55 protein-coding genes (2 of these 55 running past the window's edge) are annotated in these 57,671 nt (G+C 44.5%); 27 read left to right on the top strand and 28 right to left on the bottom strand.

Annotated elements, in window-relative coordinates; all coding sequences use genetic code 11:
* The 6 genes from FNC98_RS06580 to FNC98_RS06555 all read left to right on the top strand — a co-directional run.
* A protein-coding gene (locus FNC98_RS06580) for a polysaccharide lyase family 7 protein (RefSeq protein WP_260680519.1) crosses the window boundary here: on the top strand, nt 1–1,097 show its 3' portion. The gene continues 160 nt to the left of window position 1, outside the view; 1,097 of the gene's 1,257 nt are visible here — the last part of the coding sequence; the start codon falls outside the window, past its left edge; its stop codon occupies nt 1,095–1,097.
* 239 nt (nt 1,098–1,336) lie between these two features.
* A complete protein-coding gene (locus tag FNC98_RS06575) occupies nt 1,337–3,649 on the top strand; it encodes a chondroitinase-B domain-containing protein (RefSeq protein ID WP_185968084.1) in 2,313 nt (770 codons plus the stop codon).
* A gap of 109 nt (nt 3,650–3,758) precedes the next feature.
* Nucleotides 3,759–4,709 (top strand): polysaccharide lyase family 7 protein, encoded by a 951-nt coding sequence (locus FNC98_RS06570; RefSeq protein WP_143580499.1) that lies wholly within the window; start codon nt 3,759–3,761, stop codon nt 4,707–4,709.
* A gap of 181 nt (nt 4,710–4,890) precedes the next feature.
* Nucleotides 4,891–6,327, top strand: a complete 1,437-nt coding sequence (gene rimO, locus FNC98_RS06565) for a 30S ribosomal protein S12 methylthiotransferase RimO (protein ID WP_143580498.1) — start codon at nt 4,891–4,893, stop codon at nt 6,325–6,327.
* A gap of 50 nt (nt 6,328–6,377) precedes the next feature.
* Entirely contained in the window at nt 6,378–6,878 is a 501-nt protein-coding gene (locus FNC98_RS06560) for an RNA methyltransferase (protein ID WP_409574566.1), read from the top strand.
* Nucleotides 6,879–7,122: 244 nt separating this feature from the next.
* Nucleotides 7,123–7,515, top strand: coding sequence for a DUF3718 domain-containing protein (locus FNC98_RS06555; RefSeq protein WP_143580496.1), 393 nt, complete (start codon nt 7,123–7,125; stop codon nt 7,513–7,515).
* Nucleotides 7,516–7,656: 141 nt separating this feature from the next.
* Here the strand turns inward: FNC98_RS06555 and upp are convergent, their stop codons facing one another.
* Both upp and FNC98_RS06545 read right to left on the bottom strand, forming a co-directional pair.
* A complete protein-coding gene (upp, locus tag FNC98_RS06550) occupies nt 7,657–8,283 on the bottom strand; it encodes a uracil phosphoribosyltransferase (protein WP_143580495.1) in 627 nt (208 codons plus the stop codon).
* A gap of 70 nt (nt 8,284–8,353) precedes the next feature.
* The gene (locus tag FNC98_RS06545) at nt 8,354–8,995 is read right to left on the bottom strand and encodes an MBL fold metallo-hydrolase (protein ID WP_144035486.1); all 642 of its coding nucleotides are present in this window, start codon (nt 8,993–8,995) and stop codon (nt 8,354–8,356) included.
* 204 nt (nt 8,996–9,199) lie between these two features.
* On the opposite strand from FNC98_RS06545, the gene FNC98_RS06540 reads away from it, so the two are divergent.
* Genes FNC98_RS06540 through FNC98_RS06530 form a run of 3 tightly spaced genes read left to right on the top strand, consistent with a single transcriptional unit; the run spans nt 9,200 to nt 12,124 of the window.
* Nucleotides 9,200–10,534 carry a sodium-dependent transporter gene (locus FNC98_RS06540; protein WP_143580494.1) on the top strand — a complete coding sequence of 445 codons (1,335 nt, stop codon included), beginning with the start codon at nt 9,200–9,202 and terminating at the stop codon, nt 10,532–10,534.
* A gap of 30 nt (nt 10,535–10,564) precedes the next feature.
* Nucleotides 10,565–11,827: a dipeptidase gene (locus tag FNC98_RS06535; RefSeq protein ID WP_143580493.1), complete on the top strand. Its 1,263-nt coding sequence runs from the start codon at nt 10,565–10,567 to the stop codon at nt 11,825–11,827.
* Between the two features lie 57 nt (nt 11,828–11,884).
* Nucleotides 11,885–12,124: a hypothetical protein gene (locus FNC98_RS06530; protein ID WP_143580492.1), complete on the top strand. Its 240-nt coding sequence runs from the start codon at nt 11,885–11,887 to the stop codon at nt 12,122–12,124.
* 94 nt (nt 12,125–12,218) lie between these two features.
* On the opposite strand, the gene FNC98_RS06525 is transcribed toward FNC98_RS06530, so the two are convergent.
* The 5 genes from FNC98_RS06525 to FNC98_RS06505 all read right to left on the bottom strand — a co-directional run bounded on the left by FNC98_RS06525 (nt 12,219) and on the right by FNC98_RS06505 (nt 15,155).
* A complete protein-coding gene (locus FNC98_RS06525; protein ID WP_143580491.1) occupies nt 12,219–12,713 on the bottom strand; it encodes an RDD family protein in 495 nt (164 codons plus the stop codon).
* A 27-nt stretch (nt 12,714–12,740) separates the two neighbouring features.
* Nucleotides 12,741–12,941, bottom strand: coding sequence for a hypothetical protein (locus FNC98_RS06520; RefSeq protein ID WP_143580490.1), 201 nt, complete (start codon nt 12,939–12,941; stop codon nt 12,741–12,743).
* Nucleotides 12,942–12,985: 44 nt separating this feature from the next.
* The gene (locus tag FNC98_RS06515) at nt 12,986–13,381 is read right to left on the bottom strand and encodes a hypothetical protein (protein WP_143580489.1); all 396 of its coding nucleotides are present in this window, start codon (nt 13,379–13,381) and stop codon (nt 12,986–12,988) included.
* Nucleotides 13,382–13,405: 24 nt separating this feature from the next.
* The gene (locus FNC98_RS06510) at nt 13,406–13,753 is read right to left on the bottom strand and encodes a hypothetical protein (RefSeq protein ID WP_143580488.1); all 348 of its coding nucleotides are present in this window, start codon (nt 13,751–13,753) and stop codon (nt 13,406–13,408) included.
* A 106-nt stretch (nt 13,754–13,859) separates the two neighbouring features.
* Complete coding sequence (locus tag FNC98_RS06505; protein WP_185968083.1) at nt 13,860–15,155, bottom strand: DNA recombination protein RmuC; 1,296 nt, start codon at nt 15,153–15,155, stop codon at nt 13,860–13,862.
* Between the two features lie 207 nt (nt 15,156–15,362).
* Here FNC98_RS06505 and FNC98_RS06500 point away from each other — a divergent pair, with 207 nt between their 5' ends.
* On the top strand, nt 15,363–15,821 hold the full coding sequence (locus tag FNC98_RS06500) for a methylglyoxal synthase (RefSeq protein ID WP_143580486.1): 459 nt from the start codon (nt 15,363–15,365) through the stop codon (nt 15,819–15,821).
* 25 nt (nt 15,822–15,846) lie between these two features.
* Here the strand turns inward: FNC98_RS06500 and FNC98_RS16945 are convergent, their stop codons facing one another.
* The 5 genes from FNC98_RS16945 to FNC98_RS06480 form a co-directional block, all read right to left on the bottom strand.
* The gene (locus tag FNC98_RS16945) at nt 15,847–16,050 is read right to left on the bottom strand and encodes a gamma-glutamylcyclotransferase (protein WP_260680518.1); all 204 of its coding nucleotides are present in this window, start codon (nt 16,048–16,050) and stop codon (nt 15,847–15,849) included.
* Complete coding sequence (locus FNC98_RS17075) at nt 16,005–16,130, bottom strand: hypothetical protein (protein ID WP_409574576.1); 126 nt, start codon at nt 16,128–16,130, stop codon at nt 16,005–16,007. The genes FNC98_RS16945 and FNC98_RS17075 overlap by 46 nt, the downstream gene beginning before the upstream one ends.
* Nucleotides 16,131–16,186: 56 nt before the next feature.
* Nucleotides 16,187–17,233 carry a ribosome small subunit-dependent GTPase A gene (gene rsgA, locus FNC98_RS06490; protein ID WP_143580485.1) on the bottom strand — a complete coding sequence of 349 codons (1,047 nt, stop codon included), beginning with the start codon at nt 17,231–17,233 and terminating at the stop codon, nt 16,187–16,189.
* Nucleotides 17,234–17,248: 15 nt separating this feature from the next.
* Nucleotides 17,249–18,205 (bottom strand): ERAP1-like C-terminal domain-containing protein, encoded by a 957-nt coding sequence (locus FNC98_RS06485; RefSeq protein WP_221932928.1) that lies wholly within the window; start codon nt 18,203–18,205, stop codon nt 17,249–17,251.
* A 219-nt stretch (nt 18,206–18,424) separates the two neighbouring features.
* On the bottom strand, nt 18,425–18,853 hold the full coding sequence (locus tag FNC98_RS06480) for a potassium channel family protein (protein WP_143580483.1): 429 nt from the start codon (nt 18,851–18,853) through the stop codon (nt 18,425–18,427).
* Between the two features lie 254 nt (nt 18,854–19,107).
* On the opposite strand from FNC98_RS06480, the gene FNC98_RS06475 reads away from it, so the two are divergent.
* Nucleotides 19,108–19,686 (top strand): hypothetical protein, encoded by a 579-nt coding sequence (locus FNC98_RS06475; RefSeq protein ID WP_143580482.1) that lies wholly within the window; start codon nt 19,108–19,110, stop codon nt 19,684–19,686.
* An 8-nt stretch (nt 19,687–19,694) separates the two neighbouring features.
* Here the strand turns inward: FNC98_RS06475 and FNC98_RS06470 are convergent, their stop codons facing one another.
* The 5 genes from FNC98_RS06470 to FNC98_RS06450 form a co-directional block, all read right to left on the bottom strand.
* Nucleotides 19,695–19,922 carry a glutaredoxin family protein gene (locus tag FNC98_RS06470; RefSeq protein ID WP_143580481.1) on the bottom strand — a complete coding sequence of 76 codons (228 nt, stop codon included), beginning with the start codon at nt 19,920–19,922 and terminating at the stop codon, nt 19,695–19,697.
* A gap of 15 nt (nt 19,923–19,937) precedes the next feature.
* Entirely contained in the window at nt 19,938–20,156 is a 219-nt protein-coding gene (locus FNC98_RS06465) for a TIGR02450 family Trp-rich protein (RefSeq protein ID WP_143580480.1), read from the bottom strand.
* The gene (locus FNC98_RS06460) at nt 20,153–20,725 is read right to left on the bottom strand and encodes a CIA30 family protein (RefSeq protein WP_143580479.1); all 573 of its coding nucleotides are present in this window, start codon (nt 20,723–20,725) and stop codon (nt 20,153–20,155) included. The genes FNC98_RS06465 and FNC98_RS06460 overlap by 4 nt, the downstream gene beginning before the upstream one ends.
* 146 nt (nt 20,726–20,871) lie before the next feature.
* The gene (locus tag FNC98_RS06455) at nt 20,872–21,471 is read right to left on the bottom strand and encodes a protein-disulfide isomerase (RefSeq protein WP_143580478.1); all 600 of its coding nucleotides are present in this window, start codon (nt 21,469–21,471) and stop codon (nt 20,872–20,874) included.
* 81 nt (nt 21,472–21,552) lie between these two features.
* Nucleotides 21,553–24,852, bottom strand: coding sequence for a S41 family peptidase (locus FNC98_RS06450; protein ID WP_143580477.1), 3,300 nt, complete (start codon nt 24,850–24,852; stop codon nt 21,553–21,555).
* Nucleotides 24,853–25,412: 560 nt separating this feature from the next.
* On the opposite strand from FNC98_RS06450, the gene FNC98_RS06445 reads away from it, so the two are divergent.
* A complete protein-coding gene (locus tag FNC98_RS06445; protein ID WP_143580476.1) occupies nt 25,413–27,608 on the top strand; it encodes a S8 family serine peptidase in 2,196 nt (731 codons plus the stop codon).
* Nucleotides 27,609–27,691: 83 nt separating this feature from the next.
* Here the strand turns inward: FNC98_RS06445 and FNC98_RS06440 are convergent, their stop codons facing one another.
* The 4 genes from FNC98_RS06440 to FNC98_RS06425 form a co-directional block, all read right to left on the bottom strand.
* Nucleotides 27,692–28,606 (bottom strand): prolyl oligopeptidase family serine peptidase, encoded by a 915-nt coding sequence (locus FNC98_RS06440; RefSeq protein WP_143580475.1) that lies wholly within the window; start codon nt 28,604–28,606, stop codon nt 27,692–27,694.
* A 512-nt stretch (nt 28,607–29,118) separates the two neighbouring features.
* Entirely contained in the window at nt 29,119–30,039 is a 921-nt protein-coding gene (locus FNC98_RS06435) for a histone deacetylase (RefSeq protein WP_143580474.1), read from the bottom strand.
* A gap of 123 nt (nt 30,040–30,162) precedes the next feature.
* Nucleotides 30,163–31,182 (bottom strand): cupin domain-containing protein, encoded by a 1,020-nt coding sequence (locus tag FNC98_RS06430; RefSeq protein WP_143580473.1) that lies wholly within the window; start codon nt 31,180–31,182, stop codon nt 30,163–30,165.
* Nucleotides 31,183–31,207: 25 nt separating this feature from the next.
* Nucleotides 31,208–31,945, bottom strand: a complete 738-nt coding sequence (locus FNC98_RS06425; RefSeq protein WP_143580472.1) for an SDR family NAD(P)-dependent oxidoreductase — start codon at nt 31,943–31,945, stop codon at nt 31,208–31,210.
* Between the two features lie 114 nt (nt 31,946–32,059).
* Between FNC98_RS06425 and hisD the strand changes: the two genes are divergently transcribed.
* From hisD to FNC98_RS06400, 5 genes are read left to right on the top strand one after another with little or no spacing between them, the layout of a single operon-like run.
* Nucleotides 32,060–33,334, top strand: coding sequence for a histidinol dehydrogenase (gene hisD, locus FNC98_RS06420; protein ID WP_143580471.1), 1,275 nt, complete (start codon nt 32,060–32,062; stop codon nt 33,332–33,334).
* A gap of 2 nt (nt 33,335–33,336) precedes the next feature.
* Nucleotides 33,337–34,356, top strand: a complete 1,020-nt coding sequence (locus tag FNC98_RS06415) for a LacI family DNA-binding transcriptional regulator (protein WP_143580470.1) — start codon at nt 33,337–33,339, stop codon at nt 34,354–34,356.
* Entirely contained in the window at nt 34,346–35,047 is a 702-nt protein-coding gene (locus tag FNC98_RS06410) for an alpha/beta fold hydrolase (RefSeq protein WP_143580469.1), read from the top strand. Before FNC98_RS06415 ends, FNC98_RS06410 begins: the two co-directional genes overlap by 11 nt.
* Nucleotides 35,040–35,807 carry an HpcH/HpaI aldolase family protein gene (locus tag FNC98_RS06405; RefSeq protein WP_143580468.1) on the top strand — a complete coding sequence of 256 codons (768 nt, stop codon included), beginning with the start codon at nt 35,040–35,042 and terminating at the stop codon, nt 35,805–35,807. Before FNC98_RS06410 ends, FNC98_RS06405 begins: the two co-directional genes overlap by 8 nt.
* Nucleotides 35,804–37,201: an alpha/beta hydrolase family protein gene (locus FNC98_RS06400; RefSeq protein ID WP_260680514.1), complete on the top strand. Its 1,398-nt coding sequence runs from the start codon at nt 35,804–35,806 to the stop codon at nt 37,199–37,201. The genes FNC98_RS06405 and FNC98_RS06400 overlap by 4 nt, the downstream gene beginning before the upstream one ends.
* Before the next feature lie 6 nt (nt 37,202–37,207).
* On the opposite strand, the gene FNC98_RS06395 is transcribed toward FNC98_RS06400, so the two are convergent.
* The 5 genes from FNC98_RS06395 to FNC98_RS06375 form a co-directional block, all read right to left on the bottom strand.
* Nucleotides 37,208–39,055, bottom strand: a complete 1,848-nt coding sequence (locus tag FNC98_RS06395; protein ID WP_143580467.1) for a tetratricopeptide repeat-containing sulfotransferase family protein — start codon at nt 39,053–39,055, stop codon at nt 37,208–37,210.
* Between the two features lie 121 nt (nt 39,056–39,176).
* Complete coding sequence (locus tag FNC98_RS06390; protein WP_143580466.1) at nt 39,177–41,612, bottom strand: TonB-dependent siderophore receptor; 2,436 nt, start codon at nt 41,610–41,612, stop codon at nt 39,177–39,179.
* Nucleotides 41,613–42,443: 831 nt separating this feature from the next.
* Entirely contained in the window at nt 42,444–43,460 is a 1,017-nt protein-coding gene (locus tag FNC98_RS06385) for an ester cyclase (protein WP_143580465.1), read from the bottom strand.
* The gene (locus FNC98_RS06380; RefSeq protein ID WP_143580464.1) at nt 43,457–44,266 is read right to left on the bottom strand and encodes an alpha/beta hydrolase; all 810 of its coding nucleotides are present in this window, start codon (nt 44,264–44,266) and stop codon (nt 43,457–43,459) included. The genes FNC98_RS06385 and FNC98_RS06380 overlap by 4 nt, the downstream gene beginning before the upstream one ends.
* Nucleotides 44,267–44,273: 7 nt before the next feature.
* Nucleotides 44,274–45,290: a nuclear transport factor 2 family protein gene (locus tag FNC98_RS06375; protein ID WP_143580463.1), complete on the bottom strand. Its 1,017-nt coding sequence runs from the start codon at nt 45,288–45,290 to the stop codon at nt 44,274–44,276.
* 138 nt (nt 45,291–45,428) lie between these two features.
* On the opposite strand from FNC98_RS06375, the gene FNC98_RS06370 reads away from it, so the two are divergent.
* From FNC98_RS06370 to FNC98_RS06325, 10 genes are all read left to right on the top strand, one after another.
* Complete coding sequence (locus tag FNC98_RS06370; protein WP_143580462.1) at nt 45,429–47,039, top strand: sodium:solute symporter; 1,611 nt, start codon at nt 45,429–45,431, stop codon at nt 47,037–47,039.
* Between the two features lie 11 nt (nt 47,040–47,050).
* Complete coding sequence (locus FNC98_RS06365; RefSeq protein WP_143580461.1) at nt 47,051–48,016, top strand: ester cyclase; 966 nt, start codon at nt 47,051–47,053, stop codon at nt 48,014–48,016.
* Between the two features lie 89 nt (nt 48,017–48,105).
* Nucleotides 48,106–49,212 carry an ester cyclase gene (locus FNC98_RS06360; protein ID WP_143580460.1) on the top strand — a complete coding sequence of 369 codons (1,107 nt, stop codon included), beginning with the start codon at nt 48,106–48,108 and terminating at the stop codon, nt 49,210–49,212.
* The gene (locus tag FNC98_RS06355) at nt 49,206–50,054 is read left to right on the top strand and encodes a nuclear transport factor 2 family protein (RefSeq protein WP_143580459.1); all 849 of its coding nucleotides are present in this window, start codon (nt 49,206–49,208) and stop codon (nt 50,052–50,054) included. The genes FNC98_RS06360 and FNC98_RS06355 overlap by 7 nt, the downstream gene beginning before the upstream one ends.
* 3 nt (nt 50,055–50,057) lie before the next feature.
* Nucleotides 50,058–50,933, top strand: coding sequence for an amidohydrolase family protein (locus tag FNC98_RS06350; protein WP_143580458.1), 876 nt, complete (start codon nt 50,058–50,060; stop codon nt 50,931–50,933).
* A gap of 325 nt (nt 50,934–51,258) precedes the next feature.
* Nucleotides 51,259–52,311: a glycerophosphodiester phosphodiesterase gene (gene glpQ, locus FNC98_RS06345; protein WP_185968081.1), complete on the top strand. Its 1,053-nt coding sequence runs from the start codon at nt 51,259–51,261 to the stop codon at nt 52,309–52,311.
* A 265-nt stretch (nt 52,312–52,576) separates the two neighbouring features.
* Nucleotides 52,577–52,990 (top strand): nuclear transport factor 2 family protein, encoded by a 414-nt coding sequence (locus FNC98_RS06340; protein WP_143580456.1) that lies wholly within the window; start codon nt 52,577–52,579, stop codon nt 52,988–52,990.
* Nucleotides 52,991–53,219: 229 nt separating this feature from the next.
* Nucleotides 53,220–53,909 carry a response regulator transcription factor gene (locus tag FNC98_RS06335; protein ID WP_143580455.1) on the top strand — a complete coding sequence of 230 codons (690 nt, stop codon included), beginning with the start codon at nt 53,220–53,222 and terminating at the stop codon, nt 53,907–53,909.
* Nucleotides 53,910–53,915: 6 nt separating this feature from the next.
* A complete protein-coding gene (locus FNC98_RS06330; RefSeq protein WP_143580454.1) occupies nt 53,916–55,187 on the top strand; it encodes a sensor histidine kinase in 1,272 nt (423 codons plus the stop codon).
* A gap of 92 nt (nt 55,188–55,279) precedes the next feature.
* Nucleotides 55,280–56,404, top strand: coding sequence for a type 1 glutamine amidotransferase domain-containing protein (locus FNC98_RS06325; protein ID WP_143580453.1), 1,125 nt, complete (start codon nt 55,280–55,282; stop codon nt 56,402–56,404).
* 236 nt (nt 56,405–56,640) lie between these two features.
* Here the strand turns inward: FNC98_RS06325 and FNC98_RS06320 are convergent, their stop codons facing one another.
* Nucleotides 56,641–57,639 carry a HupE/UreJ family protein gene (locus FNC98_RS06320; protein ID WP_143580452.1) on the bottom strand — a complete coding sequence of 333 codons (999 nt, stop codon included), beginning with the start codon at nt 57,637–57,639 and terminating at the stop codon, nt 56,641–56,643.
* On the bottom strand, nt 57,614–57,671 hold the 3' end of the coding sequence (locus FNC98_RS06315; protein WP_143580451.1) for a peptidylprolyl isomerase. The gene runs 740 nt beyond the window's last position; only the last 58 of its 798 coding nucleotides appear in the window; the start codon falls outside the window, past its right edge; it ends in the stop codon at nt 57,614–57,616. The genes FNC98_RS06320 and FNC98_RS06315 overlap by 26 nt, the downstream gene beginning before the upstream one ends.

Raw genomic sequence — 57,671 nt, 5'->3', positions numbered from 1 at the left:
TGTTTTTAACTCTCGAACAGATGTCGCTAATCAAAGGCATATCAATTAAATGGGACAACCCGGATCAGCGTAGCTATTCGTTTGAAGTGCAGACTTCTCAGAACAACAGCGACTGGGTCTCAGTGTTGACGTCAACCAGTTCAGATCCTGATGATGAACACCTGCAATATCACCAGCTAGCGGAGTCTACCGCTCGCTACGTTAAGATACAGGTAACCGGAAATTCCATTGACAGTACTCATGGTATTTATGAAATCGAGAGTTTTGGTTGTGTTGATAATCAGCAATCTGACATTGAATTAGACGATTGGTATTTAAGTATTCCAGTAGATGAAACCGAGTATTCAAAGGCCAAAAGCATCTATGAACAAGAGCTAAATGATGACTACTTCAACCATCAGTTTTTCTTTGAAGATAGTCAGGGCGGCCTGGTATTTAGAGCACCGGTAAGCGGCGCTAAAACCTCAACCAACACCAAGTACACGCGCAGCGAATTAAGGGAAATGCTGCGCCGTGGCGATACCTCAATCAAGACTCAAGGCGTTAATGCCAACAATTGGGTATTTTCCAGCGCGCCGGCAGAAGATCTTGCTGATGCTGGTGGCATTGATGGCGAATTATATGCCGTACTTACAGTTAATCATGTGACAACCAGTGGTGAAGACTGGCAGGTTGGCAGAGTTATTATTGGCCAAATCCATGCGAACGATGATGAACCCATCAGAGTCTATTACCGCAAGCTGCCGCAAAATGAATTGGGCGCCATTTATCTGGCCCATGAAATCCTTGGTGGCGATGACGTTTACTATGAGGTCATTGGTAGTCGCTCGCAAAGCGCCGAGAATCCGGTTAATGGCATTGCGCTGGGAGAGGTGTTTGCCTTTCGCATCGAGGTTTTAGGAAACCAGCTTACCTTTACTCTGGAACGTAAAAACCAAGAGGATTTAGTCCAGGTAATTGATATGACAGACAGTGGCTACGACCAAGGTGGTCAGTACATGTATTTCAAAGCAGGCGTTTATAACCAGAATAACACTGGCGACGACAGCGATTATGTAGAAGCTAGCTTTTTGAAAATTGAAAACTCGCATTTCTAACGTCTGGCTATATCTCTCCCCGGGGCGCTCTATCCCTTTATGGATAAGCGCCCTGCTCCCCTCTCTGTCAAACCCACAAAAATTGGCCTTACCAAAAATCAAATTAAGGTTGTATTAAAAACCGTTATTGGCTTGACAGGTTGGTGAGATATTGCGAGTATCGTTAGCAGTCTTTCTGGGAAGATGACTTTTCTACGAAAAAGATTAAACCATTAATAATAAAAGTGGGAATGACCAAAATGAAAATAAAAGTGTTGATGGCATCATCGGCTATGCTAGCCCTGACTGCCTGTAACGACAGTGTTGTATCCGACAGCAGTGGTAATTCACTGGGTACAGTTGCTTTATCTGGGGATGCGTTAGTAGGTTCTGCATTGTCTGCAAGCGTTAGTGACGGCAATGGCGTTGATGAAGGCAGCATCAGCTATACATGGATGGCGGGCGAGATGGTTATCTCCGGTGCTTCATCCAGCTCTTACCTTCTTACCGAAGCTGAAGCCGGTTCCAAGATCACGGTTTCAGTACAATATACCGATAACGACGGTTATAACGAACAGGTTCGCTCTGAAGAATCAAGAACTGTAGAAATTCCTGCTACGAACACCGCTGGTACCATCTCCATTTCTGGTACCCTGGAGTCTGGTCAATTAATCACCGCCAATTTAATGGACGACAATGGTTTTGATCCATCCAACGTAACCTATAGCTGGATGGCAAATGGCAGCGAAGCCATTGATACCAATGCAAGCACATTCCAACTTACTGACGATGAAGTGGGTAAAACCATTACTGTAATGGCGACGTATGTCGATAACGATGGTTTTGATGAAAGTGTGACATCCGCTCCAACTGCGGCAATCGAGCCAGAGCCAGAAGTCGTTCCACCACAGCCAGGTGACATCGTACTTTCAGGCGATGCCTTAAATGGTCAGACACTTTCTGTTGCTGTTACCGATGTAAATGGTATTGATGGTGACATTAGCTATCAATGGATGGCTGATGGTATGGCAATCGACGGCGCAACAACTGATGAATACATGCTAACCGCCGCTGAGCTTGGTAAAGTGGTAACTGTAAATGCCATGTATACCGATGGCGACGGCGCAGCCGAAGACTTAACGGCAAGTGTTGGCGATCGTGTATATTCTGCAATTGTTAAAAACGAAGATGAGCTAGTAGCCGCTCTTGGTGTAGCTTCAGAAAACGATTGGATTGCCCTGGCAAGTGCCAGCGGTGGTGATTACACCGATATGGCGCCTATCACTATTGATATCGATGGTTTAGTTCTGACTCGCACGATGAGCAGTACAGCAGAAATTAGCGGTTACACCTGTGTTGAGATTAAAGGTACCGGTACCACAATCGATGGCCTTACCTTCAAAGATACAATTGCTATCGCCGATTCTACTTGTGACGGTTCAAGCACCAGCAATGCCATGGTGAAACTCGATGGTGAAGGCGTTATTGTTCGTAACAGCACATTTGACGGCTATGCGGGTACTGTAGGCTTTAACCTGATTGAAATTAAAGGTGAAGACAACATCATCGAGCGTAACCTGTTCACAGGTTGGGATAGCAGCATCGATAAAAGTGGTGCCATTTCTATCTATACCGACCAGAAAGAAAACGAAAAGGTTAACACCACAATTCAATACAACCTGTTTAAAGACATGGCTACCGAGTCTGGCGACAGAAAAAGTGGGGCATATGTCATCCAGGTTGGTCGTTCTACGGGTAATGACGCTACCTTGATGAACCATCACAAAGTTCAATACAACCGTTTTGACAATGTTGAGATTGATGAGCGTTTGATGAAGATCCAATCAAGTGCCACCACTATCATGGGTAACACCATTGTTAACTCTACCGGTATGATTTCTGTTGAAAATGGTGGATTTAGCACGGTATCCAACAACGTTATCATTCCAACTGGTGATGACAGTGATGACGGCGGTATCGCGTTCGCGTCGATGGGTCATACCATTACTAACAACTACATATCTAACGTAAGAACCACTTCTGGTGGTCGCGGTGCAATCTTCATTCACACCGATAAAACTGACGATACATCTAACCAAACGATTATTGCTGACAATGCTGGTGATCCTAGCGTGTTAATTTCACAGGTTACTGCAAACACAGTTTACAACGCCCGTGAAGGTATTAACTTTGATGAAAAATCATGTTCTGGTAATGAGCGTCCTAGCCTTAACTTTACCGATAACCTGATTGCAAACGTTACTGGTAACAGCAACGCCGAATCGTCTAAAGGCATCTTATCTGTGAAGTTCGACAACTCTGGTTGTACCGTTGATGTGCTGACCTTTGCCGACAACCACGTTTACGCGAAAGACGTAACCGATGGAGGTTCAATCGACTTATCAACCACCTCTGGTGCGTTAGATGAAGCTGATTTAACCGCTGCTAATGACGATGGTTTGGTAAGTGGTCAAGGTGTTGACGCTGGCATCGGTTCTGATATCAGCAAATTACACCTGATTAAAGAAAACGAAGTTGGTCCATTCACTACCTGGACCGCGACTGAGGAGTAAGTTCGAAGTCCGTTTCGAAGCTTGAGTAGTCAGTGCTCCCCGTGCGCTGGCTACTTTTCGTTTTACCCTCTCTAAATTCTCCATTTTCATATTAAGAGGTCTGTCATCCATGTCTCGACCCACATTTATCCATAACCTGCTTCTAAGCGCTATCTGCGCAACGTCAGCATTCATTGGCCTTGCTCACGCTGAACCAATCACCAATAGCCGTGGTGAAGTTATAACGCTTGACCCAAGCAAGAAACCTTCACAGAATTTTGATTTAAGCGACTGGAGCATTAGCCTGCCAATTGATACCAATGAAGATGGTATCGCTGATAATGTGCCGGAAACCTACTTATCGAAAGGGTTGTCGGTAGAACCTTTGTTTTACACGGCTGCCGATGGCGGAATGGTGTTTGCAGCACCAGTGAAAGGTCCGAAAACCTCAAAAAATACTAGCTATACCCGTGCCGAACTCAGAGAAATGTTGCGTGCTGGCAAAACCAGCGTTGGGGTAAAAGGCATCACCAAAAATAACTGGGTATTTAGTAGTGCCCGACGTCAGGTTCGTAAAAAAGCTGGCGGTGTTGACGGTGTCTTAGAAGCTACACTCGCGGTCAACCACGTAACAACAACGGGCAGTGCTAAACAGGTTGGCCGAGTCATAATTGGGCAAATTCACGCCACAGACGATGAACCTGTACGGCTTTATTATCGCAAGCTTCCAAATAATACCCATGGTGCTATTTATATTGCTCACGAGCCATTAGATGGCGATGACCAATGGTATGACATGATAGGTTCCAGAGCGAGTAATGCGAAAAATGACGAAGATGGTGTCTTGCTTGATGAAGTTTTCAGCTACCGCATTGAAGCCAAAGGCGATCTATTAACCGTTACCATTATTCGTCCTGGTAAGGAGGATGTGGTGCAAGAAGTAGATATGAGCGAAAGTGGTTACAACAAAAGCAGCCAGTACATGTACTTCAAAGCTGGGGTTTATAACCAGAACAATACCGGCGAAGATAACGACTTTGTTCAGGCGACCTTCTACCAATTAGATAACAGCCACGATTAACCCACTACAGGTTATATAGTTAAGGAAAAAGGAGCAATATGGCTTCTTTTTTAATCGCTAAAATTTACCAACACCATTACCTGGCTTTATCACTTACAATTTCACAACTGAAATCCCTTTTTGAATCCGGTATAATCCCGCCACTTTTATCAATATCGCCAGTATCAATGACAGGAAACCTATGAGCGTAGAGACTTTCGACCCGAATCAATTGCCAGAGCAAACCAGTGCCGAGAATGCCAAAGCTGTGAAGCGCAGTGTCAGTGACAGTGCCAGCAAGGTTGGTCATGAGCAAGGCGGTGGTAATTCAAAGGTCGGCTTTGTCAGTCTTGGTTGTCCTAAAAACCTGGTGGATTCTGAGCGCATACTTACCCAGCTTCGCACTGAAGGTTATGACGTGGTGCCAAGTTACGATGATGCAGATTTGGTTATTGTTAATACCTGTGGCTTTATTGATTCCGCGGTTCAGGAATCTTTGGACACCATCGGTGAAGCCCTTAAAGAAAATGGTAAGGTTCTGGTTACCGGTTGCCTGGGTGCTAAAGAAGATGAAATTACCGAAATTCATCCTAATGTCCTTGGCGTAACGGGGCCACACGCCTATGAAGAAGTATTGAATCAGGTTCATGAGCATGTGGCGAAACCACTGCACAATCCGTTCGTAGATTTAGTACCGGATCATGGCGTAAAACTGACCCCAAAACACTTTGCCTATTTAAAGATATCGGAAGGCTGTAACCATCGCTGTACCTTCTGCATTATTCCATCAATGCGTGGCGATCTTGATTCCCGCCCTGTTGGCGATGTGCTTAGCGAAGCCAAACGCCTGGCTAATGCTGGAGTAAAAGAGCTGCTGGTTATCTCACAAGATACGTCGGCTTATGGTGTTGACGTAAAACACAAAACCGATTTCTGGGATGGGATGCCGGTGAAAACCAGCATGCTAAAACTGTGTGAAGAGCTAGGTAAGATGGGCGTTTGGGTTCGCCTGCATTATGTATATCCCTACCCTCATGTAGACGATGTTATTCCATTAATGGCGGACGGTAAGATCCTGCCGTATCTGGACATCCCGTTTCAGCATGCCAGCAAACGTATTCTTAAGCTGATGAAACGTCCTGGTAATGCTGACCGCACATTAGAGCGTATCAACAAATGGCGAGAGGTATGTCCTGAACTGGTCATTCGTTCTACGTTTATTGTTGGTTTCCCTGGCGAGACTGAAGAAGAGTTTGAAGAATTGCTCGAGTTCCTTCGCGAAGCTCAGTTAGATCGCGTTGGTGCGTTTGCCTATTCTCCGGTTGAAGGCGCTACTGCCAATGATTTACCGGATCAGATCGATGAAGAGACCAAACAGCAGCGTTTGCAGCGCTTTATGGAAGTACAATCTGAGATCAGTGCCGCCAAATTGCAACAGCGCATTGGCAACGAGTATCAGGTATTGATTGATGAAGTGAATGCTGAAGGCGCCGTTGGTCGTACGTATATGGATGCGCCAGAAATTGATGGCCTGGTTTACCTGAGTGATGAATTTGATGTTAAGCCTGGTGATAAAATCTGGGCTCAGGTAATTCATGCCGATGCTCACGATGTTTGGGCCATTAAAGTCGAAGACTAAGCACAAATTAATCGAAGGCTGATTGATAGCACAACAAAAGAGAAGGTATCGTGAGCAAAGTAAGTATTGGTTTAACCAACCCGAAAAGTCCTGCCAACGTCGGCGCCGTATTGCGTGCTGCAGGTTGCTATCAGGCTGAGCAAATCTTTTACAGCGGCTCACGCTACGATTATGCCTCTAAATTCCATACCGACACCAAAAACGCTCGTCAGGATATTCCCATGCAGCAAACCTCATGTTTGCTAAAGGCTAAACCCGAGGGCGCCAAGCTTATCTGTGTAGATTTGGTAGAAGGTGCGCAGCCGTTACCGGAATTTGTGCATCCAGAACAGGCCTACTACGTGTTTGGCCCAGAAGATGGCACCATTGAACAGGCAGTTATCGATGCCGCGGATGCCGTTGTTTACGTGCCTACAAAAGGTTGTATGAACCTGGCGGCATCCGTAAATGTGCTTTTATATGATAGGCTTGCGAAAAATGTAAATCGTAATCAGGGTGACGAGCTTATCAAAACCAGCCGCGACACGAATAACAAGGTGAAAGTGCGCTAAGCTCTTTCCCTAAAACAAAATCCCATAAATATAGAATATTTATTCTCACCTACCGATTCCTTTTAAAACACATAAAGTCGACACAAATTAAATACATTCAATGAGTTACCAATAAGATCACTTATAAATGGATGAATTATATTTTTGCATACTTATTTTGTTACAGATGTAAGCAATCTGTTAACTCTTTTCGGCCGTAGATCCTCTAGAATGTTAATTGGGGGAAGACTTGAGAGGAGGTTCTATGAATCGCGCACGTCTAATCACCATTTTACTCGCTGGCGCTCTGCCGCTAAGCACCATGGCTTCAGAAGCTCAGTATGAGTTTGTAGCTAACGATAGTTCCATTGCCACCAAAACCTGTATTTCTGCAGCGAGCAACGATGTTTCCTCACTGAAGAAGTACGCTCGCCAAGGTTTTGATGGCAATTTCCAATTAATGGGATTAAGTCTGACCTGTAATGGCGTCGACGTGAATAGCTTTGCGCAAAGCTTTGGCGCATCCGACACCAATGAGTTTTTGAATGGTCGCGTCAGCCGCAAATACCAAGTGGATAGTGATGTCGAGATAATTGACGTCTCAGGCACCTACCCTCCATTGACTGGCAAGGTCCAAGTCATTGTAAGCGGCAAATAGCCCAAATCAGACTATTCGCGGGAGTTACCTCACGGCTCCCGCTCTTTCGCTGTCGGCTTTAAGAGCCCTTCGAGCTTGCACTGGTTTTAGCCATAGCGAGTTTTGCCCTTGATGCGTCCGCATCCTTGATCCAAGGATTCGTCAACTTGTTCCAAACAAGCGATCGCCAGCATCGCCCAGCCCGGGGACGATATAACCGTTCAAATCTAAATGGTCATCAATCGAAGCGGTATATAATTGGATATCGGGGTGATGTTTTGCTAATCGCTCCAGTCCTTCTGGCGATGCGACCAGCACCATTACGGCAATTTGCTTGGCCCCCTGCTGCTTGAGTGAATCTATCGTCGCAATCAAAGTGCCACCGGTAGCCAGCATAGGATCGATGACGAATACCATTCTCTGCTCGAGGTGCGATACTAGCTTTTCGAAATATATGACGGGTTCAAAAGTTTTATGGTTTCGGTACATGCCAATCAAAGAGATTCTGGCATTAGGAATCAAAGTAAGTAAGCCATCCAACATTCCCATCCCAGCTCTTAATATTGGCACTGCCGTTGGTTTCTTACCGGAGATTTGCTCGACTTCAATATCACCACACCAGGTGGTACATTGCTGAAATTCGGTCGGTAAATGACGACTGGCCTCATAGGTAAGCATAATGGAAAGCTCCGTCACCAATTGCCGGAACTTTTGCGTGGAAATGTCTTTATTGCGCAATAATCCAAGCTTATGACGAACCAGAGGATGACTTAATTGCGTGATTTGCATAACAATACGGAACAGGCCTTAAACTTTAAGTATGGTCAAGGATCTCGATATTGCATATTCACGCTACATCTTATCGAACGCCCTCTCCCACAAAAGGGTTAGAGATTCTCTCTTCGCCAAAGGTTCCCATTGGCCCGTGTCCCGGGATAAATTGCACATCATCACCTAACGGCCAAAGCTTGGTTTTAATGGAATCGATAAGCTGTTGTTGATTGCCTCGTGGAAAGTCTGTTCTGCCAATCGAGCCTCTAAACAATACGTCGCCAACCTGGGCGAGCTTAGATTGACGGTGGAAAAATACGACATGGCCAGGTGTGTGACCCGGACAGAAGTAAACTTCAAGTTCTTCGTGCCCGAGGAAAACCTTATCGCCATCATCCAACCAACGGCTGGTGGTAAAAGCTTCTACCGGTTCAAACCCAAAACGTTGCACCTGTTGCGGGAACAGATCAATCCAAAACTGATCATCTTTATGCGGGCCTTCAATGGTCAACTGCATTCGTCTTGCCAGTTCTTCGGTACCGCCAGCATGATCAAGGTGAGCATGGGTGAGAAAGATTTTGGTGAGTTTCACGCCTTGTATATTGACCGCTTCCAATATCCGCTCCACTTCGCCCCCGGGGTCAATAATTGCCCCCTCCATGGTGTTATCACACCAAATCAAGGTACAGTTTTGCTGAAACGGAGTGACCGGGATAATTTGATACTGCAACATACTTTACAAGGCTCACGAAAATAACATGCCTATAAACTAGCATATTCATCTCTTACCCCGCCACCCGAACAAATCAATCTATCAATACTAACGAGCCCTATTTATCCAGCAAAAAGTGATTTTTCAGTCCCTTAAAGCTTGCAAAGGTAGGAGCAATATCGGTAAGCTCATGGGTCTATAAAAACAAACACAGAAGTAACTATGGCCACCGTTCGCGATTCGTTTCACACCCGTATTGGTTTTATTCTTGCAGCCGCAGGCTCCGCTATTGGACTCGGCAATATCTGGGGATTTCCTACTCAGGCAGCCAATAATGGTGGCGGTGCTTTTCTGTTTATCTACCTGATAGTAACCCTGCTTCTCGCCTTACCTGCCCTGTATTCTGAAATGTATATCGGCAACCAGACACAGAAAAATCCGGTAGGAGCTTTAGAAGAAGCCTGCGCATCAAAGTCAGCTCGAATGGGTAAGTTTGCCGGACTATTTGGATTGATGGGTGCCATTTTGATGCTCAGCTTTTATTCCATTGTTGCCGGCTGGATGTTATCCCATGCGTTAGCACCGCTATCAGAGCTTGTTGGTCTTACAGGCGTTGCTACCTGGTTGGAAACCAGCAGCCTTGGCCGCAATATTATTTTCACGCCGATTTTTATCGTTCTCACCGCGTTAATCATATTCCAGGGCATTCACGCCGGTATCGAACGCTGGTCGTCACGCTTGATGCCAGCACTATTTATCATGTTGATAGGTTTGATTATTTATATCCTGCAACAACCGGGTGCCAGCGAAGGTTTAAAAATGTATCTGGTGCCAGACTTTAACCAGATTACCGATCCTAAGTTAATTATTTCCGCCATGGGTCAGGCATTCTTCTCACTATCCATTGGTGTCGGTGGCATGATGGTCTACGGTAGCTACCTGAAAAAAGGCGATAACCTTGGCAAACTGGTGGCGTCTATTACCGCATTGGATACGTTAATTGCCTTCTTAGCAGGTTTGCTTATTATTCCGGCGTTGTTTGTGGCCCAGCATAATGGCTTGAAAGTGTTTGATAACGGCGTGCTTATTGGCGAAGGGCAATTGATTTTCAATATATTGCCTAACTTATTTGATGCCATGGGAGATGTTGGCATCATCGTTGGCCTGGTGTTTTTCTCGCTAATGTCAATGGCAGCTTTAACCTCTACCTTATCATCGACGGAAGTTCCGGTTTCTTACCTGGTTGAAGATAAAAACATGTCACGAAACAAGGCGACGTTCGGTGTTTCGATTGTTGTACTCATCGCGAGCATGACCTTAGTCGCGTTTTTCGACACCCTTTTTGGCATGATTATCACCTGGGTGAACACCTTCCAATTGCCGATTATGGGCTTGTTCTATTTTATCGTCGTTGGCTGGCTATGGAGCCGAGGCAATCGTTTACGTGACGAAGCAAAACGCGGCGATAATCTCTGGATCACACTTTGGGCAAACTACATTCGTTTTGTTTGCCCGATACTACTTAGCATCGTTTTTATTAATGTAGCTTTTAACTGATAACCCCAAGCACAAGGAGTAAAAATAATAATGAAAACTTCAAATTGGACGAATTGCACACTGGTTGCATCATTATCATTATTAGGCGCAAGCGCATGCAGTGACGCTCCTGCAGAGACAGTCGTTAAAGAGATAGTCGCCAGTGACAAAGCCCATCAGCTCGCACAACAGCAATTGATTGTCGATACCCATATCGATGTGCCGTACCGACTAGAAGGCCTGTATGAAGATGTAACCAAAGCCACCGAAAAAGGTGAATTTGATTTACCACGTGCCAGACAAGGTGGCCTGAATGCGGCATTTATGTCGATTTATACACCGCCAAAATTAGAAGATGAGCCAGGTCAACACCCTTATAGCCCAAAAGCCATGGCAGATTTGCTTATCGACCGTGTTGAAGCCATCGTTGGCAGAGCGCCGAATGATTTCGCACTGGCGTATTCAGCCAAAGATATTGAAGATAATTTCGCCGCGGGCAAGATTTCCCTGCCGCTTGGTATGGAAAACGGTAGCCCAATCGAAGGTGATTTGCAGAATCTGGAACATTTTTATAAGCGCGGTGTGCGCTATATTACCTTGGCTCACAGCGAGAGTAACCATATCAGCGACTCATCCTATTCTGACGATAAACACTGGCAGGGATTAAGCCCTTTTGGCAAAGAGTTAGTCACGGCAATGAACGATATGGGCGTAATGATTGATATCTCTCATGTCAGCGACCAGGCTTTTTTTCAGGTTATGGAATTAACCAAAGCCCCGGTTATTGCCTCCCACTCTTCTTTGCGCCATTTCACACCGGGTATGGAACGTAATATGAGCGATGAGATGTTAACAGCCTTAAAAGACAATGGCGGCGTCATACAGATTAACTTTGGCTCATTTTTCCTGACCAATGAGGCTTATCAATGGAATCTGACCAAGGACGAAAAAACTGAAGACTTCATTAAAGAACATGGCTTGGACAAGAATGATGATAAGGTAAAGGCCTTTGCCAAGAATTATCGCACCGAGAACCCTTACCCATTTGCCACCATACAGGACGTGTTAGATCACATCGATCGCGCCGTTGAAATTGCGGGTATCGATTACGTCGGTATTGGCTCTGATTATGATGGTGTTGGCGATAGCCTGCCAACAGGGCTCAAGGACGTTAGTACGTTTCCAAACTTAGTTGAAGGTTTGATTCAACGTGGATATAGCGACGAAGATATTGCCAAAATTCTCGGACAAAACCTGATGCGGGTGTGGCAGCAGGTTGAGGAAGTCGCTGCCAAAACGAGCGAACAAGCATAATTTAATTAACAAGGGCGACAATATCAAAGTCGTCCTTTTCATTACAAGGATGTAGCGATGAAAATCAGACGATTATTACGGCCGATTTCCGCCAATATTAAAGATGAGCGAGAAGTCATATTCTTAGAAGTAGTCATTGCTTTTATTTGCGGTGGTTTTGCTTTCATTGCAAGGGATGCACAGCTAACACTGTTGTTTTACCCAATGTTAATATTGGTCGTTTGTTGCCTGTTATCTGCCCTGTATCACATCGTTCTACTGTTTTTATTTAACCGACCAAATAGCGATGATGACTAATCCTGCTAGTGCAGCGATTTGAATAGCAAGCCATCCGTAACTGGCTTTTCAATAATCAAATTACTGAATGACTCTACTACTCAATAGGTATTTATTAATTATCAATAACGTAGGTGCCTGCAATTTTGTCATGCAAACATTGTTTAGTGGAATTAAAGATAAACAGAATATTAACCAGGTTAATAATGCCACCAATAACCGGGATGAGCGGAACCCCCAGATAAAACGCGTAGCGAGCTACCAACACCCCGAAATCTGCATGTTTACCCTGATCAGTAACAATGCGGATATTAAGAAGCTTCTTGCCAACAGTCTGCCCTGAGCTGATAAGAAAATGGCCATTGATGGCAACAAAAATAATCACGCCGACAAGACCAAGCACCAGGTTATAGATTAGTGAAGGCTCACCACCGGCCATGATGTCGTCAAAAGCTCCGGTAATAAACATCAGAGGAATAATCAAAACCATCATTACAATGGAATCTGCGATTGATGCAAACAGACGGCGCCAGCGGCTTGCCAACCGATATTGCTGATTGGTTTCTACCACTAATTCCGCATCAGGTGCTTTAAAATTGTTATCTTCCATAATTGATTACGTCTCTTAATAATTGAGTTAGGATTGCTTCAAATCGCTAGTGTGTAATGGCGCCAGAAGCCAATATAGCAACCAGGCAAGCCAAGACACAAAAACCACTAAGATCAGCCAGATCACCTTTTCGCCGGCGCGGGTTTTCGATGATGTGGCAATGAATACAATAGGTAATAGCCAGATGATAAAAACGATTAGCAGGCTAAATAAACCGACTCCCGCCATAATTGAACTCCATTAATTCGATATTGATTAGATAAAAGTGAATGTTAGTTGCGGGTATAAACCTGCAATAATGGAAACTTATTTTCACCAAAATTCAGGGTCAGGGACAGAGTTTCGCCTCCCTCAAAATCCTCGGAAAATTCGTATGGCACGATACGCTCACCGTTCGCCAATAATGCCATGACATGTTTTTGGTTTAGGCTTCTTTTTCCCGTTGCCAAATTAGTAAAGGTAACAACCGCCCAACGCTCCCCTGCCTCGTTGCTCATTAACACATTATTTAACACACCAAAGTCGCTAATTTGCGGAACAATATTTTCGTCATTAGGAAACGCGAGCTGGATATCACCGCCCGATATGCCGCGATCAACAACAAGCGGTGGCTGATTAGCTTGAACCGAACAAGATAACAGGGTGAATAACACCATCGTTCGCATCATATGGACTCCATTCTTTAAAAACGCTTAAAAACTCAGCTGATTAATTTTGGCACCGCAATAAAAGCAATTAGAGCGGCGTTTCGAAACCTTGCGCCCACAGTCAGAACATTCATTTGCAGTAGCAACTTTGCCATCCTTTTTGCCATCGCGCAGGTCAATTTCTTCAATCTTTCTCTGAATCTGCGACTTGCTGACACCCAGTTCATTGAGTAGTTCTAACGCCGCAAGATTCATAATGTATAACTGATCGATTTTCTCAGCCAAAGTGTGGGCATGGGCTTCGTTTTGAAAAGACCTGTATTTTGCCTGATCGAGTTTGACATCCTGATCACTAATCCTCAAATCCTGAAACATATTATAAAGATACTGCACCTTATTACTCCTTGTCTGAACTACGACTTGTTAGGTACGTCAATATGTCATACAAAACAAATGGTTGGCAAATTTTTCCAGTTATCGCCAATCGTCCATAGGTTGGTTAATTTTTCATTTCTAACATAGATTCAGAGCTACGCTCGGGCTCATTGAGCATTTCTACCTGATCTATTTTGGTGAAACGGCGACTGATCTTATGGGCGCTGGTGTGAATTTGTTTAACATCAGACGCCGCCTGGTCGATGTGTTTGGCAAGGTTATCAAATCGAGTGGTAAATCGATTGAAATCGTCGGCAAGCAGACCCAAGTGTTCTTGAATAATATGCACCTGTTGGCGGGTGGCTTCATCTTTGAGTACTGAACGCGCCGTGGTCAAAATCGCCATCAAGGTAGTAGGCGATGCCAACCATACCCTGGCCCGATGCGCAGCTTCAACTAAATCCGGGTAGTGGCCGTGAATTTCTGCAAAGATGGCTTCTGCGGGGATAAACATAACCGCCCCATCTGCGGTCTCATTACTGATCAGGTATTTTTCAGAAATGTCTTTAATGTGTTTTTTGATGTCCTGACGAAACTGGGTTTGTGCGGTTTTGCGCTCACTAGCTGTTAACTGTTCGTCCTGCATACGTCGATAAGATTCCAGTGGGAACTTGGAATCAATCACCACATTGCCGGTAGGTTTTGGCAAGAACAATACACAATCGGCTATCTTGCCGTTCGACAGAGTATGTTGAATGGAAAAGTGCTTTTCCGGTAATACGTTACGGATCAGGCCGTTCAGCTGAACCTCTCCGAACGCTCCACGGGAACGTTTATCTGCAAGCACTTCCTGCAGGCTAACAACATTGCTCGACAATTCAGTAATTTTCTTTTGCGCATCGTCAATCAATGCCAGGCGTTTTAAGATGTCATTAAAGGTTTTCGTGGTTTTCTCAAAGCCTTCCGATAACCGGTTTTCCACCTCTTTGGAAATGTCCTTCAAGCGATTATCTGTAGATTCTGTCAGCTCTTTCATACTTTGCGCCAAGGCTTTCGAGCTTTGTTGCATGCTATTTTGCATCTCCTGACGATGCGCCTGGGTGGATTGTTGCAAATGCTCAATTAACTGCTTAAAGCCGCTGGTCTGCAACTGCGCAGATTTTTCTTTATGGTCATGCAGCGCCTGCATTAAATTAACATGGTGTTCATTGCTAACTTTGACCTGTTGCTGTTGTATTTGAAACAACAGTTTTTGCAATTGCGTTTGTTGCTCATGCATACCTTGCACAAAGCAATTTTGCATCGACGCGGTTAGCGCCGGTATCAATGATTCGCTCAATTGCTGATAAGACGACATCTCGAGAGACTGATGAAATAATGAAACCGCTTTTCGATGGCTAAACCAAAGCACAACAACCATGATAAAAAGCAGACTGAAAGCGATAGCGCAGAATAAAAAAAGATGAGTAACCTGTATATTTTCCATGGTTTGGCAATAAAACACTGATTATATTTACAGTTATTTAACCATTAATCTTTCTAACATGCAAAACCCAGCGCCTACACGGTTGTAGTTAAGGGCAATTTATTTTAATTTATTCTCCTAGTCATTTTTTAGTGTAACCCTATGTTATTTAAGAAAGTCACCACTGCAGAACAAAAGACCATCGCCCTGGTTGCCCACGATAATATGAAGCCAGCATTGCTTGATTGGGTTAGTGCTCATGCTGAAAAACTTAGACCGCATAAACTCTATGCCACGGGTACTACAGGCAGCGTTTTAGAGGCAAAAGCCGGGTTGGAAATTAGCAAATTAATTAGCGGCCCTCTTGGCGGTGACCAGCAGATAGGCGCTCTGATCACCGAGCAGGTTATCGATGTTATGATATTTTTCTGGGACCCGTTAGAAGCACAACCCCATGACCCGGACGTAAAAGCATTGTTGCGACTGGCAGCGGTGTGGAATATCCCGGTGGCTTGTAACGTGGCTACCGCGGATCTATTAATTACCTCGAGCCTGTTTGAAAAACCATTCGATAAAGATGTGCCAGATTACGAACGTTATCTATCCGAGCGAACACAATAACGTTTAATTAAAGTTCCTGACCTTATCACGCGTCAGGAACTTTAACTTCATAGATATTTACCTGCACTGTCTCACCATTATCCAAGGTGGCATTTACCAAAACCCGTTGGTAACCACCCCCTTCAAAGGCATCCAGTTGCGACCAGAAATCTGACAGCTGATTTGATGCAAACACCTGCCCATTTACCTCCGGGCCATCTGTATCAAGAACAATTCCCGGAAAGCCCATGGTGGCCCCCCCCAACCAGACTGATATAGCTTTCCTCTGACTGTAGCGTTGAACCACTCACCGGTTAGATCTTTTAGCACATGCTGGTTCGGCTTACCCGGCGCTAACGTCCCATATACAAATAAATATTCCAAAACTAATTTCCGCGTTTACGATTTCTCGATTCATTTTGAATACTATTGACCATTTTGCCAAACGCTTTATCTTTGGCACGTTTTTGCGCCAGGGAAGCGCTGTTAAACGCCTGCTCTTTTAACAGTTTCTGATAGCTTTGATAGCGTCGTTGATCGAGACTACCATCGGCTAGCGCCAGTTGAATGGCGCAACCAGGTTCACTGGTATGGCTACAATCACTGAACCGACAGTTATTTGCTAACTCAACGATTTCCTGAAACGTTTCATTAACCCCTTGCTCGGCAGCTGCCAATTGCAACTCACGCATGCCTGGTGTATCGAGAATTAATGCGCCTGATGGCAGCACCTTTAACGAACGGTGGGTGGTAGTATGGCGCCCTTTACTATCATCTTCGCGGATAGCGGTAGTTTCCATCACCGTCTCTCCCATTAAGGTATTTACCAGCGTTGATTTACCAACGCCAGAAGAGCCCAGTAAGACCAGGGTATCGCCCTGCTTGTAATACTGAGAGATTGCCTCAACCTGATTTGCATCCAAACCATTAACACTAAGGATATGTAAACCATTGTCGAGCTCCTGAACCTGCTGCAGTTTTTCAGAGGCATCATCGGTTAAGTCCGCTTTCGTCAATACAATCAGCGCTTCAACGCCAGCCTCCCGAGCCATTACCAGGTATCTTTCGATTCGACTTAAGTTAAAGTCCTGATTTAACGATGACACCAACAAGGCTAAATCAATATTGGCGGCAATCAACTGAATATCAACCTTGGTTCCCGCGGCTTTTCGTTGAAACAGGGATTGACGTTCCAGCACTCTTACCAGCTGAAAATCATCGTTAAACAGTATCCAGTCGCCCACGCATACACCTTTTTCCTGGGCAGTTATTGCGACATCAAAACTTCCCTCATCAGACGCGACTTTAAGCTGACTACGGTGATGTTCTGCCACCCTGCCTATTTTTACCGTTTCGTATTCATCCAGAGTCAGTTGTTGCTGAAAAAACGGACGCCAACCAAGCTGAACTAAGGTTAAAGGTTGCTCACTCATGGAGTATCTCTTTAGTTAATTATAAGAAGCGAGAAAATCGTTTAACAGCGGTTTTTGCAATTGTTTTACCTGCAGGCACTGCGCCGTTTTGCTGAGCTGTTTTTGTAAGCTGGTTTGAAAAATACTGCGTTTGTCGCTGAAGAAATCATATAAAGATTGGGCGTTATCCCACTGGCAGGATGGTGTAAATACTTCCGGAAGCACACTCTGGTATAGCAAAGGTAAATTCGCAACCCATTTGGAAAAATCATCTTCGAGCCACTGATATAAAATAGCCTGCTCTTTGTTCTGCCAAAACAGGCGTTGCAGAATATACATGCGCTCGCCCGATGAAAAACCGGCCTTAGGACTTTGCTTAAAAATATAATGAATAGCGGTGGAATCGCTAAAATACATGGCCTGCACAATGCTTTTTCGAAGTTGCGGATTGCTGGTCGAGTCCGCGACTTTAAAATAGCGATGTACCAGGTCCTGTTGATTACGGTTTGCGTTTATGGCGCTGATACGCAGGGCTTCGGTACCTAACTCGACACTGATGCCGGAGTCGCCCTGTAAATAAATCGGCGCCAGGCTCTGCAAATAACTGGTAATTTGTTTATTGCGCCCAAACTGCGCCAATGCTCGAAGCAATCGTGCCCGCAGATATACGGTTTCATATGGCTGACCCGCTACTTCCTTTAAACCCACTTTCGATAACCAGGGTTCGAGCACAGAATTTACAAAGTAGGCATACGCAATTAAATTACGGTCATCAAGATACACGTACCCTATACTGATCACTTCATCAACAATCACCTGAGCGGTTGCTATATGCTCAGATGCCGATAAACTCTCAATAAGTATCAGATGATCATTGATGGTTTTATGGCCTTTATCGAGGGCTTTTCGGCTATCACTAATTGCATTTGCTTGTTTAAAGCTCGATTGTTTCAATAAATCTTCATGACCTGCTGACGCCAGTGCATAAGACATGATCAGCATACTTAAACCCACACCGAAAAAAAACACTACCAATTGCGGTAATAGCATTTTGCGACGTGGCGTGCGCGATTTATAGTTGAGGTTGAATTGATACCAACAGAGCAAACCAAATATCCCTTTGTGTGCGTCTGTTTTAGTGTAGTTGTTTCCTGCTATTTTTCCTTTGCTACGCCCGTTAGTGAGCGATAATGGCAATCAACCAATGTGAGTTTATTCGCTATTACCCCAGTCTCGTTGCATTTCGAGAAATAAAAATGACGCGGTCCAGGTAATTAATACCAGTCCGGTAAGAGATGCGATCCCCGTTAAAAATCGGATGTCTCCGGTTGGCGTGATGTCACCGAAGCCAAGTGTTGAATAGGTTGTAAAAGAAAAATACACGCAATCGAGCAGAGTACCTGAAAAATCCCCTGCAAATCCTCCAAAATCCGTATCATGGTGCATCAAATAGAACACAGAACCGAAAATCCAGATTTCGATAGTATGAGCTACCAAAGCGCCGACAATACCTATCAATATCCGATACTTTCGCGCAAAGTGAAACCGAGGTAAAAGTTTCGACAAATACCAAAGAAACTCATAATGAATGAGCACCACTGCAGCTACCACCACGGTATTTATCAGAGTAAGTTTCAGCATAATTTTTCGTCCTTTAGCTTTAAATTATATCTGTCTTTACAGTTTGTTAGAAAATTTTACAATCTTGGTTGCAAAATTTCCGAGCCTTGACTTAACTCAATTTAACCCGGTTATTTAACTGTATTACAAATGTCCGGGAAGTGGCAAAGCTAATATTAACAACTAAACTTCCTTAATAACCTGTTAATCCCAATAAGCTATGCAGTATCTATGAAGTTCTAATAGAGATTAACTTAACGGGTGGAGTATATAATATGTTCCATCAAAATATGACGATAAAGCTGTGGCTGGTTATCTGGCTGACGTTTATCGGATTATATTTCGTTCTCCCACAATCTGAACTGCTAGACCAAGAAAATTTTGTCCTCCCTATCATAGAAAATAACCCTGACGCTGAATTTGAATCTATGTCCAATGGCGCTGGTGGTATCGATAATCGTGAAGAATCGGTTACATCCTCAGAAAGCGTAAATTCTGAGAACACCGAAGTGCTTACCGATAAAGATGAGTTAACCGATACTACGGTGGCTCAAGTCACCAGTAACGGTTATATCCAGAACGCCAACCTTCCTTACATACCGGATTTGGAAGTAGGGGTTACGGAACGAGAGCAGGTGCTCAACACGCTAGGGCAGCCTGCTCGGCAATTGCAAAAGGGCAAAGTTCTGGAATATTATTTTGAACAGCAAAGTGACACCCTGCAGGTCCTTACCGAAGAAGAATCCAACTTGTTATTACGCAACGAGATTGCCCCAAAAACAGACCTTTACCACCTGATGATAGAATTTGATTTTAACAACGTCATTATGGCCATGAACATGCAGCCGCTCTAAACCATCCCCTACCCTTTTATCATCGCTTCGAACTGCTTGACCGAAAATCCATTCAAATATCTGTCGCCAATTTTCAGCACAGGAACACCGCGAAATCCGGTTTTATAGAACTCTTTCTGGCCAGCGGCTGTAGAGACATTGCATAGCCGAAATGGTATGTTCTTTTGCTCTAGATATTTTTTCGCGGTTTCACAATGCGGACAACGATTTTTTGTGTATAAAACGATGCGCTTCACTTCAGGTGCTCTCCCCTATTTCCATCCTAAACGCCATTGCTGGCTGTCTTTTAGCTGACGCCAGTCAATCTCTCGCCTGAACCCGTCGATAACGGCTTCAATTTCGCAGTATTCAACCTTATTTTGCTCGTCAAATTCAACCTCAACAACGATAAAATGCTTGCGTTTATGTTCAATATGACAGGAAGTCCATTTACTATGCAGGAGTTTTCGCGGGTTTATCTGATTACTCATTGTTGTAAAAATTTAATGGTATGGATGTGCAGAGCAAATTCTCCCTGCTGTTTTTCGGAAATCAAAAAGCCGATTTGTTCAATATCACTAAAATCCAGGGCCGGAACGTTATTCAAAACCATGCCGCGATAGGTGGCAATGAAATCCTCAGGTTCAAAGTATAACGTCACCCACTCGTTCTCTATGGTGTTGAAGCTGACTTGATAGGCGTAGCCATCGAAATTTCGATTGGTACGGACCCGGAACTGAAACCGGCCACCGTCGCCTTTCACGCGAATCGAAATCTTCGCAGCGGGTTCACTAACCGGCCCTGAGAACAAACGGCGAATCGATGCAAAACCGCCATTATTTTCCAGAGATAACACCCCGAAAAAAATTCCATTGTTATCCTCCAACAGGAACTGACCATGGGACACGCCGCCCATCACGGTATCGCTGACAACAAGCCACTTTTGCAGTTCATCGACGTCGGAAAAAGCGACGGTCTTCATTTCATTTGCCTGCACTCGTGCCTCCAACGTTAATGTGAACAACAGAATACAAGCCGCTAACTTCATTAAGGCATTCATAATCTATCCAGAGCGGACAACATTCAGTAATTTAAGATTGTTACGAATTTGTCTGGAAAAACGATCAAGCCTGCAATTCCATGCTGCATGCACGAGTGAATTACAGGCGCCCCTAAAGAATAGAAGATGTGGAAAGAAGTGGCGAGTTAAGGAAACTCGATTTCAATGGCTTCGACGATTTTATCCGGACGAGTCAGATACAAATTGTGATTCAATAGCACGATGCGTTCATCCTTGGCCACTAACAGCGCTGGAAATGCGGTAGTTTGAATAATTTCCTGTAACTCGGCGATATCGCCAAGCTGATATTCAGCATCTTTGCTCAGCTTGTCTTTAAAGACTTTACCTGGAATGGAAAGCTGATAGTTTTTAACGATGGCATCGAAATCTTCAGATCCGGTCATCATCAAACCCTGTTGAAAATGCTGGTCCTGCACCATTTGCAGTACCTCAAAGGCGATTTCTGGTTGTTTATTTTCAAGCCATGCCATTAGATTAGCAACGGCAGTTGCATCCTGTGGTTGCTCGCAAAACCGTAGGTAGTCGTCCGAGAAGCTCACTGAACTTTGCTGCGCTACCGATTGCAGCAATTTTTTGCTGACACCATCACTGCCATCGTAATGGGCTACGTGCATTAAATGTAGTTGCATATCCGGGCTCGCTTTTACCAGCTCGCGTACCAATGCAGTTGTTGCGTAGCTCCACGGACAATGGGAGTCATAGATAAAAAACAATTCGCTGTTCATACTTGCTTGTTCTGAGAAAAAAACCGAATTTTAAATAGTTTAGCAGTTTAATGCCAGTCCTTAGGTTTACTGAATAAAATGTCATTTCAATCGCACCGCACGAATCGGATCCTCGGGTGCCGGTTTGTTTCTTATTTCCTGATAATCTGGTAGCTGTTCCAAAGCAACTTTCACCGCCCGTTGCAGTTGTGCATCCATGCCTTTTGCCGACATCAGCAGATTCTCATTCACTTCGATGTCCGGAGCCACCCCCTCATTTTCAACGGCCCACCGGCCCTGGAGATCGTAAAAGCCGCTGCGTGGTGCGGTCATGTAACCACCATCGACAAATGAAGGGACACCCCAGATGCCGACCAAGCCGCCCCAGGTTTTGGTTCCGACAATAGTGCCCAACTTATGAAAGCGAAATAAGTACGGGAACATATCCCCGCCAGAGCCGGCCATTTCATTGATCAGTAATACTTTAGGGCCGTCAATAATTGCGCCAGGGCTGGTTAGAGGCTGGTCGGTTTCCAAAACATTATTGAAATACCCGCTCAACTTTCGATTGAGCACGTCTATCATGTAGTCGGCAATAAACCCGCCGCCATTGTAGCGCTCATCAACGATAACGCCCTTTTTATCGGCTTGAGCGAAGAAGTACCGATTAAAGAAAGCATATCCCTTGGCACCTGTATCCGGAACCCAGATATAGGCGAGCTGATTATCCGATGCCCGGGCAACGAATCGACGATTATCTTCGACCCAGGCCATCTGGCGCAAACTCGACTCATTTTCTATGGGTTTTACCCAAAAATCCTGTTGCTTGCCTGTTGCCGCAGATTTGATGGTGACTTTGGTCTGGCGATTTAAGGTGCCATTCAGATACTGATAGAAATTGCTTTTTGTCGACAGCTTAATGCCGTCAATCGCGATAATTTGATCGCCCTTGCGAATTTGGTTCTTATAAGGGGACATAGGCGCATATTGATTGATCGCCGCGTTCCACGGTTCTCCGGTAAAAACCCTGGCAATCAGGAAGTTATCTCCTTCCTGGGTTAGGTCAATACCGAGCAACCCTACCCGGTTTTCAGGGACATTGGGAAACTCGCCGCCGCCATTAAATGAATGACCAACTGAGGTTTCGGCCCCCAGATTATCGAGCAAATAATTTAGATCCGCCAAGTGATTAATACCATCGAGCAACGGCCGATAATCGTCCCAGATTTGTTGCCAATCGGCGCCATGAAGGTTTTCAACGTAGAAGTAATCCCGCTGATAACGCCAGGCTTCTCGAAATTTCTGCTGCCACTCCTTTTTCGGCTGTAGCCATAAATCCAACGATAAATTCAATCCGGCGGCGTCTTTGATACCGTCGACATTATCACTTATCTTCCACAAACTACCCTGTTGCGCTAATAGCGCTTCACCATTGGCTGCAAGCGCATACTGCTTAATACCTTTTAACAACATGCGCGACTGCTGCTCTTCAAAATCGAATAGATACAGGCTTTGCTCTTTTTCATTAAGCGTTTTCACCATCAACAAACCGGATTCACTGCTACTAAGCTGAGTAAAATGACCAACTCCAACGGGGATCGCGACCATGCGCCGCTGAATACCGGCAAAGTCAATCTTGGTCATTTCGCCTTTATCCTTGGCGTTATCATTCTTTGCAGATGATTTATCCTGCTTGTTCGATTTGCCTTTGGCGTTCGCGGCTTTTTCCGGTTTCACCTCCTCGACATCACGTCGCAACTGCAACGGACTTTCGCCATTTTTATCGAGGATTACCGCATATACCTGATAGTTTTCCTGAGCCTTGCCTGTCGTACTGAGATCCAGCCATGGAGCTTTACTGGCGTAATCAACACTGGCATTTACGTAGAGATACTTACCGTTGCGATCCCATGCAAAACTGCGATTGTCGGCCATACCGTCGGTAACCAGGTAGGATTTGCCAGTATTCGTATCATAGATAAATACATCGCGTAAAAAATTTCGCGCGGATTTGTTGTAAGCCAGATAACGGCTGTCCGGAGACCAGGCTGGTGCATGCATTCCATAAGGAATAACCTGAGTGTCTTGATCAACCTGAGTCAAATCACCAGAATCGATGGTGAGATACCAAATACGTTGTTTTTGATCGGTAAATGACAGTTGCTTATTGTTTGAAGACCAACGCAGATTGTAATAAAACCCCTGTTTATTTAATTCATAACGTTGTCGTTGTTCACCGAATTGATCACTGATCACCAGTTCATATTCACCAGATTCGTCACTAAACCAGGCAATATGTTTACCGTCTGCGGACCATTGAGCATTAACTTCCCGGTGCCAGCTATTCGACAGGTTTCGCTCTTCGCCATGCTCGGACGGAACACTGAATACCTCGCCTCGGGCGACAAACAAAGCACGTTTGCCAGTTGGCGAAATCGCCGCGGTTTCAATAAATTTGTTGGCTTTTACCCATTGCTCTCTGGACCAGGGGAAATCCGCGTGCAAGGTTAGTTCAATAGCTTTTGGTTGCAAGGATTGTGCGGTTACATCACCGTCGATGTTTGCCTGGTAAAGTCGGCCGTGCTGCTCCCACACCAAACGGCTAGCGGAGACGGCATAGGATTTAACGTCATAATCGTTGTAAAAGGTAAGTTGCTGCGCTTGCTCCGCGTTTCGAGCGTTTTTCCCTATTCGGAATACATTGAGTACCCCATCTCTATCCGACAGAAAGTAAATAAAGTTGCCGTGCCATTGCGGTAAGGTTTGCTTTTCCTGAACCCAGGGTAACATAACCTCATCCAGGCTATTTAAATCTGCGATTCGCAGCGGCTGGTTTTGCCCACCCCGATATTTTCGCCAGCCATCATCCCACGGGGTCACTTTTTGATAAACGAATTGCTCACCATCGGGAGAGAATCCTCCGTATTGGCCTCTGGGCATAGGCATGGCTTGGGGGGTTTGCCCGTGAATGGAAACCGTAAAAAATTTTGGTAAGGCTATCGGTGCCCCTTCTCGACTACTGATAAAAACCACCTGCTTTGAATCAGGAGACCAACTTCTGACCAGATCAGTTCCCGGGTGCCAGGTCAACTGCTTAATCTCGCCGCCACCTACGGGAACAATAAACACATCAAAGTTGCCATTAAGCTGTGAACTAAATGCTATCCATTTGCCATCGGGAGAAATTTTTGGCTGTTGTGCCTGATCCTGAAAGGACGTGAGCCTGAATGCAGTTTGCTGTTTTAAACTGCCTTGCCAGATATCCTGGCCATAGGAGAAAACCAGAGTATCATCATGGATATCTACTTGCCTCAACAATAAATTAGTGCCTTTATCGGCAACAACAACGTTGCTAAACAGCGCCAGTAGCAACAACCATGAGAGGAGTTTTAAGATATTCATTGATGATCCATTATTGTTGGTTTTTCAATTAGATAATGAATCAATTTTAGTTTATTGTGGCGATAATGTTAGCGCTGCCAAACGTGCAAAAGTTAATGATTTTAAATGTTTTTTAAAATTTTATCGTTAAGGCTCGATTTCTTAAAATATCGAAAATCACGGTTAACCTCGTATTAACATCCATGAAAATAAATATTTCCCCGTTAACTTATTGAAATATATAGATTTGCATGAAATATGTACAAACTTTCACACTTTTTATGTTAGCTGTATGTTAAATGAACAAATATGGCGTTGATATGTTTTTCCATCAAATTTACATTGCAATTCGGGAAGCGCAATTACAGCCAGAGAACTTAATAATAAAAATAACTCGAAATCTTTTTTTTGATTCACGTCATCATCGATATCCAAACTCCTGAGGACGAACAAAACCAACCTCAATGGATTTTTCTGAGTTATTTTCACCGAATTTGAATTCACTGACCTCTGCGGTATTGCGCGCACTTATATCGGAATTAAATGCTTGCCTGAATATCAGGTAACAGAGGTAAATTTTAATGGGTTTTAAACGACATAAAAACAACAAGGCGTTACCATCGTTCAGCATCGGTTGTCTCGCTCTTGGTCTGGCTACCTCAACATACGCCAGTGATTTTAGTGACGAACGAGAAATTATTATCACTCCTAAAGCTGGTGTGGAAAGTTTCACTCTGGAGCAACAATTAAAGGCAATCGATACAGGTATTGATGCTGGCAAAGAAAAGCGATATCAACGATTTTTAGATCGATTTAATACTCGCATTGCCACCGTAAAAGAGAAACATCTTGAAAAAAAGTTAGCTCAGCTGCAAAGACACCCTCTGATTGAGAGTGCTGAAGTAAACGAAATGGTAGATTTGTCAGCGACACCTAATGATCCTAAATATGGTAATGCCTGGCACCTGAGAAAAATGAATGTCGACAAAGTCTGGAGTACAACCACAGGTAACAATGTCGTCGTTGCCGTTCTCGATACTGGGGTAGATGAAGACCACCCCGACCTGATCAATAACCTGCTTCCAGGATACAATGCCGTAAGTAATAACTCTGATTTAACCGATACCCATGGTCATGGAACCAAGGTCTCTGGGGTTATTGCCGCAACCTCAAATAATAACCAGGGTGTAACCTCTATCGCCTGGGATAGCAAAATATTACCAATCAAAGTGTCTGAGCGCAGCGATGGCGTTGCATCGTTTTTAGATATCGCCGATGCTTTGGTTTATGCCGCCGATAACGGTGCTGATATTGCAAACATCAGCTACCGAGTTACCCAAAGTAGTACGGTAACCAATGCTGCCAAATACTTTTACGAGAAAGGTGGTCTGGTTGTAGCGGCAGCTGGAAACAGCGGTGAAGATCAAAACTGTTCAGATAATCAATACATTATTACCGTTTCTGCAACTACGTCGAAAGACGCTCTTGCCAGATGGTCAAACTACGGCAACTGTATGGACGTAGCCGCACCGGGCAGTGGCATTCAGACCACCACCAAAAATGGCGGTTATGGCAGTGTTAGCGGAACCTCTTTCGCAGCACCCGCTACCGCAGCGGTTTTGGCCTTGCTTAAGGAGAAGAATCCGAAGTTAAGTAATGCTGAACTGGAAAGTTTATTAGAAGCTAATGCTGACACCAGTATGTTTAGTGGCGAATTCAGTAACAAATTCGGCCATGGCCGTGTTGATGCATATGCGGCGGTATTCGAAGGTGTTTATGTACCAGAGCCAGAGCAAGACACGAGTGCGCCAACCGTCTATATCACCACTCCGGTTCATAATCAGAATGTTTCTGATTCCATCAATGTCAGTGTTAATGCTGTCGATAATGTTGGCGTAACCGCTGTAGAACTTTATTTCCGTGGCAACCTATTTGCGACAGACAACAATGCGCCATATGAATTCAATATTGATGCCAGTAAACTAGCTGACGGTGCAAAAACCTTGTATGCCCGCGCAATTGATGCAGCTGGCAATGTTGGCGAATCGGATGAAATCATCGTCAACCTGGTAAGCACTCCTGAACCAGAGCCGGTGCCAACACCTGAGCCGGATGTCAGCAATGATACAACACCACCAACCGTTTACTTTGTAACGCCTACTGAGTACGAAGAAGTTACCGGAACCGTTAATATTTCTTTAGAAGCATACGATGATAATGGCATCGATTCTGTCGAAGTGTATTTTAGGAACTCATTGCTAAAAACACTAAAGGATGGACCTTATGAATTAACCATCAATGTTGGCGGCCTTCGTGACGGAAACAAAACGTTAAAAGCCGTGGCTTATGACAAAGCTGGTAATAAAACTGATACAGGTAATTACTACATTACCGTAAATAAATCTTTAGAGCCGACAACGCCAGAACCTGAGCCAGAGCCAGAACCAGAGCCGACGCCAGATCCGGAGCCTGAAGTACCTGAACCAACAGATCCAAGTGTTGATACCGTAGCTCCTCAGGTAACATTTGTTACTCCGGTAGCCAATCAAACGGTGAGCGGTGTTCTGGATATTGAGATTGATGCCTCTGACGATCAAGGATTGGATTATGTTCAATTGTATTTTAGAGGTCGTGCATCGAAGCTGTTTACCGAGGCGCCTTTCACTCATCAAATTAACATCAGTAATCTGCGAAGCGGTGAGAAAACCCTGGAAGCAGTAGCTTTCGACAAAGCGGGAAATTCGACAACTACCTTAATCAAGGTCAACGTTAAGTAATACCGTCAGCGTTAGAAAAGGGTGCCAACAGGCACCCTTTTTTGTAGCGGTATTTTGTATTAATGAATCAGTAAATTTATCCGTCACTTTGTTTGTTGCAACAACCAGTCATATAAATCTGTGGAACGATACACCCGAGTCCAGGCATCATGTTCCATGTCCTCATGCACGGTGAATCTGACTTTCTGGTGACCAAGTTGCTCAAGCTTATCTAATCCCGCATAAAAATTGGTAATTTGTACCGCACTGTCGCGGCCACCAGCAAAGGCCCAAACCGGTAATTGCTGTTTCGCGATTGGTGCCATTAAATCCGGGTGTCCCCAGCCAACAACCGGCACAATGGCTGCAAATCTTTGAGGATGTTGACTGGCCATATACCAAGTACCAAAACCACCATAGCTCAGCCCGGTTAAATAGATTCGATTCGGATCGGTGTTAAATCTTTCCTCTACCCCATCAAGGATAGCGATCAAATCTTTTTCTATCACTTCCCAGCCCCGCGGTAATAATGGTGGTATTTGACTCATATCCTGCGTCGAGGCTTCCCGGATAATTGGCCGATTAGTGGTAAATACAGGGCTTCTTTCAGGCGTCCCGTTTTCGAGGCGTTTGGGTAAATCTTTGAGTTGGCGATCATCGATATAACTGATACCAAGCTGATCCATGCCTAACATAGGCAATTGCGGGGCAATGATAATAAAGGGCAGATCCCGTTTCTGGATCCAGGTTTCGTACAATGGGCCATGACTCATGACAAAACCCAGTTCCGACCTGCCATTACCCCGTCCGCCATTGCCATGCAGAAACAACATGACCGGCCAGGTTTTATCACTCTGTTGATCATAGCCCTTTGGTAAATATACAAAGTATTCTCGTTCACTTTGATCAACCTCGCTGACAAAGGGCGCCCGAATTAATTGTGCGGATTGTTGGGGCTTGCCGGCATTATCGCATCCGGACACAATCAACATCGCAATCAAAGTTAAGATAAAACGCATCGGCAATTCCTATAAAAATGAGTAGATTGCCTGCTACGTTAACAGATTTTACAACTACCTCACAATCGTTGAAGTTACATTGCATCAACCTCATTGGGAGCTTTATCCAGAGCTATAAAGCCAACCTTCCTACCTTCTTCGACGGATGTAATTTTGAACACTCTTTTGGGACGGCGTGGATGTTCGTATTGAGCGACTGCTCTCAATACAATCACTAAGACTACAGGAGGACATATTTACTATAAAAGCCAGCGAAGGTGAGCTACCTTCATTCATACTATTTACAAGTTTATGCATCAGTAAGTCAGCCAAAACTAACTTTTTCTGGTGAACGACTTCACTTCGCTCTGAAAAAGGGGTTCGATGCATGCTGTCGTTGAATAACGATTATTCATTTATAACTTTATTTTGTCACGTATTGGTCAAGCTATCGAGCGCAGAGTCTTGACCTCACCTCTTAACCCATCGGTCAATTCTGTATTTATACCAATCACATTAAATTATTGCCCGTTTCAGTGTGTTTTTTTCACATCAAAAGCGGCTTTGAACAATTGCATATGCACATCTGCAAGTGCATCCATATCGCGTTGATAGCCACCGCCAATAACTGCTGCGACCGGCAAACCTCTTTGCAGACATTGCTCAAATACCAATCGGTCTCGTTGATATACGCCCTCGGTAGTTATGTTTAAATGACCGAGATCATCGTTTTCATGAATATCGACGCCGGCATCATAAATCACCGCATCTACATGGTAACAATTAAGGGCGAGTTGCAACGCCTGCTCAACGGTTTGCAGATACTCGTCATCGTCTAAATGTTTATCCAGGGGAAAATCCATATCGGAATCCTGTTTGCGATATGGGAAGTTTTTCTCGCAATGCAAAGACACGGTAATAATGTCATCCCGGCCTTGTGCCAGTGCCGCAGTGCCATCTCCCTGGTGGACATCGCAATCAAAAATGAGTACCCGGCTGATGTCTTCGCGCTCAAGTAACTGATTAGCAGCAAGGTAAAGGTCGTTAATCATGCAAAAGCCAGAGCCAAAGTTCGCAAATGCATGGTGATAGCCACCGGTAAGGTTAATTGCGATGCCATGTTCATAGGCAAGTTGAGCTGTTAACAAGGTACCGCCAACCGCGGTAAAGGTGCGTCTTACCAATTGCTCAGACCAGGGAAAACCAATGCGGCGCATGGCTTTATGATCGAGTTGATTAGAAACCAGCGCCTGGACATAGTCTTTATCAATTAACGGCGACGCTTTCGTGTGCGGGAACACCTTGGGGGTGTGAAAGCGTTCTGCTGATACACCCTCTGTTATCAAGCGCTCATATATGGTTCGATATTTATCAATGGGAAAGCGATGTCGCGCTGGCAGGTCTAGCTGACTGTATATGGGGTGAAACACCAGTGGAATATCAAATGCTTTCATTAATGCTTAGTATGATCAGGTTGAGCAACCATTGTATATGAGTATCGATACGTTCACACCAGGTAGCAAAGATCAAAAAAGCCCTGGTAACAATACCAGGGCTTATTCCGTCTAAAACGATGTTTAGAGAAACTCTGGTGCTTTGGGCAGATCGCCGCCCCGGGTAACGTAATAAACCCCCGGCTTAACGCCTGTGTTTTCAAAACGACGAACCGACCCAATTGGCGTCGTAAAGTTATCGCCGGCGTTCAATTCAATGGTCTCGCCATCAACGGTAATTGCAAGCTGCCCTTGGTGCACAAAAATTACTTCTTCTTCTGCACGGATATGAGCGGGAATGGTTGCGTCTGGCTCCAACTTCAATGCGCGAACAACAAATCCGTGTTTCCAACCGAGCTTCGAGGCCTTAACCCCCTCTTCTTGGTTAGCACCACCCACTAAAGAAACTTCGCTGACACCAGAAAACTGGCTCAAAATGGTATCCTTCCGCCAGTCAAAATCGCGGGTGCGAATGATAATGTCATTCAACGCATCACTAGATACTACCCGATGCTCATTAATTTGTGCCTGCGTCGTCACTGGCATTGTTTTTTTGCCGTCAGGGACAGTTTCGCCCAAAGTTGTATCGACCAAAGAGCCATCTTCTAACAGTATAAGACCAAAGTCACTGGCCATTTCAAAGACGCTAGGCGCCCACAGAACCCGGCCAGGATCATCACCGCCTAACACAGCATGAAGATAGCCTTTACCGGCATCTACTCCGCTCTCTTCGCCTTTTACGCATTCAAAACCCCGAAAAACATCCATCGGAATCGAAATAATATCCCCAGGCTGTAAGGTAATTCGACCATCGTTTGCATTTACCCCGGTAATAAAATCCCATTCTCCACTTTGCACAACAAAAACTTCTTCGGTCAGGTGACTATGCTGAGAATTAAGACAGTTAGCTGGTTGTCGAGCACCGCCAATATTAAACCCATGGGGTATAGAGATGTGGACATGTTGATCCGGGTTCTCTGCAACGCCCGGACCAATCACCGTAAAGTTTTCTTTTTGATCCGATCCCGGGCTACGAGTATCGATAAACGCATTCGTACAAGGAATTAAATCCTGATAACGTACCACTCTGTTTTCTATAGTCATTAATATTTCCTAATTGTTATTTTAATTATCGGGCTGTCCACCCACCATCGACTTTGATGCTGGTACCGGTAACCATTGCTGACAAGTCACTGAGGAGAAAAATACTGGCATTGGCCACATCTTCTGTGGTTGCCAGCTTCTGCATTGGGATCATGTCAAATACAAACTTTTTAAATTCAGGGTTTGCGAACATGGGTTCGGTCATTGGTGTTAATACAAATGTCGGTGCAACCGTGTTTACGCGAATATTCTCAGTCGCAAGTTCCACTGCCATGGCTTTGCTCAACCCTTCAACACCATGTTTTGAAGCACAATAAAGCGTGCGCCCAGGAGAGCCGACAAAGCCCATTTGAGACGACATATTGACAATTGAACCGCCAGATTTTTGCATCGGAGCTAACGCAGCTTTGGCACAGCGATATAGGCTTTTTATGTTTAAATCGACGACGGCATCAAGGTCGTCATCTAATTGTTCAGTCATTTTCGCGACTCGATTAGTACCAACGTTGTTGATCAGTCCATGCAGTTGTCCGAGGTTTTTCAATCGCTGTAAAAATGCATCCTGGGTCACATCTTCACACCAGATTTCAATGTCGCCGCTGCTATCATCCTTTAATGACAGTAAATCCGATTTGGTGCGAGCGACGGCGATCACGTGCGCCCCGCACTCAGCCGCCATCAAAGCGCAAGCCCTGCCTATGCCCTTTCCAGCACCAGTCACGACAATAGATTTTCCTTTGAGTAGTTCTTTACTGAACCCCATAACGTCACCTTAATTTTTTATTTTGCATTCGAAGTCATTATTAAGTAGGATGCGATCACATTCAAGAAATAATATTAAAATGATCAATAAAAAATCTAATTCGGGAGACAACAAATGATCAATCACCTCAAGAAAGGACCGACTCTAGAAGAGAAAGCAGAGTCAAACAAAAAAGTTCAGACCATTGTTGAAGATATCATTGCCGATATTGAAAAAAATGGTGACCAGGCCGTTAGAAATTACTCAGAAAAGTTCGATAATTGGACTCCGGAGTCATATCGACTTAGCAAAGCTGAAATTGCCGCTTGTTACGAAGAGCTAGACGAACAGGTGATCTCCGACATTCGCTGGGCACAGGAGCAAGTTCGTAATTTTGCGCAGATTCAGCGGGATTCAATGAAAGACGTTGAAGTAGAAACGATTCCTGGTGTGGTTTTGGGTCACAAACATATTCCAATGGAATCCGTCGGTTGTTATGTACCAGGCGGCAAATATCCTTTGGTAGCTTCAGCTCATATGAGTGTAGTTACCGCTAAAGTTGCCGGTGTTAAACGCGTGATCGCCTGTGCCCCACCGTTCGAAGGCAAGCCATCACCAGCGATAGTGGTTGCTATGGACATGGCGGGTGCTGATGAAATCTATTGCTTTGGTGGTGTTCAAGCCGTAGCAGCGATGGCCATAGGTACCGAAACCATCGCCCCGGTTGATATGATTGTCGGCCCGGGTAATGCGTTTGTTGCGGAAGCCAAACGTCAGCTATTTGGCCGAGTTGGAATTGACTTATTCGCCGGACCGACAGAAACATTGGTAATCGCCGATGAAAGTGTCGATGGTGAATTGTGTGCAGCCGACCTATTAGGTCAGGCAGAGCATGGACCAACGTCGCCTGCGGTATTACTAACAAACAGCGAAAAACTTGCCAAAGACACGATGGCAGAAGTAGAACGTCAACTTACCATCCTACCTACCGGTGAAGTTGCAGGCCAGGCATGGAAAGACTTTGGTGAAGTCATTGTTTGCGATACTCATCAAGAAATGCTTCAGGTTGCCAACGAACTGGCGTTTGAGCACGTACAGGTGATGACGGAAAATGTCGATTTCTACAAAGATAACATGCAAAATTTTGGTGCTCTGTTTTTAGGCCCGGAAACCAATGTTTCATATGGTGATAAATGCATTGGTACCAATCACACACTACCAACTAAAAAAGCAGCACGTTATACTGGTGGCCTGTGGGTTGGAAAGTTCATTAAAACCTGTACTTTCCAGAAAGTTACCGAAGAAGCATCAGTGATTGTTGGCAATTATTGTTCGCGCCTTTGTGCCGTTGAAGGATTTGCTGGCCATAAAGAACAAGCTGATATTCGATTAAGAAGATACGAGAAATAACATTGAACAAGAAAAAACGTGTCACCTCCTATGATGTAGCAGAAGCTGCCGGTGTTTCGCAATCGGCTGTTTCACGAGTGTTCCTCAAAGGCAGGAGTGTTTCCAAGAAAACTCGGGAAAAGGTATTAGCAACTGCAAAAGAGTTGGGCTACAAGCCTAATGCCATTGCGCGTATGCTAATAACGAAACGCTCCGGTATGGTGGCCGTTATTCTTTCTTCCAGAGCAAATCTCAACTATCCGGAAGTATTGTCACTGCTTAACAAGCGATTATCGGCAAAGAATGAGCGAGTATTGCTGTTCAACCTTGATGACGCTGATGGCCTTGATGATATCCTCGACCAAATATGGACCTTTCAGGTAGATGGCGTGATTGCTCTGGCGGCACATTTTGATAATGACAGTATCAACCAGTTTAAAGAGCACAACATTCCAGTGGTCTTATACAATCGCCGGGCATCCGGTCATTCTGCCAGTTCCGTTTGTTGTAACCATGAGCAAGGATTAACCGAACTGGTCAACTTGCTTGATGACAATAATCACAAATCTTATTTAATCGTAGGCGGGCCAGAACAGTCTGATGTTGCCCAAGAGCGACTCGAATGTTCGATTTCGGCATTAGCCTCTAAAGGGCATCATAAGGTACCGGTCAAACACGGCGATTATAGTTATGATTCCGGACGAAGAGCTTTTGCTGAATGGATGCAGAAAAACAAAGCACCCACCGCAGTGATTTGTGGTAACGACACCATGGCCATCGGCGTAATCGATGAAGCTCGGGAAAACTTTGGCTTAAAAGTGCCCGAAGATTTATCAGTGGTCGGTTTTGACGGTGTCAATGCTGTTGCCTGGCATAGCTATCGCCTGACCACGATTAAACAACCTCTGGAACAAATGACAAAAGCTGCCGTGGATATACTGTTAGAACAAATTGAATCCCCGGATAACCCGGCTCAATTACGAGTCTGGTCCGGCTCACTCATTCCGGGCAATACTGTTGCCCCAGCTAAACATGAATCCTAAACCATTACTTGTATTTCTTCCCGGTACTCTGTGTACCGGGGCTATCTTCTCCGCGTATTCGAATCACTCACAATATGACTCATTGATTATCGAATTTAGTCATGAGGCCAGCCTTGATGAAATGGCAAATACCGTACTTAGTCAAGTCGGAGATCGCGCATTCATCCCGGTCGGTTTTTCCATGGGTGGCATGGTTGCGTTTGAACTGATCCGCCAGCGTCCTGCACAAATCAACGGCTTGATACTACTCAATAGTAATTGCCTCGCAGATTCGCCTGAGCGCAGCAACGGACGGCAACACCAGCTGCAGTTAGCCAGAGATAAAGGGTTACAGTCACTTTTTCAGGACATCATGTTACCGGTATATTTTGCCAACCCAGAGTGCGAACATGCAAAACTTGTCGTCGAGATGGCGTCTGCATTGGGCATTGCCACCTTTGAGGCACAACTGAATGTGCTGGCTCAACGTCCAGATTCGCTATCGGTGTTGAGTCACTTTCAAAAACCGTCATTAGTCATTGGTTCAGAGCACGACCTCCCCTGCCCGCCAGAGCACCAACAAGTCATGGCATCGGCGCTACCACAAGGTGAGCTGCATATACTCAATCATTGCGGTCATTTTGCGCTTTTAGAGCAAGCCGATGCGATCAAAAACCTTATCAATAACTGGATGGCCCGACATTATGGATAATTTTAAAACCGCTCTGGCTGACAAAAAGCCATTGTTAGGCACTTTCATGAAAACGCCACACCCTCATAACACAGAAGTTATGTCACAGCTGGGATTTAATACTCTGTGTCTGGACGCCGAACATGCGCCATTTGACCGCCGAGATCTAGACAGCTGCATATTGGCGGCGAAAGCCAATAATCAACATATAATTATCCGCACCCCAAATGACCATCACGATACCATTCTGAATGCTCTTGACCTTGGTGCAGATGGTGTATTAATTCCCCATGTAAAAAATGCCTCACAGTTACAAAGCATTATCGATTGCTGTTATTACGGTCCAGGGGGACGCGGATATGCTGGCTCTACCCGTATGGCTGCGTATACCACCCGAGGAATTCAGGAAAACCTTGAGCACAATAAAAATCAAACCACGGTAATAGCGCAAGTAGAGGATCTTGAAGCATTAGATCATATCGATGAAATTTGTCGTATCGAAAAACTTGATTGCCTGTTCATCGGTCGAATGGACCTGACTGTTGCGCTCGGTGAAACCGATGCCAACAGCCCCAAAGTCAAAGATATGGTTAGCAAAATTGTTAACACTGCCAATCATTACAATGTACCTTGTGGGATGTTTATCGCCGATCTCAGTGAACTGGAACACTGGCTAAGCGAAAACGTATCGCTGTTTTTACTCGGCTCTGATCATAGCTTTATGATTGGCGGCGCGAAGCAGCTGCAGCAACGCTTTGAACAGGCGAAACTGGCAAAATGAGTGTAGGTAAAGAATTCATGGGTAAACTTTTGATGTTTGCCGCATTGAGTACACTTTCTGGCTGCCAGGATAAGGCTCTTCAGCAACCATCTTTACCAACAATGAACTGGGCGACGCCTGATACTCCGTCTTTATCTGTGCTGTCTATCGACGCTCTCAGGCAAAGACAATACGGTAGCGAATTTCAATTAATTAACGCCGTTGATTATCAAACCCCTGGTTATCAGTCCTACATGGCTAGCTACAACAGTGATGGCCTGAAGGTGTATGCCCGAATAGATATTCCCGACACACCGATGCCAGATGATGGTTACCCAGTATTGCTGTACAGCCACGGCTGGGTGGGCGAAAAAAATGCGCCTAACTTCAACTTTTTCCTGGATCAGCAAGGTAGTCAGGCAAGGTACATTAGCGCGATGGCAAAACAAGGGCTTATCGTAATAACGCCTGGTTGGCGTGGCCACGGTACTGTCAACGACACTCCAGCAAAGGGCATCGAATTTGTTAATCGCTGGGATAATGCCAGCTATATCAGTCCGATATTTTACGCCATCGATATGCTAAACGCGCTGGATAGCGTGCCGAGTATCGAACAGCTGTTATCGGACAAACAACATATCAACATTAATTCCTCCAAGGTATTTATTGCTGGGCATTCGCAGGGAGGAGATGCAGCACTATTAACACTTGCCATCGCCGGCGAAGGCTCACCAGTGAAAATGTCGATTGCCGGTGCTTCCATATTCGCAGGTTGCTTCCTGCCGCGCATAAAACAGGGCGAGCTATACGGCTCCATGGCGACTAGCCCCCAGGCATTTATGGCAGGTGACGATCAGTGGAACGGCACTGCAACGGGCATCAACGGCGAAATAAACCCAGACTTTCAGTTTCCATTTCCACCTGACTGGATAGGGACAACGGACACTGAGAAATGGACCTGGCAGAAAGATTCCTGGTCCTTGCCAACCGTGCGCGAGGCGTTTGCTAAAAAATATAGTGAAATGTATCAGGTATTAAAAAAGGAAGGATTAAACGTTGGCGATTTTCAGCTTGAAATCGGCGCTGAAGGTCAAACCGTTGTTATACATCCTGAGGCTGTAAAACAGGCTTATCAGGCAACATCAGCCATAGCCTATCCACAGTACCTACAAGAACCCTTAACTCTGCATCATTCTGATCAGGACTACTACTCGCCTTCCTTCTGGAATCAAAAGTTAGTGAAAATAATTAGCGATCATCAAGGTTTTGCGATCAATTACGAATACCCTGAAAACACCCATTCTTTAACCCTATCTCAAAACTCTTGGTTTTCGTCAAAGTCGGCTGAGCCAGGTTTAGAAAAGATGATTGCACGAGATATCAAATGGTTTTCAGAGCTTAGCAAAAAGCCGTAGCACTAATTACGATTGTGCCAAGGCATCGATAAGCGGATTTAATAACTCCTCATATCGTTGCCAGGTACCGATACTGGTATTGTAGATCGGTTGCCGTACCTGCTCCGCACTGGGTGTCATGACAATACGCTCGGTCTTATAAAACTCCTGGGTTTCCTGCTCAAATTCTAATCCAAGAAAGTCCAATAGACGCTGAGTCTGAACCCGCTGGTCTGCAACCGTTTGCTCGTACTCTATCTGCAATATATCTTGCTGGTAATGCCCTTTAAAAAGAGCCATTAATTTTTCATGCTCGCGATAATAATGTCCAAGTGCCTGTAAATCATGGGCATAGCTTTGATTATCATCAAATGGCAATTTAAAAATGGATACACAATTGTCCATCGCCTGACGTTTGCAATAAATAAATTTCGCATCTGGCAGTATCGCTCTGATAAAGCTGACAAAATTATAGTTTAGCGGGTTTTTATCGAGAACAATTTCATGAGAACCAAAGGTGTCCTCAACCCTTTGTTTATACATTGCACCGAGTCTGGTGAGGCTCGAAGACGATAGTTTTTCGAGACAATATGGATACCGGGTTTTCGTTTCCTGTTCAGCAAGTTTCATTAGATCATTGATAAAACCGAGCTCGCCAGCGCCGAACACCCGCGAATGAGATGACAGTATTTGTTCGGTTAAACTGGTCCCTGAACGAGGCATACCAATGATAAATACCGGTTGTATTCCGCTCACGTTACTGCCCTGCGTCTGTTTGGTTAGCAATTGAGTGATCAGCGCTCGATACTTTTCGCTGATATCCGCTCTATAAGGTACTTTTTTCGCTTTCAAAGATTTCCCGGCAACGAAATACTGCATCGCATCTCGATATAGTCGCTGCTTGTCACAATCGACCCCAAGCGCCAGATACAAAGAGGACTTAAACACATCAGGCGTAGTTGGGTCGTCGAGCAATGCTTGGATTTTTGCTTTTTCAGAGCTACTCAGGGACTGCTGCTTGAGCTTGGCTAACTGATAAAAAGAGCTGGCGTGATTAGGCGTATGCTTTAACGCGTTGCGAAAACTCACCGCCGCCTGCTCGAATTCTCCCAATTGCTCCTGCAATACCCCAAAGTGATGATGAGCTTCACTATTGTTCGGTTCCTGGTCAATAACCTGCAATAAACATTGTCTGGCTTGTAAATGCTCTCCCAGCTGTTTCAGCGCTGTCGACAGGTTCACTCTGGCAACAATATTGTTGTCCAGTGCAATTGCCCGGTTAAAACTGCTCTTTGCCGCCAGATACTGGCCCATGAGCAATTCGATTTCGCCCTGAATATTGGCAAAGTAGCTATTCTTGGTTTCAAGTTTTTGCGCCCCAATAATGGCCTTTAATGCCAGAGAATGTTCACCGATTTCTTTCAGTGATTGCGCAAAGTTGGATAAACATTCTGGATATTCAGGTGCGATTTTTAACGCGTTGTCGAAACAGCTTGCTGCTTGTGAGTGCAGATCCTGAGCTGCAAAGACATTACCCAGGTTATTCAAAACCACTGGCTGCCTAGGATTTATTTTCAACGATTGCTCAAGGTGCAGCTGAGCGTTTTTCCAGTCATGGGTATCTTTGAATGCCAGACCAAGATTGGCATGAGTCTCTGGATCCTGATGGTTTACGGTTAACGCCTGGTTTAAAACCTCAATGGCCGATTTCGGATTTGATAATTGCAGATAGGTGACACCTAAAAGGTTTAAGGCAAATTCATTGTCAGGATGTGTTGTCAGAATGTCCTGAAAGCATTTTTCTGCCTGTTCAGGATGCTGATTTTGCAACAACTGAAAGCCTTGTTCTAATTGTTTAACAACTTTTTGGTCCATAAAACCTGATCACCTTACCTTTTCACTAAGCTAACGCTTTATCCGAGAACAAATATCCGCTTGTACAACGAAAAAAGGGCCTACGAATAGGCCCAAAGTTTAACACAAGGAAACAAAGAGGTTAGAAGTTGTATCCAAAGCGAATGCCCATATTTCTTGGCGCTGCATAGTCATACGCCACTCGGGCACGGCTGAGAATTTCCGTGTAGGTCTGAATTAACTCGTCGGTGGCATTATTAACATATGCCTGGACCGTAAAGTCACCATCAACAGATTCCCACTTAACAGAAAGGTCTACTTTGGCATATGCATCCTGTTCACCGAAGAATGCCGGCGCGCGGTTCGTCATGTAGCCACTATTGTAATAGGTATGAACGTAAGGCTTGATAGTACCCATATCACCTAAATCAAAGAAGTAAGAGACGCCTACGCCAACGGTCAGGTCAGGAGTATACGGAGTGTTTTCACCGTCCATTACAAAACCGAAACCACCATCTATCACTTCTGAGCCAATCGGTTTAACAGGATTACCGTCAGAATCATTAATCACTAAATTACCCGCATTAACGACAAATTCATCATATTCAGACATGTCCACAGACACACCAAAATCGACTACTAAGTCATCAGTCACATCCCAGAAACCTTCCAGTTCAATACCACGAGAATTGATAGAACCGCCTGGTACTTGAGTCGCCACGGCAACACCGGTATCACCCTGCTCGATGAACGCGGTCGTGGTTAAACCTTCATATTTAGCATTAAAGATGGCTCCATTCAGTCGGAAGTCACCGTCGAACAACGTTGATTTAAATCCAGCTTCATAAGATTTATTGGTTTGCGGATCCAATAGCTTCTGCGTTGCCGCATCAGTTGCACCGGCGATATAAGCGGTAGAGTATGACGCGTATACCATGACATCGTCATTTATCTGGTAATCGACGCCAAGGCGATAATCCATATTTTCATCTTTACCTACCTCAGTAGGCAAAGCGTCTCCGTTACCATCAACGTATGTAAAGCTAGGTAATTCAGGTCCAAGATAATCATCCCAATTTCCCCATCCTAACGAACCGGCAAGAGAGTTAGAGCGCTGCGATTGACGATCATCTTCGGTGTAACGGATACCGGCAGTGGCATTAAGCTTGTCTGTTAATGAATAGGTAGCCTGACCATATAGGGCGGTTGATTTTGTACCACCACGACCTTCACGATTCCAGTAGGCCCAGGAAGGGGTTTCCGGGGTTGCACCAGCGTAGGCATACCAGGATTCGGTTAAGCTTCCGAATAAATAAGCCGATTTGTTATCTGGATCCTGACTATCGAAGTAGTAGGCACCCAAGGTATATTGCAACGGCCCGTCAAATGTAGAGGAGATAGTGAAATCAACCTGCTCAGATTTTGTCGTGCCATATGTACCATCGACCCAAGACGCCATCGAAGAAAACTCCGCATCCATCAGGTTAATCGCCTGATAATCAAATGCTGCAGCGTTCAATACCAGGCTATGGTTCGCAACTTCCCAGTCAATATTTAAATAAACCGCGGTTTCTTCCAATTCACGAATTGGCGTGTAATCGTAATCTATCTTACGCGGGTCGCTAACAATTGAAGCCGATGCATCACCAGCACAGACATTACCGGCTTGTGAACGGCCACCGGCTCTATCCGGTTCGCCTTCACAGCCTACGTAAATCCCCATACGCGGGTCTAAATAGCCATCAATGGCATTAATTTTGGTCGGGTCATTTTTATCCAGGGGGATCCCTGCAGCTTTATATGCCCAGTTCAAGCTTCCATTACCAGTATCTTTCCAGTGCGACATGGTCAGATTGATTGACAGATCATCGGTAGGAGTAAACAAAAGCTGACCACGTACATAGGTGTAGTCGGAGTCTTTCAGATCGCCATCAGGGTTATTGATATTCTCAACATAGCCATCACGTTGTTCATCGGCAGCCGTTAGTCGGAACGCAACCTTGTCACCAAGCGGGACATTAACAAAACCCTCGGTTTTCAATAACCCATAATCGCCAACTGTAATAGCTGCACCAAAGTCAAACTCTTCCGTGTCTGGCTTTTTAGTGATCACGTTAATCAAACCACCAAACGTATTACGACCAAACAAGGTACCCTGCGGACCACGCAGGGCTTCGATGCGCTCAACATCCATATAGCCTGCAAGTGCCTGACCAGTAGTTGGTAAGTACATATTGTTATGATAAATCGGTACCGCAATATCTGTGGTACCGGCACTACCCGCACCACGCAAAATAACCTGCGGGTTGTTACCAAAACTGGCAACCGTCACACCAGGAATCGCTTTTTCAATTGACAGGATGTCGGTAATTTGCATATCGACTAGTTCATCGCCACCGATAGCAGTAACCGCCAATGGTACTTCCTGAATACTGGTTACACGCTTCGTTGCAGTAACTTCAATTTTTTCGATATCCTGCTCAGATTCATTCTCGGCAAGAGCGTTACCCGCCAGCAGAGCATTGGCAACGGCTAACGCGACCGTTGTTTTAAAGAGATTCTTAGGTTTTCTATTCATTATTTTTTTCCCGAAGCAATTTCTAATTAGCAAAGACCATATGTTCTGCGTGCCAAAACCTTAACCGTTCTGGCGATGATGCTTATCGCCGCTTTGTCGTTGATAAGCAACAGCTACCTCAGCGTTGGTCCTGACCCTGGCTATTGACCTGGTTGGGTTGCCCAACCATCGTCTTCACGTCTAACAATTTTGATCCGCTATGTCGTTTTAATTTCTATATCGCGGACACAACAAAAAGTACTTCGAAATCATTTTAATATCAACCAAAAATTTATTAACACTTCTGCAACAAACCCTATGTATAGCTAAGCAAATACAAGAAAGGTAAAAATAAGGGCGAAAAAACATAATGATAAAATGCCTGGCACTGACTCATTTAGTGACTTCGAAGTCAATCAAACTCAGTGGATTTATCGAAAAAAGACATACAAAGTTATATTATTCAATGGGTAAGCTAAGAGCTCTGAATGAATTGAAGTACTCGACTGCGAAACAGCAAATTAAACCCAGAAGCTTATGAATCACAAAATTGCATCTCTTAGCTGCTGCATTTCTGTTAAAAATATTTTTAAAAATTTACCAAAAATATTATTCATGCAGCGCTTAATAAAGTTCGAGGAGTAAAATATCCCGGCTACAGATTTGTCGAAAACAACAAAATAATTGTTATATTGTGCCACTTTACGTAGATAGCGACATTAAGAGCTTTAGACAGAGATAGTCGCTAAATTTCCTGAGGCTGAGACATGAGAAATGCATATAAGAATTTACATCGCATTTCTCAATGAATAGATGGCGCCTGTTTACGAACAAGCACCATTTGCAGAGAGTTTATCGAATAGATTTAGCCTTGTTAAATTCTCGCATTCGGGCAAGCACATCAACCCCTAGCTGCTGGTAAACCGAGAGCATATCAATCAGCACCCAGTTCTCGCGAATAAGATCGTCCTCGACTCGCCAAAAATCCAGGCTGCGCATACTTATTTTTTGATCCCCGGGAGCGATCCCAAGCCAGCCAGAACCACTAACCGTCATGTACATACCTGGCCAGGCGGTGAATGCGGTATAATTACCGTCCGCAAAAACATGTCCCGCGTGCGGGTCCCCTACTCTGTCAGGTAAACCATTTAGAAAAGGGATTTGGTGCCAGTTTCTAAAGCCGCTAATGGTTCTCGCTGTACCTATCCCCGAAGGTCCGTACCACGAACAACGAGGATGCCAATACTTTTCGAGCTGCATTGCTTCAACACCGCCAGACGCATAATTACCAAGGGCTACACACATATCGGTAACGACTTGTTGTGCATGCTCCGACAGGGAAGGATTTCTCGGTGTGAGAGACAAGCCGTCCTGACTTGCAGGTCCAGGGACATGCCACTCTCTACCAAGACTCGGTACCATCGGCCAGGCTTTGGCCTGCATCATTAATTCGGGTATATCCCAAATGCCCTGAAACTCAATTACCTTACCATTTTCGAATTTGTAAAATTCATGAAAACGCATTGAAACCATGTGGCCAGTGGCTGGAATATCTAACCAGGGTTGAGTAAACGTGCCACAATAATATCCACAACAGCCGACCCATTCTTCACCTTTGTCAGTTGGACCGGACATGATAATGGTATCGCGACGCTCCAGATCCGGTATTGCGTCTGACAAAGGTTTCAAAGCGCTGTCAAACAGACCTTTGCCGCCTTCAAGATCTTCAAATGGAAAGCAAAGCTGAACTTTAGCATTCTCTGCAAACAAGCTTGTTAGGAAATCCCGCACATCGGTTGCGTCAAAGTTATATTGAAGCTTACTCAGGAGATGGATTTTTTGTTTATTTTGCTGATGGTTCTGTGTCATTTATTTTCCTTGAAAAAGCGTTTTATATATCCGATATCAATCGCCATTGCGTCATTAAAATCTTTGCCACTGAGCATATGTTTATCGCTTTGATAAGCGCCATAATACAATTCCAGTTCTGGGAACTGCTGTCGGTAATACTCACTGTTTTGAATCGGCGTCGTCTTATCTTGAACGCCGTGGTGAATAATAAAAGGAACCTCTGTCACGGTTGTTTTATCCTGCTCGAACCGATAAGAAGCAGACGACCATAAAGAGACCAGCCTAACCTTATCCGCCAACTGGTTTCCCGCATAAAAGGCGATTGGTGCGCCCATTGAGTGACCGGCAATAACAATATTATCGAGCGATTCCCCCCTATAGTTCTCAAATGCGCTTACCGCCGCAATCAAATCGCTGGCATAGTAGCGTTCAGGAAAGTCATACTTACCCGCCTGATGGGTAAACTCAAACCCCTCGGAGTCATTATGACCTCGGTAATCTGGCACCAGAACATTAAATCCTGCCAGCCCATAGGCCTCTACCCATTGGCGATAATAATCTCCCGGACGTTTAGATATTTCAGGGGAAGTTTTACCATACATAGGTGGATTTGGATGAAAACCATGGGCAAGCAAGACCAAATCGCGATTTTCAAGACCTTGCTCACTACCAATGATCAATAGCCCGTATTGATGCAACCCCTGATGTTCGAATTCCAGTAAATAACGCGATAGCCCCTGGCTATTGTCAGCAAGCTTGTGCAGTTCAACGGCGCTCATTGGCGAGCAATACAGTAGGCAGGAAAACCAGATAATACGCCACATGATTTACTTATTCCGTTACCGGATTATAAATTGCAGCCGTTCGTTCTAAAATATCGACCCCCTGTTGTTTCAACCAGTACGGGATATCGATTAGCACCCAGTTTTCCAACAGTTTATCGCCTTCACGGTAATAAACATCAACCACTCTCATATCCGCACGAACGTCGCCACTAGGTAACCCCATAAATCCACCTTTGGCTTTATTGGATAAATTTGGCCAACCAAAGAAACAGGCAAACTGACCTTCCGCAAATCGGCATACATGGCCATTAAAGACTTTATCCGTCAATCCTTCTCTAAACGGATACATGTGTTGTTGTTGATATCGCTCAATCGTGTACGTAGCTCCGATTCCGGCAGGACCATACCAACTCATATTATCGTGCCAATTCTTCTGCATCACCTCAGGGCCGGCGCGATCATTGTCGGTCTGATTAAGTTTGCTTAAATCATCAATCATGGTGTTTAACACCAACATCGTCTTCTCTGCCTCATCGGGTTGTTGTTCATCAAACAGCAGACCGTTGTGATGTCTGGGTCCGGGATAAACAAAGGATGCCCCGGTTTGAGGAGGTAAAGGATTTATCCCTAATTGATGCATAAAGCCGATGATATCGAGCCATAAACCTGTTTTGGTAATTTTGCCGTTTTCAACACAGTTAAACTCAGCGTAACGCAACATCACCAGTTTGCGGCTGGCACGGATCCCTAGCCAGTCGCAATCGAACAGCCCCATGAAATGCCCCATACTCATCACCCAGGTTTCGCCCTGAATTTCACTTTGTCCGGCCATAAAAACATCCTGGCGGCGTTGTAATTGACTAAATGCCCGGTATATCGGCTGCCAGACTTTTTCACTAACCTCACTCAAATCATCGATTTTGTTAAATGGATAGACTCCATAAAATTCGTAGTCTTTAGCCATATACGCAGCCTGAACCTGCTGTAGGTTTTCAGCCGTCGCTTGCTCCATCGCTTCAAAATACTGTAATACATAGGCTTTTTCGTTTTGAAAATTTGTCATTCGAACGGATTCACTAAGTTGTAATAATTAAATGTTTAAAAGAATGCTATTTACTAATGACTTCGAAGTCAATTGATAATATGATGCATCCAGCTAATCAATAAATATAACGATAAAAATGGGAAGTAACAGCAAGTCATGATTGAATTTGGCGCATTAAACTGGAGCATTTTGATCGCGTATATCATCGCGAATCTGGCATTAGGCCTGGTTATCGGAAAAAAAATCAAATCCGACCAGGACTTTTATCTTGGACAAAAAACCACCCCCTGGTGGGCAATTGGTATTTCCGTTGTGGCAACCTATGTAAGTGCCATGACATTTCTGGGCGCACCTGCCTGGGCATACAAAGAAGGGTTAAGTGTGATCGCGATTCATCTTAACTACCCTTTGGTGATCATGGCGGTGATTATTTTCTTCTTTCCGTTCTTTTATAACGCTGGCGTTGCCTCCATTTATGAGTATCAGGAAAAACGATTTGGTAAACGCGCCAGAGCATTAATTTCTTCAATCTGGCTGGTATCGCAAACCATGTCCTCTGCGGCAGTGCTATATGCAACGTCTGTAGTATTAAGCTTTATAACCGGCATAGATGTCATCGCTGCAATTGTTATCGTGACAGTTATTGCTTTGGTCTATACGGTCCTGGGTGGAATTACCGCGGTGATCTGGACCGATGTAATTCAGTCGGTCATTTTATTTGTTGGTGCCGGTATTATTTTCTATGCGCTTACCAACGAGAGTGATTTCTCGGTAATGGATTCACTGGCACAATTAAAGGCAGAAGGTAAACTCAATCCCCTCTTGACTGATTGGGACTTTACCGCCACTACGACTGTCTGGAGTGGTATTATCGCAATGACGCTCTATCATACGACCGTCTATGGTACCAATCAGATGATGGTTCAGCGTACTCTTGCAGCGAAAAACATAGGTGATGCGAAAAAGTCTTACTTATTAATGGGTTTTGCCGCTTTCTTTATCTACTTGTTCTTTATTATTCTGGGCGTGCTATTTTACAGCTATTATCAGGGCAAGCCTTTTGATAATGACAATACCATAATCCTGCAATTTGCGGCCGACTATGGCATGCCAGGGTTAATGGGGATAATCGCCGCAGCAGTAATGGCAGCATCGATGTCGAGCCTGGATTCAGCGTTCAATTCCCTGTCGACCGTTTCAACCATCGATTTCTATAAAAAGTACTTTAAGAAAAATCAATCGGAAGCCCATTACCTGAAAGTATCCCGTTTCTTCACCTTATTCTGGGCACTGTTAATCATATTCCCGGCAATTATGTATCACTTACACAGTACCGGCTCTATTTTAGAAGTGCTGAGTAAAGTTGGCTCCTACTTTGTTGGTGCTCAGCTGGGTATGTTTGCGCTTGGATTCTTTTCCAAACAAGCCACCGAAAACGGTCTTTTGGTAGGTACACTTACCGGTTTTATTGTTGTCGCAGCAGTGGCTATCGGCACCGATATTGCCTGGCCGTGGTACTGTCTTATCGGCGCAGGCGTTAATGGCATTGTGACCTTGATTGCGAGTCGTTTGATCGATGGTAAGCAGGAAATCCTTTCGGAGTACACCATAAAAGGACAACAACTTAAGTTTGCCCGAGAAGGTCTTGCCGAAAAAGAGAATGGTTGGTATCGGGTACCAGGAAAAGTCGATCCGATTAACTACTGGCTGTTTGCCTTCTTTATCGCCACCTTACTGTTCCTTGGCGGCTTACAGTTCATGGTTTAAGGAGTTAACACATGTCTATCATCAATCAGTTTTATCAAGCCCTGGACAAGCAACAGCGTTTGTCTGATGTCGCCTGTGAAGATATGCGCCTGCACGCCTCCTACCCTATCGATACAATTCAGGGGTATTCAGAGCTGCAAAAGCAATACTGGCAGTTACTTAAAACTGCATTGCCCGACATTCAGCGCAAAGCGTTTATCGAGTTTTCCAGTGACTATGAAGGCAGTACCTGGATTGCAGCGACAGGCTATTTTGTCGGTACCTTTAAAGCGCCGTTACTGAATATCAGAGCCACGCAAAAGACCTTATACCTGCGCTTTACCGAGCTAGTGAAACTAGAACAAGGTAAAATCAAGGATTACTACATTATTCTCGATTTTCTCGATGTAATGAATCAAGCCGGTGTCAATCCGCTTCGCAAAAGCTTAGGGCATGATGGGCTGATCATGCCGCCTTCGACGATGGACGGCTTAAATCCGCCTGAGGAATCCCCTGAGCAGGCAAATGCATCAGAGCAGCTGGTTATGAACATGCTTGATGAACTGGGTCGTTTCGATGGCAAGTCACTGCAAAGCATGAAACTAGAAAACTACTGGCATCCTGATTTTATGTGGTATGGCCCGGCAGGTATCGGCACGACGCGCGGTATCGAAGGGTTTCGTCGCCACCATCAAGGTCCATTTGTTTTTAGCTTCCCTGACCGCGTAGTTGACCATAAAGCTACCATCGTAAAGCAAGGGAATTACGTTGCAACGGGCGGCTGGCCACATATGCACGGCAGTCACTTGGCTGGCGGCTGGTTGGGATTACCGCCAAGTGGCAAGAATCTAGAATTACGGGTTATGGATATTTGGCGCCGCGAAGGCAGCCTACTGGTCGAGAACTGGGTTGGCATTGATATCATTCATATGTGCAAGCAAATGGGACTCGATGTCTTCGCGATAATGAATGACACATTCAATCAAGCGCACTCTTAATGCCAATTAACTAAAACATAACTTATTGATTTGACTTAAAATGACTTCGAAGTCATGATTTATTGGAAGATAACAAGAATTTTATCATTATGTCGCAGCAAAAGGTTACACAACTTTACTGGAAAAACTTACCTGAGCTCTTATCGCCTGAAGGTAACAAAGTACAGACTTTAAAAGGGTTTGATCCCGAATTTATCGATATTGTCGATTACATTATTCGTATAACCCACCGAATCTGGGAACAAAAGAATATCGGCCTGTGTGTAGATTATTACGGCGAATACTGTCCGGTGCACACGTTAGGTGGTTACTCCGATGACGTTGAAACTGTGGTGAAGAACACCCTAAAAACCATAGGTGCTTTCCCCGATCGCTCGTTAATTGGCGAAAACGTAATTTGGCGGGATCTGGGAGAAGAGTATGGCTATTACTCTTCGCACCGCATTACCAGTATCATGACCAATAAAGGCCCTTCTGAATTTGGGCCTGCTACCGGAAAAACCGGCCGGGTTACGACCATCGCTGACTGTATCTGTTATGAAAATAAAATCGTCTACGAATGGTTAATGCGGGATAACAGTTTCTTGGTTAAACAGCTAGGTCTTGATGTTCTTGAAGCTGCGCATCATTTCGCACAATTACCCGACAATGCCACATTCGAGCAATGGCGTCAGAATGAGATTAAACGAGTCAAAGCCGGGGAGCCCAGTGAACACCAATGGCCGACGAAAATTGCTGATAATGCATTGGCAATAGCAAACCGCTGGATTGATCAATTATTCAATCAAAAATCCTTTAGCCATGCGGCCGAGTTATATCACCTGAATGCAAAAGTGCAATGGCCAGGCGGCGTGGAAGCAGTTGGCATTCCTGGTATTAAAGGCGTTCTGATTCGCTTTTTATCGCAGGTACCGGACGCCAGAGCTACCGTTGATCACGTAGGTGTTACTGATTTTGAAGACAAAGGCGAGGATATCGCTATTCGCTGGTCGATTGCCGGTACATTTCATTCCGGCGACTCTAAGCTGAGTAAATTTAACGGTCAGGATTACTTTGTTTTAGCATCGACGCACTTGCGCATTATTGACAATAAAATACAACAGGAATGGACAGTGTTTGACGAAGTCGCAGCCTATGCCAACTTGATTAAAGATTATCAACGTGCAAATGCAGATACAGGAGTCGCATCATGTTAACAGCCTTGATCAACACTTTTTGTCGTGGCGATATTGCGGTGTTTACAGACAACCTGCTGCACTCGTCAGCCTGGCAGCAACACAACAAAAACCACTATGGCGAAGATCAGCTTCGCTCGGTGCCTCAACACTGGTTATCTATTGCAGGCCGCTGTGAATTAAAACAAACGAAAATGATTCACCAGGATCAATTCATGGCCATTGATCTGACATTTATACAACCGGTAACCAATAAAGATATTCACTACACGTTTTGGCTTGAAACCAATAACAAAGTGATAAAATCTGCATCTGCCACCATAGACACGCTCGCGTTGGCGGACGCCTCTGGAATTGACGAAGCTTCATTAATAAAACAGTTGCCGACACCGGACCCTCTGATCATTGCCGATTACGATCAGCAGGACCATCTGCAATCGGAATTAGTGAAGCCGTCGAGTATTTGTAACGCTGACTCTTCAACCAGCCAATTGCTTGATCTGTGGTGGTCTGTGTGGGCGAAAAGTGAGTTGCACACCATACAACAGGTTTACGACGAAAATGCAAAAATCAAACTGCCAACTATTGAAAGCGAAGTGAATGGCGATGGACTGTTTGATTTTGTACTTGCTAAATTTAATCACCTTACCCGTGTCTTTGTGCAACTTGAACACGTCATCGTTGAGCAAAATAAGGCTGCAGTTAAATGGTATCTTGATGGCGACGATGCGGGACAACGGATCCGTGTGCCAATGACAACACTGCTTAACTTTCACCATGGCAAGGTTAACGAAGAGCTCACCACTACCGATGTATTGGCATTCCAGAAACGCTTTCCGGCTTCAACGCTGTTTGACCGCTAACAAATGACGTTCATCGACTCCCATCACCACCTGTGGGATATGGGTGAGATATCTTACCCCTGGCTAGAGGCCAGGGGCAGTAAGCGTTTTTTTGGTCAGCCTGACCCTATCAGGAAAAATTACTTACCTAAGGATTATCAGAGCGACCATCAACAATCAATTACAACAAGTGTGCATATTCAGGTTGGTTGTATAGAAGAACATAATGTTCGTGAGAGCCAGTTAATAGAAACTTATATAGAACAAGGAGCGCCCATAGGCGCCATTGTTGCGGCCGTTGACGTGCGCCAAAAAAATCTCGAGCAGCAATTACTCGATCAGAGCGTCTGTCCGCATGTAAAAGGCGTGCGGCATATGATTGGTAAAAGCCCGACAGAAAATCATTTATTACCAGAATTTGTAAGCGAAGAATGGTTATCTGGCTGGTCATTAATCAGTGACCGAGGTCTTACGTTCGATCTTCAACTCACCGAGGAGCAATACCAAAGCGTTTTTCAAGCGCTTCGCCAAGTTCCAGAGCTGAAAGTGGTATTGTGTCATTTTGCCTCTCCCTGGGATCAAAGCGCTGACGGATTTTCCCGATGGCAACTTGCAATGAGACAATTTGCTAGCCTCAAAAACTGCCATATTAAGCTATCAGGCTTTTCAATGTTCACCCATAATTTCAATCAGCAAAATTTTCTTAAATATGCCAACGCTGCGATCGACATATTCGGGGCTGAACGCTGCATGCTGGGCTCTAACTTTCCCGTCGATAAACTGCATATGGGTTTCGACCAATTGATACATTCATGGCAAACACTATGTGCAGGACTAGATATCAGGCAAAGCCAGCAAATACGTGTTGAAACCGCTCGTAATTTTTATCAACTTAAATAAAACACGGCAGATTTAAACCTCGAAAAACTGACCACCCCGTTAGCGCCACTTGAAATGAATCACCAACAACGTTTTTCTATGGATTTAGAGATAGACAAAAGTCAGGAACCTTACCAATAGGCTCATTATTTCTTACCTTTCCAGCAATAAAGATTAGTGAGAACCATAGAGCCTCAATAATAAATAGTGCCGCTAAATACCTTTAAAACTGTCGTAATTCGTATAAATCGCCTAGCTTTAATTACGTCTTCCTGTGCTCTGACTGAGTGAGTTAAACATTAAAAGTTAGTGGTTTTTGGAGATTATGACTCTTAGATTTCCTACGATGTGGTACAGCATTTTGTTGATAGAAGCAGCCCTTATCATACCGATAAGCGCAAAGCTTCAGGCTGCAGGGGTAAGTGACAAGCCGATGATCATTGCCCATCGTGGTGCCAGCGGCTATTTACCAGAGCACACGCTGGCCAGCAAAGCACTGGCCCATGCCATGAAGGCAGACTTTCTCGAGCAGGATTTGGTGATGACCAAAGACAATCACCTGATTGTCTTTCATGACCTGACATTGCAGGACAAAACCGATGTCGTTGATAAGTTTCCCGACAAAAAACGAGCGGATAATAATTACTATGTAATCGACTTTACCCTAGACGAAATTCGTCAGTTAGAGTTGCTTTCTACTGAAAGCCCCGGTGCTAGACTGCCATTTAGTACTTTTGCCGCCGCTCCTTCGGAGCTGTCAATGAAGATCCCTACCTTCGAAGAAGAAATCGAGTTTATCCAACGCTTAAATTTGACCCGGGAGGCCCCCGTTGGTCTGTACATTGAAATCAAAGCGCCACAAATGCACCAGGAGCAAGGTAAGGACATCACCAGCAAACTCTATAATCAGCTGATGGATGCACAGCAGCAATTAGCGGACACGCCGATTATCATTCAAAGTTTTGATGCTAAGGCACTGACCAAGCTCAGGGGCAAACTCGATAACGCGAACTGGTATATTCCTATCGTACAATTGATTGGCGAAAATGGCTGGCAACAGGCTTATCAGAATGTTGATGGCAAATCCCAGGCGTTTAATTATCAACGCATGGCAGAGGATTCTGGACTGAAGGAGATCGCCAGTTACGCCCAGGGTATTGGTATTAATGTAAAACACGTATTTGCCGATGACTGCTCGTATCAGGGCGGAAAGCGCTGGATACAACAAGCTCAAAATAGCGGTCTTATGGTTCACGCCTTCACATTTCGGCGCGACAAGCTACCAAACTGCACCACTAGCTTCAAGCAGCTGCATCAGCTGTTTTTTAAGGAACTGAGTATCGACGGTATTTTTACCGATTATCCTGACGTTAGTGCCTATTATCGGGATAATGAATGATACAGCTATCACCCTGTACATATGTTTTGAAACATATTCGATATTGCTAAATTCTTTAGGAAACTCAGTGCCCTTGATCGGAGTTGTTGCCGCAATCATGATGATGTGGACACCTCGCATTACCAATGTACTCAATGCGATTTGATTTATGAATACCGACAAGGAAGCCGTGTGTACTATCATCATGACAAAAAGTGCAAGCTTCACAAAATTACGACACTTTTTCGGTTAATGTATAGCAATCGTTATACGGTCAAGGAAAAACATGTATAAACTCTTGGCATTATTTATATTTTTACCGTTTGTATCATTCGCAGAAAATATTGAGCTGGTTGAAAAATTTATCCAATTAACGGATGCGACCAAAGTAAAAGGCGCATCTCAAAAAGATATTGATAAGGTTGCGGCATTGCTTGGGGATGACATGCGTTATCAACACCCGAATTTCAATGCCGATTTAACCAAGGCGCAATTTATCGAGGGTTTATCTCGATATTTAGGGGCTGTAGATGCGATGGATTCCGTCATAACTACAAAAATTGTTGGTTCTGACGCGATAACCGTGGCCTTTATCTCGACAACAATCAACAATGGTAAAACAGACATCGACGAGCGGCCATTAATGCGCTTGTTCGAGTTCAATCAAGGTAAAATCGCACTCGTTAAAGAGTATTGGTAAACCTGGCACTGCAAAAGTATTGTTCAGGTTATGGTTATAGTTGTGATTTCAGTTCAAGCTACCTGGCCACGATAAATAACACTGACTGGTGGGGGTTTACTCCACTTGAACTAACGTTTAGGTTTACCTTAACCATTACAATACCAGTGGAGAATCCTCGACACGAGATGAATACGCCGCCACAGAAAAATGTATATGTCGCGCATAAAGCATCATTAAGGAGCCTATGATGTCAACATACAAGCTATCCGTCCTGCTGGTTGAGGACAATCAAGAGATTGCCAGTCAGGTTGTGGCTTATCTGGAACAAAAAGGCGTTTTGGTCGATTATGCTGCGAGCGGTAAAGTGGCATTAAACCTGATACAAAACAATGTGTTTGACTTGGTTATTTTAGATTTAATGCTGCCTGATGCTGATGGATACGATTTGTGTGGGCAATTGAAAAATCATGCGAAGCATCACTTGCCGGTTCTGATGTTGACCGCTCGAGACAGCCTAAACGATAAATTACAAGGTTTTGAAAAAGGCGCCGATGATTACCTTACCAAACCCTTTGCGTTAGAAGAAGTATACATGCGCTGCTTAGCGCTAAGTCGGAGAGTGAAACTCCATCAAGAAAAAATCACCGCCGTAGGCGAGCTAACGCTGGACACCGGGCAAAAAACGGTTCAGCGCCAGGGCCAGGCTATCTCGTTATCGCAAACGGATTTTACCATTTTAGAAATTCTGGTTATGGCTTATCCTAATGCGGTTAGCAAAAGAGAGTTGGTTCAAAAAGTATGGGGAGACGATGCCCCGGAAACCGACGCGGTACGCAGCCACATTTATACCCTGAGAAATGGCGTCGATAAACCTTTCGAACAAGCGATGATCAAAACCGTGCATGGTATCGGCTTTAAGCTGGTCATTAACGAATAGAAATCTATGAAGCCAATCAATAAACCAGCCCTAACCGCAAAGAGTGGATCGATAAACACCGCCATCAGTAAGTTGCTGGTATCTGTTGTGCTGATCATTACCCTGTTTTACAGCACACTTTTATTAATTTATTCATGGGTGGTGGAAGACAATATTTTTAATCGTCAGGTAATGGATGAAGCGGCATATATTCAAGAAGTTTACAAAGCCACTGGTGAGATAGTTCAGCCTCGCTCCTCTTACATGACATTGCACCTTAATTGGCAAGGATTACCGCCACAGTTTAAGAAAGAAAAGCAACAAAAGCCGGATAAGGTTGAATTTGATTATCCCGACGGCAGAACCATTCACTTGCAGTTATTTACCATCGAAAACCAAACCTATGTGTTATCCGCAGACGTCGCTGGATTTGAAGTCAGCCGTGATTTTCTGCCGAGAATTTTATGGATGCTGGCGTTATTAAGTTTGTGTTGTTGTCTGGTTGTTGCCGTTGTCGCTATTTTTAAGGCCAGAAGAATCACCCATCCGCTTAATCGATTAGCCGAGCAAGTAAGTAAACACCAACGCATTGAAGACATTCAAGTTCAAGGCCACTACCCGAATAACGAAATTGGTACCTTGGCAGCCCGAATAAAAGATGCTTTTGAGCGCTTGGTTCAAGCCTGGGCCAGAGAAGCCAACTTTACCAAAGATGTGAGCCACGAAATTAGAACGCCGGTTACCATTGCGAAAAACCTTTTAGCAAAGCCTTTTTCTGAAGTGTCACAGAGCGACTGGCACACATTACATGACGCCAATCTCCGGTTAGAACAAACCACCGAAATCTTACTCGCTTTAGCAAGAAATGAATCTACCAAACTAAGCAACACTAACCTGACGCAACTGCTAGAACAGTGCTTATTACAAAATACAGACGTTAATCTAAGTTCAAAAGGACAGGATATCGAGTTTGAAATAGAAGCCGAACAAGACGTTTATCAAACCATTAATGAGAATCTCGTATCGATATTGTTTAACAATGTTTTGTCAAATATCGTGCACTATACATCGGGAAAATCGGTAACGATAAAAATCACCTGCAACGACATCACTTTTACCAACGCCTATCACCAGACGCCACCAACCGAGCTTTTAAAAAGCGGCGAAAAAGGCCAAAACAGCCAGGGTATTGGCCATGGATTGAGTTTAGTGAAACGCATTAGTGATGTATGTGGTTGGCAGGTTTTGGTTTCCGCGACTAAAAAACATTTTGTTTTAACATTAAATTTCGATAAATAGCCCACCGATATATCGCGCCTGCCCGATTTCTTCACAAAAGCACGACACTTCTCACTTTAATATCTAATTATTATCAAAATGGAGACATTAAAATGAGAAGTTTATCATTGGTTATATTCCTGCTTGTCAGTTGCATAGCAACAGCCGCAAGCGCAGACAAGACTACAAAACAGAAAAAAATCGCTTTGGTTATTTCCGGGTATGCAAGTCAGGGCAATCCAGCACTTAGCTATGATCAGGAAGAATTAGCACAAAGTTACCTGACCTTGATTAACAATGGCATCGACATCGATATTATCAGCCCCCAAGGTGGTGCGGTACTGGTTAAAACTAACAAAGATGATTTACCGTATATTCAGCAGTTTAAAAACAACACTCAGGCATTAACCCAGTTAGCGAATACCTTGTCAGCTGAACAAGCCAAGACACAACACTACGATGGCTTGTTCATTGTTGGTGGCGATGGCGCAATGTTCGACTTGCCCAAACACCGAGGCATACAAAGCCTGATACAAAAATTTGCGCAACAAGACAAACCGATAGCGGCGGTTTGCCATGGCCCGGCAGCGCTGGTTGATATAAAACTACAAGATGGCAGTTATTTTGTAGCGGGAAAAACCGTTAATAGTTTTACGCTTACCGAAGATCAGGCCTTTAAAAAAGAACACATTGAGCTGTATCCATTTATCGTACAAACAGAGTTGGAAAAACGTGGCGCTAATTTTGTTGCGAACAAACCCATGTTGCCATACGTGGCACAAGACGGAAATTTAATTACCGCACAAAACCCGATGTCAGTGGCAAAAGCTGCAGAGGCACTAGTACTAAAACTCGGCGTAACACCTAAAGTTCGCAAAATGTTTAAAGACGAAGCCACCTTCGACTTACTTTCTAGAGCTGAAAATGAAGGGTTTAATCTGATTGATGTAGAAATCGCTAAAAACCCTAGTGCATATGATTATAACTACATGGCGCTTTATGGATACTACGCCTTTCAAATTGCCAAAACACCTGAGCAAAAACGGTTCCAACTAAAGTTGATGGCACAGCTAAGAGATCATGTTGTCGAATATCAACCAAGATACCAACTTGCACTGATATCAGCGAACTTAGAGCTCGACCTGCAGGAACAGGCAAAGCAGGAATACGCATGGTGGTTAGTAAACTTTCCAGAGCAGAACATACCCGATGCCCTTTTAACAAAGCTAAAACTATGATTTTTATTGGGCTTAACATATTGAGTTTTGTCTTAGCGGCATTTGTGTAAATGATGTGTTTGCAAACAGTACTCTTTATGTTTTGCCGAGTCATTGCAGCATACTGAGCAGATCATCAGGCGCTATATCCAACATCAGCAATGCGTGTTATGTCACTTAGGGTTTGACTCGCTTAGAGTGGAAAGAAGTAGTGAAAAAAAGGTGAATAAAATTGAGACTATTTGGGTGTACCGAGATCACAAAGCGGTAATCGTTACCAACCTTTCAACAAACCAATAACCTGCTATGCACCCTGTAAACATCAGAATACCATTGCGAACGCGATCGTAATGCTTACCTAAATTGATTACTTTTTGGAATAGTGTAAATGCCATGACAAATAGGATCTGACCAACCTCTACCCCCAAATTGAAAAAAATGAGTGTGGGCCACTTCTGAGTTTCTGCAGCACTGAGCTCTGCAAGTGCACTGGCAAAGCCCAACCCATGAAGCAGACCAAAGGCTCCAATGATGAATATAATTCTCCAATTCCAGTAAAGGTCTTGTTTGCCTTTTGCCATTAGCGACTGCCTGGCCATTAAGATTATTGAAAAGGCAATCAGGCTTTCCACTGGCGCAACCGCTACTGAAAGGACATTGAAATAGCTCAGCCCAAGAGTCAGTGAGTGTCCGAGCGTAAATGCAGTGATTATTGCTATCAACTGGCGACCACGCATAAGAAAACAAAGGCAGAGAATAAAAAGGAGGTGATCCCATCCAAACCAGATGTGTTCTATGCCTTCATACAAATAAGTGATCGCGAGTGTTGACAGTGTTTGTAGGCTAGCGCTTTGGTATAAAAGAGGAATATCAATCCCTGCGGGACCCGGTATTAGATTGTGTATATGCTTTGGCTGAGAGGAAACGTCGTTGACAAATCGAGCACCGTCCAAACGCCAGGGCGTTCGAATCGTTCCCTGTAATGGTTCTGAGCAATAAAAATTATAAAAAATGCGAATACTTTGTGAGCGGTCAGTGCGCTTTGTTTCCTTTAGTTCGCATCCCTGTGGAAGAGTAATGCCAGCGCTCGAAAAACTCGATACCGGAATGGTCGCACTCAAGACATAAAACCCATCTCCAGGGGCGCTCGACAATCGCAGGTGGCCGAGTTGAAAAACATCGGCCTGTACAATGCCAGTCCAAAGCAGACATGTCAGTATGTAAGCGGTGCTACCCCTGAGTATCGTTGCGAACATGATATTTCTTACGCAAATTCAGCATGAACTTT

The organism is Thalassotalea sp. PS06, assembly GCF_007197775.1.
Taxonomy (GTDB): domain Bacteria; phylum Pseudomonadota; class Gammaproteobacteria; order Enterobacterales; family Alteromonadaceae; genus Thalassotalea_A.
This window is presented reverse-complemented; position numbering and strand designations above follow the sequence as displayed.

Coding starts and splice junctions, on each gene's coding strand:
- FNC98_RS06455 (WP_143580478.1), bottom strand. CDS start 21,471: ATGAACAGCGAATTGTTTTTTATCTATGACTCCCATTGTCCGTGGAGC.
- hisD (WP_143580471.1), top strand. CDS start 32,060: ATGATCAATCACCTCAAGAAAGGACCGACTCTAGAAGAGAAAGCAGAG.
- FNC98_RS06425 (WP_143580472.1), bottom strand. CDS start 31,945: ATGGGGTTCAGTAAAGAACTACTCAAAGGAAAATCTATTGTCGTGACT.
- FNC98_RS06395 (WP_143580467.1), bottom strand. CDS start 39,055: ATGGACCAAAAAGTTGTTAAACAATTAGAACAAGGCTTTCAGTTGTTG.
- FNC98_RS06520 (WP_143580490.1), bottom strand. CDS start 12,941: ATGGCGGGAGTCGGTTTATTTAGCCTGCTAATCGTTTTTATCATCTGG.
- FNC98_RS06575 (WP_185968084.1), top strand. CDS start 1,337: ATGAAAATAAAAGTGTTGATGGCATCATCGGCTATGCTAGCCCTGACT.
- FNC98_RS06485 (WP_221932928.1), bottom strand. CDS start 18,205: ATGTCTTATGCACTGGCGTCAGCAGGTCATGAAGATTTATTGAAACAA.
- FNC98_RS06385 (WP_143580465.1), bottom strand. CDS start 43,460: ATGACACAGAACCATCAGCAAAATAAACAAAAAATCCATCTCCTGAGT.
- FNC98_RS06480 (WP_143580483.1), bottom strand. CDS start 18,853: ATGCTGAAACTTACTCTGATAAATACCGTGGTGGTAGCTGCAGTGGTG.
- FNC98_RS06535 (WP_143580493.1), top strand. CDS start 10,565: ATGAAAACTTCAAATTGGACGAATTGCACACTGGTTGCATCATTATCA.
- FNC98_RS06525 (WP_143580491.1), bottom strand. CDS start 12,713: ATGGAAGATAACAATTTTAAAGCACCTGATGCGGAATTAGTGGTAGAA.
- rimO (WP_143580498.1), top strand. CDS start 4,891: ATGAGCGTAGAGACTTTCGACCCGAATCAATTGCCAGAGCAAACCAGT.
- FNC98_RS06335 (WP_143580455.1), top strand. CDS start 53,220: ATGTCAACATACAAGCTATCCGTCCTGCTGGTTGAGGACAATCAAGAG.
- upp (WP_143580495.1), bottom strand. CDS start 8,283: ATGCAAATCACGCAATTAAGTCATCCTCTGGTTCGTCATAAGCTTGGA.
- FNC98_RS06435 (WP_143580474.1), bottom strand. CDS start 30,039: ATGAAAGCATTTGATATTCCACTGGTGTTTCACCCCATATACAGTCAG.
- FNC98_RS06505 (WP_185968083.1), bottom strand. CDS start 15,155: ATGGTTGTTGTGCTTTGGTTTAGCCATCGAAAAGCGGTTTCATTATTT.
- FNC98_RS06375 (WP_143580463.1), bottom strand. CDS start 45,290: ATGACAAATTTTCAAAACGAAAAAGCCTATGTATTACAGTATTTTGAA.
- FNC98_RS06465 (WP_143580480.1), bottom strand. CDS start 20,156: ATGAGTAATCAGATAAACCCGCGAAAACTCCTGCATAGTAAATGGACT.
- FNC98_RS06325 (WP_143580453.1), top strand. CDS start 55,280: ATGAGAAGTTTATCATTGGTTATATTCCTGCTTGTCAGTTGCATAGCA.
- FNC98_RS16945 (WP_260680518.1), bottom strand. CDS start 16,050: ATGGGCTTTCCGGGAATTGTTCTTGATACAGATGGCCCGGAGGTAAAT.
- FNC98_RS06540 (WP_143580494.1), top strand. CDS start 9,200: ATGGCCACCGTTCGCGATTCGTTTCACACCCGTATTGGTTTTATTCTT.
- FNC98_RS06515 (WP_143580489.1), bottom strand. CDS start 13,381: ATGATGCGAACGATGGTGTTATTCACCCTGTTATCTTGTTCGGTTCAA.
- FNC98_RS06355 (WP_143580459.1), top strand. CDS start 49,206: ATGTTAACAGCCTTGATCAACACTTTTTGTCGTGGCGATATTGCGGTG.
- FNC98_RS06400 (WP_260680514.1), top strand. CDS start 35,804: ATGAGTGTAGGTAAAGAATTCATGGGTAAACTTTTGATGTTTGCCGCA.
- FNC98_RS06390 (WP_143580466.1), bottom strand. CDS start 41,612: ATGAATAGAAAACCTAAGAATCTCTTTAAAACAACGGTCGCGTTAGCC.
- FNC98_RS06380 (WP_143580464.1), bottom strand. CDS start 44,266: ATGTGGCGTATTATCTGGTTTTCCTGCCTACTGTATTGCTCGCCAATG.
- FNC98_RS06330 (WP_143580454.1), top strand. CDS start 53,916: ATGAAGCCAATCAATAAACCAGCCCTAACCGCAAAGAGTGGATCGATA.
- FNC98_RS06320 (WP_143580452.1), bottom strand. CDS start 57,639: ATGTTCGCAACGATACTCAGGGGTAGCACCGCTTACATACTGACATGT.
- FNC98_RS06410 (WP_143580469.1), top strand. CDS start 34,346: ATGAATCCTAAACCATTACTTGTATTTCTTCCCGGTACTCTGTGTACC.
- FNC98_RS06475 (WP_143580482.1), top strand. CDS start 19,108: ATGTTCCATCAAAATATGACGATAAAGCTGTGGCTGGTTATCTGGCTG.
- glpQ (WP_185968081.1), top strand. CDS start 51,259: ATGTGGTACAGCATTTTGTTGATAGAAGCAGCCCTTATCATACCGATA.
- FNC98_RS06405 (WP_143580468.1), top strand. CDS start 35,040: ATGGATAATTTTAAAACCGCTCTGGCTGACAAAAAGCCATTGTTAGGC.
- FNC98_RS06440 (WP_143580475.1), bottom strand. CDS start 28,606: ATGCGTTTTATCTTAACTTTGATTGCGATGTTGATTGTGTCCGGATGC.
- FNC98_RS06370 (WP_143580462.1), top strand. CDS start 45,429: ATGATTGAATTTGGCGCATTAAACTGGAGCATTTTGATCGCGTATATC.
- FNC98_RS06350 (WP_143580458.1), top strand. CDS start 50,058: ATGACGTTCATCGACTCCCATCACCACCTGTGGGATATGGGTGAGATA.
- FNC98_RS06530 (WP_143580492.1), top strand. CDS start 11,885: ATGAAAATCAGACGATTATTACGGCCGATTTCCGCCAATATTAAAGAT.
- FNC98_RS06500 (WP_143580486.1), top strand. CDS start 15,363: ATGTTATTTAAGAAAGTCACCACTGCAGAACAAAAGACCATCGCCCTG.
- FNC98_RS06555 (WP_143580496.1), top strand. CDS start 7,123: ATGAATCGCGCACGTCTAATCACCATTTTACTCGCTGGCGCTCTGCCG.
- FNC98_RS06570 (WP_143580499.1), top strand. CDS start 3,759: ATGTCTCGACCCACATTTATCCATAACCTGCTTCTAAGCGCTATCTGC.
- rsgA (WP_143580485.1), bottom strand. CDS start 17,233: ATGAGTGAGCAACCTTTAACCTTAGTTCAGCTTGGTTGGCGTCCGTTT.
- FNC98_RS06450 (WP_143580477.1), bottom strand. CDS start 24,852: ATGAATATCTTAAAACTCCTCTCATGGTTGTTGCTACTGGCGCTGTTT.
- FNC98_RS06430 (WP_143580473.1), bottom strand. CDS start 31,182: ATGACTATAGAAAACAGAGTGGTACGTTATCAGGATTTAATTCCTTGT.
- FNC98_RS06460 (WP_143580479.1), bottom strand. CDS start 20,725: ATGAATGCCTTAATGAAGTTAGCGGCTTGTATTCTGTTGTTCACATTA.
- FNC98_RS06340 (WP_143580456.1), top strand. CDS start 52,577: ATGTATAAACTCTTGGCATTATTTATATTTTTACCGTTTGTATCATTC.
- FNC98_RS06365 (WP_143580461.1), top strand. CDS start 47,051: ATGTCTATCATCAATCAGTTTTATCAAGCCCTGGACAAGCAACAGCGT.
- FNC98_RS06445 (WP_143580476.1), top strand. CDS start 25,413: ATGGGTTTTAAACGACATAAAAACAACAAGGCGTTACCATCGTTCAGC.
- FNC98_RS06360 (WP_143580460.1), top strand. CDS start 48,106: ATGTCGCAGCAAAAGGTTACACAACTTTACTGGAAAAACTTACCTGAG.